Source organism: Actinomycetospora flava, from assembly GCF_037400335.1.
GTDB lineage: Bacteria > Actinomycetota > Actinomycetes > Mycobacteriales > Pseudonocardiaceae > Actinomycetospora > Actinomycetospora flava.
In genome coordinates, this window is sequence record NZ_JBBEGM010000001.1 from 1123258 (window position 1) to 1178657 (window position 55400).

Here is a 55400-nt window from a genome sequence, read left to right on the forward strand (position 1 = left end):
CAGGTCGCGCTCGCGGTAGGGCTGGTTGAAGAACGTGCAGGTGAAGCGCTGGGCGCCCACCGACACCGTGACCTCGAGGACGTGGCCCTTGCGGTGGCGCATCCGCCGCCCGCTGACGCCCTCGACCGTCCCCAGCAGCGTGACGTGCTGACCGGCGCGGAACCGCTGGTCCTCGCGGTCGGTGGAGTGGGTGAGCCTGTTGTGCGCGATGTAGCGGCGCGGGTAGTGGCGCAGGAGGTCGCCGACGGTCTCGATCTCGAGCTGTCGCGCGAGCGGCCGCGCGGTCTTGTCGCCCAGCGCCGTGCGCAGCGACGTGTCCATCCCGACCACGCCGTCGAGAATGTCATCCCGCACCGACAACGGCGGTGCGCGCCTCGCCGGGACCCCGCCGGACGGGCTCGCGGCGCGTCTCCGTTACTCTGGGGACCAGGAGCGCGCCACCGGCGACGGTGTGGGTGCGCCATTGCGGAAATCGTCAGCGTGTCGAGGAGTTCAGCCGTGAGTGCCGTGTGTGACGTGTGCGCGAAGGGCCCGGGGTTCGGGAAGTCGGTGTCGCACTCGCACGTGCGGACGAACCGCCGCTGGAACCCGAACGTGCAGGTCGTGCACACCCGGCTGGAGAACGGCAACCGCAAGCGGATGAACGTCTGCACGTCCTGCCTCAAGGCCGGCAAGGTCGCCCGCTAGGACGAGCCGGGCTCAGCCCAGCTCCGCGCGCAGCGCCCGCAGGGCGTCCCGCGTCGCGTCGGGCGCCAGCGCCTGGACGCACAGCAGCTCCATGGTGGCGAGGTAGTCGTCCACGTCGGCGCGCTTGTCGAGGTACAGCGCGCTCGTGAGCTGCTCGAGGTAGACGACGTCGGGCACCGCGGACTCCCGCGGGAACCGCAGGATGCTGAACGGGCCGCCCGCCCCGGCGTGACCGCCGAGGTGGAACGGCACCATCTGCACCACGACGCCCCGGTGCTCCGAGGCGTCGATCAGGTGGTCGAGCTGCTCGCGCATCACCGCGGGCCCGCCGGTCAGCCGGCGCAGCGCCGCCTCGTCGAGCACCGCCCACAGCGTCGGCGCGTCGTCCCGGTCGAGTATCTCCTGGCGCCGCAGCCGGAGCTCGACGCGCCGCTCGACCTCGTCGTCGGGCATCGACACGTGCCCGAGCGCGGTCACGTGGCGCACCATCGCCTCGGTCTGCAGCAGCCCCGGCACGAACTGGGGCTCGTAGGTGCGGATCTGGGTCGCGGCCTGCTCGAGCCCGACGTAGGTCTCGAACCACCCGGGCAGCAGGTCGGAGTACCGGTGCCACCACCCCGGCGTGTTGGCCCGGCGGGCGAGCCCGAGCAGCGCGTCGCGCTCGTCGGGGTCGTCGACGCCGTAGAGCGTCAGCAGGTCGCCGACGTCGCGCTCCTTGAACCCGGTCCGCCCGTTCTCCAGCCGGCTGATCTTGGCGTGGGAGCCGCGGATGCGGTCGCCCGCGGCCTCGCGGGTCACGCCCGCGCGTTCCCGCAGGCCACGCAGCTGCTGGCCGAGCATGATGCGCAGGACCGTCGGGCCGCCGCCGGGGGTGTCACGGATGTTCCGCGGCTCGTCCGCACCTGCGGGTTCCCCGGGTGGGACCACGCCGGCACCTCCACACACGCTGCGCAGCGCGCGTGCGGGCGCGCCCGGACAGGGGGCCGACCCTAACAGTCGGTCCCCGCCCGGACGGGATGCGTGGGGTCCGCGTGAGGCGGTGTCTCAGGCGCCCTCGGCGAGCAGGTCGTCGAAGTCGCCGTCCTTGGCGCCCAGCAGGAACGCCGTCATCTCCGCGCGCGTGTAGACAAGGACCGGCCCGTCGCGGTGGCGCGAGTTGCGCACGGCGACCCCGCCGTCGGGCAGCGGGGCGACCTCCACGCAGTTCCCCTTGGGGTTGCTGCGGCGGCTCTTGCGCCACGCGACGTCGCCTCGCGGCGCGTCGTGGGCGTCCGTCGGCTCGTCCATGCGACCTCCCCCTGGTCGTGCAACGGCTCTCGGCGGTGCAGATGTTCTTGCATCTGCACAGTACGTCGGTCAGGATCGGGGGCGTCGCCGACGTCGGGGAGAGCGACGAACGGAGGGTCACGTGAGCCAGCCGGGACGCCCAGGATCTCTGGGGCGTACTGCTGCGCCGCTCCGTGTCGTCTCCGAGCGCCTCACCGAGGACGAGGCCCGTTCGGACGTTGCTGCTCCCCCGGTCGGCCCAGCCCCGACCCCGCCCGCGGCGCCCACCGGCCCGATGCCGGCCGCCCCTCCCGGCGACGGGTGGGGCCCCGCCTCCACCGCGATGCCCACGGGCGCGCCCGTCGTGACGGCCGCTCCGCCGCTCGCACCGTCCGCCGCGCCGGTCGTCGCGCCGCGGCCCCCGCTGCCGGTCGTGGCCCCGCGCCCCCGGCGCCGGTTCTCCGATCTCTGGCGGCTCGTGTTCTCCCGGCGCCGCGCCGGGCGCCACCGTCCCGAGACCACGCCGCCCCACAGCTGGGGCATGATCTCGCCGGTGCGCCGCCGTCGCCGCCGCTGGGGACGGCTCTGAGCTCTTAGGGCAGGCGCCAGTCGACCGGCTCGTCCCCGAGCTCGCCCAGGTACTCGTCGACCCGGCTGAACGGGCGCGAGCCGAAGAACCCGCGGTCGGCGGACATCGGGCTGGGGTGCGCCGACTCGACGGTGGGCACGTCCTCGCCGAGCAGCGGCTTGACCGTCTGCGCGTCGCGGCCCCACAGCACGGCGACGAGCGGCTGGTCGGGGCGGGCGACGAGAGCGGCGACCGCGGCCTCGGTGACCTTCTCCCAGCCCTTGTTGCGGTGCGAGCCCGGCGCGCCGGGGCCGACGGTGAGCACCCTGTTGAGCAGCAGCACGCCGTTCGCCGCCCACGGCGAGAGGTCGCCGGTGCTGGGCGGCGGGTGGCCGAGGTCGCTCGAGTACTCACGGAAGATGTTCTGCAGGCTCTTCGGCAGCGGGCGCACGTCCGGGGCCACCGAGAACGACAGCCCGACCGCGTGCCCGGGCGTCGGGTACGGGTCCTGGCCCATCACGAGCACGCGCACGTCCTCGAACGGCTGCTGGAAGGCGCGCAGGACGTTCGCGCCGGCCGGCAGGTACCTGCGGCCCTCGGCCACCTCGGTGCGCAGGAAGTCGCCCATCGCCGCGACGGTGTCCGCGACCGGCTCCAGCGCCTCGGCCCAGCCGGCCTCGATCGACTCGCTGAGGGGACGGGCCACGGGTCGATCCTCCGCACGGACGGGTTGCCGGGACCCGGCGACGCTAGCGCGGGCGCGCGGTCGCCCCGCACCCCACCCGGCCCGGGCACCCTGCGCGGGAGATCACGGGCCGGGGAGCTCGCGGGCGAAGCAGAGGCTCGAGGGCTCGTCGCGGTAGACGCCGAAGCGCGGGATCGGGGCGTAGCCGCGGGCGCGGTAGAAGGCGAGCGCCTCGGGCTGCTCCGTGCCGGTCTCGAGGACCGTGCGCCGGCACCCCGCGGCGCGGGCCGCCCCCTCGAGCTCGTCGAGCACCGCCGTCGCCAGCCCCCGGCGCCGGTGGGCGGGGTCGACCCACATGCGCTTGATCTCGGCGTCGCCCGGGCGCAGGACGTCGACGTCGCGGGCACCGATCGTCGCCACGTCGTGGCGCCGCCAGCCCCCGCAGCACACCGGCCCCGTGCCCGGCAGGCTCCCGAGCAGGAAGATCCCGCGGGGCGGCGCGAAGTCGGCGGGGTCGACGGGCGTGCGGTCGGCGCCGCCGTAGCGCTCGACGTAGAACGCCTGGACGGCGTCGACGAACCGCACGCTCTCGGGGTCGTCGTAGGCCGCGACGCGGAAGGTCACGCCCGCTTCCGACCGCGGGGGCCCTCCGGTCGGCACGCGACCTTTCTAGTCGATCAGCTCGGCGGCGGGCAGGGTGAGGAACCCGACGTCGACGTTCCGCGATGCGGAATGATGGAGTGGGTCACCGCTCGCACCCAGGGCGTATCCGTCGAGGAGGCCCGATGCCGTCGGTGCAGTCCCTGACCAGGGCGCTCGACCTGCTCGACCACCTCGCCGACGCCGGCGGACGCGCGACGCTCTCCCAGCTCGCCGCCGCCTCCGGCCTGCCCGCCGCGAGCGTGCACCGGCTGCTCGCCACCCTCGTCGCGCAGGGCCACGTGCGGCGCGAGGCCGGGCGGCGCTACGCGCTGGGGCCGCGCCTGGTGCGCCTCGGCGACGTCGCTGGCCACGTGCTCGGCGAGGGCGTCGGGGCGCTGCTGCGCGAGCTCGTCGCCGCGACGGGCGAGACCGCCGACCTCGCCGGGCTCGACGGCGACGCCGCGGTGTACCTCGCGCAGGCGGCCTCGCCGCACCCCATGCGCATGTCCACCGAGGTCGGGCACCGGGTGCCGCTGCACGCCACCGGCGTCGGCAAGGCACTGCTGGCCGCGATGCCGCCGGACGACGTCGACGCGCTGCTCGCGCGGACCGGCATGCCCGCCCGGACCCCGGCGACGATCACCGACGCGGGACGGCTGGCCGGAGAGCTCGCCACCGCCCGCGAGCGCAGCTGGGTGCTCGACGAGGGCGAGCAGGAGGTCGGCGTCCGTGGCGTCGCCGCGCCGGTGCCCGGCGCGCCCACCCCGTGCGCGGTCTCGGTCTCCGGGCCGGCCGTGCGCTTCTCCCCCGCCGACGCCGAGCGCGCCGGGCCGGCGGTCGTCGCGGCCGCCGCCCGGCTCGGCGTCGAGCTCGCCGGACCATCCGAGGAGGACACCGACCGATGACCACCCCCCGCGTCGCCGTCTGCTGGGACGTCGACGGGACCCTGCTGCACGGCGGGACGGTCGGCCGCGACGTGCTCGCCGACGCGTTCACCGCCGTCACCGGGCACCCGGCGCCGATGGAGTCCGTCGCCATGGGCGGGCGCACCGACTGGCTCATCGGCGAGGCGCTGCGCGACGCCCTGCCCGACGAGGACGCGGCGGCGTTCCGGGGCGACGACTTCGGGCACGCCGTCATCGCCGCGGTCACCGACCAGTGGGGCCGGCGCGCCGGCGACCTCGCGGCCGTCGCGCGCACGATGCCCGGCATCCCCGAGACCGTCGCCGCGCTGGCCGCCGACCCCGACGTCGTCCAGACGCTGACCACCGGCAACGTGCGTGTCGGGGCGCGGGCGAAGCTCACCGCGGTCGGGCTCGCCGACGGCCCGATCGACCTCGGGCTCGGCGGCTACGGCGAGGGGCCGGGCGCGCGGGTGCGCGTCGTCGAGCAGGCCCGCGACGCCCTCGCCGGCCGGTACGGCACGGCGCCGATCATGGTCGTGGTCGGCGACACCCCGCTCGACGTGGAGGCCGCGCACCGGGGCGGCGCGGTGGCGGTCGGCGTGGCCACGGGCCGCTCGTCGGCGGCGGAGCTGCGGGCCTCGGGCGCCGAGCACGTCTTCGACGACCTCGCCGACCCCGGCCGTCTGGTGGCGGTGGTGCGGTCGGCGCGCGAGGATCGTCACGCAGCGGAACCGGGGAGGTAGCCATGCTCGACGCCGCCATGGTCCGGGAGTTCACGGATCTGCTCTCACCGAACGGGGTCATCACCGACGAGGTCGGCCTGCGCAGCTACGAGTGCGACGGGCTCACCGGCTTCCGGCAGATCCCCGCGCTGGTCGTGCTGCCGCGGGACGCCGAGGAGGTCGCCGGCGCCGTCCGGCTCTGCGCGAAGTACGGGATGCCGTTCGTCGCCCGGGGTGCCGGCACCGGCCTGTCGGGCGGCGCGATGCCCGTCGCCGACGGCGTGGTGATCTCGCTGCAGAAGCTCCGCCGCATCCTGGAGATCGACGTCGAGAACCGGCGCGCGGTGCTCGAGCCGGGCGTCTACAACCTCGAGATCTCCAAGGCGGCCGCGCCGTACGGGCTGTACTACGCGCCGGACCCGTCGAGCCAGCAGGTGTGCACCATCGGCGGCAACGTCGCCGAGAACTCCGGCGGCGCGCACTGCCTGAAGTACGGCTTCACCACCAACCACGTGCTGGAGATGGAGGTCGTGCTCGCGGACGGCTCGGTGGTCACGCTCGGCGGCCCGACCGGCGAGCAGGCGGGCCCGGACCTGCGCGGGCTGTTCATCGGCTCCGAGGGCACGCTCGGCGTCTGCACGAAGGTCACCGTGCGGCTGCTGCAGACCCCGGAGACGGTGCGCACGGTGCTCGCCGACTTCCCGTCGATCGAGGCCGCGGGCGACACCGTCGGCGACATCGTCGACGCGGCGATCATCCCGGCCGCGGTGGAGATGATGGACTCGCTGGCGATGGAGGCCTCCGAGGCCGCCACCGGCGCCGGGCTCACCGTCGACTCCCCCGCCGCGCTGATCATCGAGCTCGACGGGCCCGCCGACGAGGTGGAGGCGGAGTTCGAGCACCTCACGGCCATCTGCGAGCGCCACGGCGCCACGCGCCAGCACGTGCCGACCGAGGCCGAGGAGCGCCAGAAGGTGTGGAAGGGGCGCAAGGCCGCGTTCGCCGCGGTCGGGCGGATCAGCCCCGACTACATCGTCCAGGACGGCGTCGTCCCGCGGACCCGGCTGGCCGAGGTGCTCACCCGCATCGCCGAGATGGGCCGCGACGCCGGGCTGCGCGTCGCCAACGTCTTCCACGCGGGCGACGGGAACCTGCACCCGCTGGTGCTCTACTCGGAGGCCGCGGGCGAGCACGACGCCGCCGAGAAGCTGTCCACCGACATCGCCGAGCTCTGTGTGGAGCTGGGCGGGTCGCTGTCGGGCGAGCACGGGATCGGCACCGACAAGGCGTGCTCGATGCCCGCGATGTTCTCCTCCGACGACCTCGGCGTCATGCACCGCGTGCGCCTCGCGTTCGACCCGGACTCGCGGTGCAACCCCGGCAAGCTCTTCCCGACGCCGCGGCTGTGCGGCGAGCGCCCGGGCAAGTACGCGCCCCACCCCCTCGAGGAAGCCGGAGTGATCGAGCGACTGTGACCACCACCCTCGCGCCCACCACGCTCGACGAGCTGCGCGACGCCGTCCTCGACCGCCCCGGCACGCTGCGCGTCGCCGGCGCGGGCACCGCCGCCGACTGGGCGGGCACGCCCGCCCCGGCCGACGCGGTCCTCGACGTCACCGGCCTCGCCGGGATCGTCACCCACAACCCCGGCGACATGACCGTCGAGGTGCGGGCCGGCACGCCGTTCGCCGCCCTGCAGGACGAGCTCGGCGAGCACCACCAGCGCGTCGCCGTCGATCCCGCCCGCGCGTCCGAGGGCGCCACGCTCGGCGGGCTGTTCGCCACCGCCGACTCCGGACCCCGCGCGCTGCAGTACGGGTCGCTGCGTGACGTCGTCATCGGCGCGACGATCGTGCTCGCCGACGGCACCGTCGCCCGCTCCGGCGGCCACGTCATCAAGAACGTCGCGGGCTACGACCTCACCAAGCTGCTGCACGGCGCCCACGGCACGCTCGGCGTGATCGCCGGGCTGGTGCTGCGCCTGCACCCCACCCCGCAGGCCGCCGCCACCGTCGCCGTGGCGTGCGACCGGGCCGCGTCCGACGACCTCGCGCGCCGGATCGCGGACAGCCCGGCCGAGGCGGTGGCGGTGCAGTGGCACGGTGCTGATCAGGGGGGCCGCCTGCTCGCCGTCGTCGAGGGCTCGGAGAGCGGCGCCGACGCCCGCGCCCGCCGGCTGGCCGACGCCGTGGGCGGCGAGCTCCTCGCCCCCGACGACGCCACCGCCGCCTGGGAGGCGCACGCCGCGTCCGTCCGCCGCCGCCATGACGACCGGGCTGTGCTGCGCCTGGGCGTCATCCCCTCGGCGCTGACCGGGGTGCTCGACGGCATCGAGGGGATCGGCGACGTCACCACGTCGCCGCGCACCGGGGTGGCGACGGTGTCGCTCCCGGCCGACGCCGACGTCGTCGCCGCCGCGCACCGGCGGGTGGCGGAGGCCGGTGGCACGTCGACCCTGCGTCAGCGGCCGCCGGGTCCTCGCGGCGCCGAGCTGCCCGCGTTCGGCCCGGCGCCCGCGTCGGCCGCCGTGCTGCGCGCCGTCGCCGCGTCCCTCGACCCCGACCAGCGCCTGGGCCGCGGACGACTCGCGCCCTGGGTGCCCCTCCCCGAGCCGACCGGAGTGAGCGCATGACCACCCACCCCACCACCGGCCCCGGACCCGACTTCTCCTCCGAGCGCGGCGAGAAGGCCGCCCCGGAGCGGGCCGACCTGCTCTCCGGTGACTACGGATCCTTCGACGACCACCACCCGCCGGCCCAGGAGCTGCTCGACGACTGCGTGCACTGCGGCTTCTGCCTGCCCACCTGCCCGACGTACGCGCTGTGGGGCGAGGAGATGGATTCCCCGCGCGGGCGCATCTACCTCATGGAGATGGCGGAGAAGGGCGAGATCCCGCTCGAGGGCGCGTTCACCACGCACATCGACCGCTGCCTGGGGTGCATGGCGTGCGTGACGGCGTGCCCGTCGGGCGTGCAGTACGACCGCCTGCTCGAGGCGACGCGGCCGCAGATCGAGCGCAACGTGCCGCGCTCGCGCGCCGACCGGCTGTTCCGCGAGGCGATCTTCGCACTCTTCCCCTACAAGCGGCGGCTGCGCGCGGCGTCGATCGGCGGCGCGCTGTACCAGAAGCTGCGCCCGAAGAGCATGGACAAGCTGATGGCGCGCCTGCCGGACAGGCTCGCCGCCATGGAGTCCCTCCTGCCGCCGGTGCGGGTCCGCGAGGCGTTCGCCCGCATCCCGGCCCGGACGCCGGCGGTCGGCCCGCGGCGCGGGCGGGTCGGGCTGCTCACCGGGTGCGTGCAGGACGTCTTCTTCCACCCGGTCAACGAGGCGACCGTGCGCGTGCTCGCCGCCGAGGGCTGGGACGTCATCGCGCCGCGCGAGCAGACGTGCTGCGGGGCGCTGGGGCTGCACGCGGGGCGCGAGTCCGAGGCGATCGAGCGGGCGAAGAAGCTCATCGCGACCTTCGAGCGCGCCGGGGTCGACACGATCGCCACGAACGTCGCCGGCTGCGGGTCGTCGATGAAGGAGTACGGCGAGCTGCTGGCCGACGACCCCGCGTGGGCGGAGCGGGCGAAGGCGTTCGCGGCCAAGGTCCGCGACATCTCCGAGGTCGTCGACGAGACGCTCGCCGACCCGCGGGCGCGCCGGCACCCCATCGAGGCGAAGGTCGTCTACCACGACGCCTGCCACCTCGGGCACGCCCAGAAGATCCGGTCGGAGCCGCGGCGGGTGCTGCGCGCGATCCCGGGCGTCGAGCTCACCGAGCTGCCCGAGGCGGAGATCTGCTGCGGGTCGGCGGGGATCTACAACATGCTCCAGCCGCAGGCCGCGGGCGATCTGGGCCGGCGCAAGGCGGACAACATCCGCGGCACCGGTGCCGACGTGCTCGTCACCGCGAACCCGGGCTGCCTGCTGCAGATCCGCAAGTACCTCGAGGGCGAGCTCCCGATGCTCCACCCGATCCAGCTCGTCGACGCGTCCATCCGCGGCGTCCGGCCGCCGGAGATGGGCTGACCGTCGCCACGTGCGTGATCTTCTGAGCGATAGCTCAGAAGATCACGCACGTAGGGGTCAGTACTGGACGGCCACGTCGAGCACCCAGGTGACGCCGAAGCGGTCGGTGAGCATGCCGTACAGCGGCGCCCAGCCGGACGGGCCGAGCGGCTCCTTGACCTCCGCGCCCACGGCCAGCTTCTCCCACAGCGCGGTGATCTCCTCGACGGTCTCGCCGCGCACCGACACGTAGAACGACTCGGCGCCCCGGTCGAACGCGCGCGCCGCCGGCACGTCGAACGCCATGACGTGGAACCCGTTCGCGGTCGTCACCTGACCCCACACCACCTGCTTCGCCTCGGCCGGGTCGGTCACGCGGCCCGCGTCCTCGTAGGTGAACATCGCGAGCTCGCCGTCGGTGACCTCCCGGTAGAACTCGAGCGCCTCGCGGGCGTCACCGCGGAAGTTCAGGTGGACGACGGTCTGCACGGTCATGGACTGCTCCTTCTCTCGGGCTGGTGAGGACCATGCTCGTCGCAGAAGAGGCCAGGTTCTGGCCTCTTCTCGACCAGAATGGGAGGCGTGCATGAGACCTCCGCCCGCCTGCTCGCCCTGCTCTCCTTGCTGCAGGCGCGCCGCGACTGGCCCGGCGGCCTGCTCGCCGAGCGTCTCGAGGTCAGCCCGCGCACCGTGCGCCGCGACGTCGACCGGCTCCGCGAGCTCGGCTACCCCATCGCGGCCACCAAGGGCCCCGACGGCGGCTACCGCCTCGACGCGGGCAGCGACCTCCCGCCGCTGCTGTTCGACGACGAGCAGGCCGTGGCGCTCGCCGTGGGCCTGCGGATCGCGGCGGCGAGCGGGGTCGGCGTCGAGGAGGCGGCGGCCCGCGCGCTGGGCACCGTGCGCCAGGTGATGCCGGCGCGGCTGCGCCACCGCATCGACGGGCTCGAGGTCACGGCGATGGGCGGGGCCACCACGGTCGACCCGGCCGTCCTCACCGCGGTCGGCGACGCGGTGCGCGCGCGGGAGGTGCTGCGCTTCGGGTACGGCAGCGACCTCCGCCGCGCCGAGCCCCACCACCTCGTCACCCGCGGCGGCCGCTGGTACCTCGTGGCCTGGGACCTCGACCGCGCCGACTGGCGCACGTTCCGCGTCGACCGGATCGCCCCGCGCACGCCGACCGGGCCCCGGTTCGCCCCGCGCGAGGTGCCGGGCGGCGACGTGGCGCGGTTCGTCGCGAGCCGCTTCCGCGGCGGGGACGGCATCACCACCGGCTGGCCCTGCGAGGGCGAGGCGGTCATCGCCCTCCCCGCCGCCGAGCTGGCCCCCTACGTCCGCGACGAGCTGCTCGAGGAGGTCGACGCGGGCCGGTGCCGGATGGTCGCGGGGGCGTGGTCGTGGGTGGCCCTGGCGGCGCGCTTCGGCGCGCTCGGCGCCGAGGTCTCCGACGTCGCCCCCGCCGAGCTCCGCGACGCCTGCGCGACCCTCGCCGCCCGCTACCGCCGCGCGGCTCGGCCCTCGTGAGTGCTTTCCGCCCCTATAGGGTCGGAAAGCGCGCACGTACTCAGCGCCAGTGCAGGTACCCGGGGTCGCCGGCGCCGCCCCAGCGGTCGGCGTCCACGGTGACGCCGGTGCCGGCGCGCACCTCGCCGCACACGACCCAGCCCGCGGGCACCGTGCCCTCGTCCGGGAACGTCGCGACCAGCGAGTGGTCCTCGCCGCCGGTGAGCGCCCAGGACAACGCGTCGCCGCCGAGGGCGGAGGCGACGTCGCGCAGCTTGTCGGCGACGGGCACGAGCCGCGAGGAGAGGTCGATGTGCACGCGGGAGGCCGCGGCGACGTGCCCGAGGTCGGCGAGCAGGCCGTCCGAGGTGTCGATCATCGACGTCGCCCCGGCCAGCGCGGCGACGGGGCCCTCGCGCCACGGCGGGCGCGGCGTGCGGTGGGCCGCGACCATCGCCACCGGCGAGCGGAACCCCCGGCGCAGCACCGCCATCCCGGCCGCCGACCACCCGAGCACGCCCCGCACCGCCACCACGTCGCCGGGCCGCGCGCCCGAGCGCGTCACCGCCTCGCGACCCTCCAGCGAGCCCAGTGCCGTGATCGAGACCACGATGGTGTCGGACGACACGGTGTCGCCCCCGACGACGCCGATCCCGGCGTCCGCGGCGGCGTCCCACACGCCCGCGGCGAGGCCGTCGAGGACCTCGGTGGGCGTCGATCCGGGGCACGCGAGCGAGAGCAGCAGCGCCGTCGGCACGGCCCCCATCGCGGCGACGTCGGCGAGGTTCGCGGCCACGGCCTTGCGCCCCACCTGCTCGGGCGCGGACCAGTCGAGACGGAAGTGCACGCCCTCGACCAGCGTGTCCACGGTCGCGACGACCCGGCCGTCGGGGGCGGCGACGATCGCCGCGTCGTCGCCGGGACCCAGCAGCGTCGGCTCGGGCTGGAAGCGCTCGCCGGTGAGACGGTCGATGACGCCGAACTCCCCGAGATCCGCGGCCGTCTCCGCGGCAGCGGGCTCCGCCCGGGCGGAGCCACCTCCGCCCGGCGCGCCCGCGCTCCCTCGGAGGGACCCTCCGGATCGTCCGTGTCCCCCGCGCCCGTTCGCCGTCCGGCTCACCCCTCGACTCCCTGCGGTACCTTCCCTGCCACCCTGGCCGACGTCGCCGTCGGCCCCGTTCCCCCGAGGAGGCACGTCCGTGGTCCAGGCCTACATCCTGATCCAGACCGAGGTCGGTCGTGCCGCCGCGGTCGCCTCGGACGTGGCCGGTATCGACGGCGTGACCCGATCCCAGGACGTGACCGGACCCTACGACGTCATCGTCTGCGCGGAGGCCGTTGACGTCGACACGCTCGGGCGGGATGTCGTCGGCGCCGTGCAGAAGGTCCCGGGGATCACCCGGACGCTGACCTGTCCCGTCGTGTCCACCGAGTAGCCCGGATGGTCCTCTCCCGCGCACCGAAGGTGGTGCGCCGGCTCCCTCGCGTGCTCGTCGGGCTCGTCCTGACCGTGCCCGTGCTGCTGGTGGCCGGGGTGATGGTGGCGTCGGTGGTGCTGGTGCGCGAGCCGGTGCCCGACGTCGACACCGTGCGCCTGCAGGTCGCGGCGGTCCCGACGCCCGCCGCGGCGAGCGCCGACTGCTCGCGGCTCTTGTCGGGCCTGCCCGGCGAGATGGCCACCGAGCGGGGGATGCTGGCGCGCCGCGTGCTCGCCGACCCGGTGCCCCCCGCCACCGTCGCGTGGGGCGGCGAGCACGGCACCACGCCGGTCGTCATGCGCTGCGGCCTGCCCCGTCCCGCGGAGCTCTCCGGCGGCGGGTCGCGCACCGTGGTCAACGGCGTCGACTGGATCGAGGTCGACGACGGCGTCCCGGGCAGCGGCACCTGGGTGACCATCGACCGCGCCGTCTACGTCGGCGTAACCGTCCCCGACGACATCGGCACCGGGCCCATCGAGGACATCTCGCGCGGCGTCAAGATCGCGCTGGTCAGCCGCTGAGGTGCGACCGGCGCGCCAGCGCCGTCTCGACCAGCGTCGTGAGCAGCGTCGGGTAGTCGACGCCCGCGGTGGCCCACATGCGCGGGTACAGCGACGTCGCGGTGAACCCGGGCATCGTGTTCAGCTCGTTGACGACGAGCCGCCCCTCCCCGGTGAGGAAGAAGTCGACGCGCGCGAGGCCCTCGACGTCCATCGCCCGGAACACCGCGACCGCCGTGGCGCGCACCGCCTCGGCGACCTCGTCGTCGAGCTTCGCGGGCACGTCGAGCTCGCAGGCGTCGTCGAGGTACTTGGTGTCGAAGTCGTACCAGCCGGCGTCCCCGCCGACGACGCGGATCTCCGCGGGCACGCTCGCCTCGATGCGCCCGTCGGGGTGCTCGAGCACGCCGCACTCGATCTCACGCCCGACGATCGCGGCCTCGACGAGCACCTTCGGGTCCTCGGCGCGCGCGGTGGCGATCGCGGCGTCCAGGTCGGCCCAGTCGGCGACGCGGGTGATGCCCACCGACGACCCGGCGCGCGCGGGCTTGACGAACACCGGCAGGCCGAGGCGCTCGCGCTCGTCGGCGGTGAGCGCGGCGCGGTCGCGGGTGAGCACGACGACGTCGCCGACGGCCAGCCCCGCGTCGCGCAGCAGGCGCTTGGTGATGTCCTTGTCCATCGACGCCGCGCTCGCGAGCACCCCGGCGCCGACGTAGGGCACGCCGGCGCTCTCGAGCAGGCCCTGCACGGTGCCGTCCTCGCCGCCGGGGCCGTGCAGGACGGGCAGGACGACGTCGACGCGGCCGAGCGAGCTGCCGTCGTCGAGGGCGATGAGCTCGCGGCGGGTGGGGTCGGCGGGCAGCGCGACCGGGCGCCCGGAGGTGACCTCCGGCAGCTCGCGGCCCTTCAGCCGCAGCTCGGCGGGGTCGGTGGGGCCGAGCACCCAGGAGCCGTCGGGCGTGATGGCGACGGGGAGGACGTCGTAGCGGGCCGGGTCGAGCTGGGCGAGCACGCTGCCGGCGGACAGACAGGAGATCCTGTGCTCGCTGCTGCGTCCCCCGAAGAGGACGACGACACGGGGGCGCGCGGAGCCCGTCATGGCGGCGCAGCCTACGCGGCCGTCACAGGGCGGTCCGGACCGCATACAGCTCCGGGAAGAACGTCAGGTCGAGGACCCGGCGCAGGAACGACGCCCCGCTCGTCCCGCCCGTGCCGGTGCGCAGGCCGATGGTGCGCTCGACGGTCTTGAGGTGGCGGAAGCGCCAGAGCTGCAGGTTGTCCTCGATGTCGACGAGCTCCTCGCAGGTCTCGTAGACGTCCCAGTGGTGCTCGGGGTCGTCGTAGATGGCGCGGAAGACCTCGACCAGGCGCGGGTCCTCGTGGTGGGGCTCGCGAACGTCGCGGTCGAGCACCTCGGCCGGGACGGGGTGGCCGCGGCGGGCGAGCAGGCGCAGGAACTCGTCGTAGAGGCTGGGCCGGTCCAGCGCCGCGGTGAGCAGGGCCTGCGCGGCGTCGTCGTCGGCGAAGACCTCGAGCATCCCGGGGTCCTTGGCGCCGAGGGTGAACTCGACCGCGCGGTACTGGTAGCTCTGGAACCCCGACGACGAGCCGAGGAAGCCGCGGAAGCGCTGGTACTCCGTCGGCGTCAGGGTCGCGAGCACCGTCCACTGCTCGATGAGCTGCTTCTGCACGTGCTTGACCCGCGCCAGGCGCTTGAGGGCGAGCGGGAGGTCGTCGTCGGCGAGGTCGTCGCAGGCACCGGTGAGCTCGTGGAGGGCGAGCTTGAGCCAGAGCTCCGAGGTCTGGTGCTGGATGATGAACAGCAGCTCGTCGTGGGCCTCGGGGCGCGAGAGCGGGGCCTGCGCGGTGAGCAGCGCGTCGAGGTGCAGGTAGCGCCCGTAGGTCAGCGGCTCGGTCATGGCGCCAGGATCCTCCTCAGCCGCGCCAGCGCACCGTCGAGATCCGCGGCGCCCGGGCCCGCCCAGCCGATCATCACGCCGTGCGAGGCCGTGGGCGCGGCGGGCTCGAGGTGGTACTCCGCGAGCCCGGCGACGCGCACGCCCGCGTCCGCCGCCGCGGCGACGAGAGCGTCCTCGGCCGCGCGGTCGGGCAGGGGGACGACGAGGTGCGCGCCGGCGCGGTCGCCGCGCACGGTGTGCCCGGCGGCGGTGACGGCGTCGACGACCCGGGTGCGGCGGGCGGCGAGCTCGCGGCGCAGCCGGGCGAGGTGGCGCGCCAGCGCGCCGTCCGCGTGCAGGGCGGCGACCACCTGCTGCCCCGCCGGCGCGGGCCGCACGCTCGTGGCCTCCCGGCGCGCGAGCACCGCGTCGCGCCAGGCCGGCGGCGCGACCATCCAGCCCGCGCCCAGCCCCGGGCTCAGGATCTTGCTGGTGGTGCCGAGGTGCACGGTGACGTCCGGGGCCAGGCCGGCGAGCAGGGGCAGCGGGGCGACGTCGTAGCGCAGCTCGCCGTCGTAGTCGTCCTCGACGAGCAGCAGGTCCTCGGCGCGGGCGCGGGCGACGAGGTCGGCGCGACGGGCGACGGGCAGGCGCGCGCCGAGCGGGTACTGGTGGGCGGGCGTCAGGTAGACCGCGTCCACCCCGGCCGGCAGGTCCTCCACGCGCAGGCCCTCGTCGTCGACGGGCACGCCCACCACGTCCGCCCCGGCGGCCTGCAGCAGCGCGGTGGCCCGGAAGTAGCCCGGCTCCTCGACCGCGACCCGCGGCGGGCGCCCGGTGCGCGTGCCCAGGACCGCGACGATCTCGGCGAAGCCGTCGGTGGTGCCGGAGGTCGCGAGCACGTCGTCGGGCGTGGCGGCCAGCCCGCGGTGGTGCAGCAGGAGGCGCGCGACGGCGTCGCGGTAGGCGGGGACGCCGGCGGGCTCGGGCCGGGCGGACGGCTCGACGTCCCCGGCACGGCGCCAGGCCCGTCGCCACGCCGACCGGTCGAGCACCTCGACGCACGGGGACCCGGGCCGCAGGTCGACGGGCTCGGGGCCACGTGCGTGATCTTCTGAGCTATAGCTCAGAAGATCACGCACATGGGCGGTGGCCAGCACGTAGGTGCCGGCGCCGCGGCGGGGGCCGAGCCAGCCCTCGGCGACGAGCTGGTCGTACGCCGCCGCGGTGACCGTGCGGCTCACGCCGAGCTCGTCGGCGAGCGCGCGGGTCGACGGCACGCGCTCCCCCACCCGCAGCGCGCCCCGGGTGACGGCGGCGCGCAGGCCCTCGGCGAGCTGCACCGCGAGCGGGGTCGTCGCGGCGCGGTCGAGCGGGAGCGCCAGCTCCGGGGAGACACCGCGCACGAGTGGCCTCCTGAACTCGGCCGGAAGTGGCCGTTCGAGGATGCCACTCCGGCGGCCACGATGGGAGCCATGACCACCACCTCGACGACGGAGCTGTCTCCCACCGACCGCTCCCGCGTCCGCCGCCACCGCGACCGCCAGCGCAACGACCGGGCCGAGCTGCACGCCGTGCTCGACGAGGCGCTGGTCGCGCACCTCGGCCGGGTCGTCGACGGCGAGCCCGTGGTGCTGCCGACCATGCACGCCCGGATCGGCGACGTGCTCTACCTGCACGGGTCGAGCGGAGCCGCGAGCCTGCGCGGCGGCGAGCCGGTGTGCGTCACCGTCACGCTGATCGACGGCCTGGTGTACGCGCGCCGCTGGTTCACCCACTCCGCGAACTACCGCAGCGCGGTCGTGCGCGGCCACGCCCGCAAGGTCACCGACCCCGACGAGGCGATGGCCGCCCTCCGCGCGCTCGTCGCCCACGTCGCACCCGGTCAGGAGGACCACGCGGCCGCCCCGAGCCGCAAGGAGATGGCCGCGACCTCGGTGATCGCGATCGACCTCACCGAGGCCAGCGTCAAGGCCCGCACCGGACCGCCCGGCGACGGCGAGGCGGTCGCCGACGGCGACGGGCGCTGGGCGGGCGTGGTCCGGCTGGAGACGCGCGTCGCCGAGGTCACCACGTGCCCGGCGCTGCCGGCGGACACGCCGGTGCCGGCGCACGTCCCCCGCGCCGTGTCCTAGACCAGCGCTCCTAGACCAGCGCCGCCTCGCGGGGCGCGGGCACCGGCACGCGCCGGCGCAGCTGCACCGTGGTGCCCGTGGGGCCCGGCAGGACGGCGGTGGCGTGCATCAGCTCGCGCATCAGCGGCAGTCCGCGGCCGCGCCAGCCCGGGCCGCTGCTCGGGCGCCAGGACCCTTCGTCGACGACGGTGACGACGAGGTCGCGGCCGGTCAGCAGCGGGCAGGACACCGCGGCCCAGAGCGTCATGAGCCCCGGGGTGCCGCGCCCGGCGTAGGCGTGGTCGACGACGTTGGCGAGGGCCTCGTAGACCGCGAGCGCGAGGTCGTCGGCGGTGTCGACGTCGGTGATCTCACCGACCCAGCAGCGGAAGCGCCGACGCAGGGTGGCGGCGTTCTCGGTGGTGGCGAGTGCGCACAGCTCGAGCGGCGCGACCGCCGTGGCCGGCGCCGTCCTCGGGCCCATCCGCTGCAGCACGTCCATCGCGCTCAGTGTTCCCGGGGCCGGACGGAGCAAACGTGAGAGGTCCCTACTCGACCTTCAGCTCGCGGTTGATCAGTTCGTCGCCGACCTCCTTGGCCGACACCTCGCCGTCGCAGACCCGCCGCACGGCGTCGACGATCGGCGTGTCGACGGCGTGGCGCCGGGCCAGCTCGCTGATCGCGTCGCACGACTTGACGCCCTCGGCCACCTGCCCGTGGTTCGCCTCCTCGGCCTCGGCGACGGTGAGCCCGCGGCCGAGCGCCTCGCCGAAGCGCCGGTTGCGCGACAGCGGCGACGCGCAGGTGGCCACGAGGTCGCCCATGCCGGCGAGCCCGGCGAGCGTGAGCTGCTCGGCCCCCAGCGCCACCGCCAGCCGGGAGATCTCGGCGAGCCCGCGGGTGATCAGCGAGGCCATCGTGTTGTCGCCGTAGCCGAGCCCGGCGGCCGTGCCGCAGGCGAGCGCGATGACGTTCTTGCAGGCCCCGCCGAGCTCGCAGCCGATGACGTCGGTGTTGGTGTACGGCTTGAAGTAGCCGGTCGAGCAGGCGTGCTGCACGGCGATCGCGCGCTCGTGGTCGCGGCAGGCGACGACCGTCGCGGTCGGCTGCTCGGCGGCGATCTCCCCCGCGAGGTTCGGCCCGGAGACCACCGCGACGCGGTCGGCGTCGGCGTCGGTGACCTCGCAGATCACCTCGCTCATGCGCAGCAGCGTGCCGCGCTCCACGCCCTTCGCGAGGCTGACGAGCGTGACGCCGTCGGGCAGGTGCGGACGCCAGTGCTCGAGGTTCTCGCGCAGCTTCTGGGCGGGCAGCGCCAGCACGACGGCCTGGGCCCCGTCGAGGGCCTCGTCGGCGTCGGCGGTCGCCACGAGCTCGGTGGGCAGCGACACGTCGGGCAGGTACTCGGGGTTGCGGTGCTCGCGGGTGACGGTCTCGGCGACCTCGGCCCGGCGCGCCCATAGCGTCACGGGCGTCCCGGCGTCGGCGAGGACCTTGGCGAACGTCGTGCCCCACGAGCCCGCGCCGAGCACCGCGACCCGCTCGAGGGGGCGCACGCCGTCGGGGAGGATCGCGCTCACTGGTCGGTGCCCCGCGCCCCGCGGGTGACCTCGGGCACGGGCTCGCCGCGGACCTCGCCGAGCAGGTCGCGCACCGCGGTCATCATCCGCTCCGTGGTCTCGCGCAGCAGGGGCCGCGGTCCGCGGTCGGCGAGGCGCGCGCGCAGGTCGTCCATCGGGATCGGCGGGCCGGCCTTCACCGTGATCGTCGTGCGCCACGAGGGCCGGAAGCGGCGGCGGTAGTGGTCGTAGACCGACTTCGTCCCCCAGTGCACGACCGGGATCACGGGGACGTCGACGTCGAGCGCCAGGCGTGCCGCCCCCGAGCGCGCCGCCATCGGCCAGCCGTCCTCGTCGCGGGTGATCGTGCCCTCGGGGTAGATCACGACGACGCCGTCGTCCGCGAACGACGCGCGCGCCGCGTCCAGGCTCGCGCCCGCCTCGGCGGACCCCCGGCTCACCGGGATCTGCCGGCTCCCCTGCAGCACCCGCCCGAAGATCGGGACCTTCCAGAGCGACGCCTTCGCCAGGAACCGCGGCACCCGCCGCGCCCGGTGCACGAAGACCGCGGTGTAGACGGGGTCCAGGTAGGAGACGTGGTTGCACACGAGCAGCGCCGGCCCCCGCGCGGGGATGTGCTCGAGCCCTTCCATCCGCCGCTTCGCCAGCAGCAGGGTCAGGGGGTAGAAGACGACGGCCGCGAGCGCCACCGCCGGCCCGCCTTTCTCGCGCGCCGGTGCCACCGGGTCGCCACCTCCGCCTCGGGTCGGGCCCGTCACTGCGGACCCGTCGGTTCGGGGACGGAGCGTTCCGTCCCGTCGCGCGCAGTCTCTCCCGCGTCCGGCGACCGGTCCAGCGAACCCCGCCACCGTCACCCCGCTCGGCCGAACGGGGGCAGTATGGGGTGGTGGACGTCGCGGTCGACCTGGTGGTGCCGGTCAAGGAGCTGCGCCGCGCGAAGTCGCGGCTCGCGCCCGCCGTCGCCGGCCTGCCCGGTGACGACGCCGACCGCGAGCAGGCCCATCGCGCGCTGGCGCTGGCGCTCGCCCGCGACACGCTGGCCGCCGCGCGGGCGGCGCGACGGGTCGGGCGCCTGGTGGTGGTCACCACGGAGTCCGCCGAGCGCCTGGGCGACGCCGGCGAGCCCCGCGAGGTCGTGCACGACGACGGCGGCGGGCTCAACGCCGCGATCCATCTCGGTGCGGCGCACCTGCGGCGCACCGGCTCCCGGGCCGTCGCCGCCCTGCAGGCCGACCTGCCGGCGCTGCGCCCCGAGGAGCTCGACGAGGCGCTCGCCGGGGCCGTGGCGCTGTTCGCGACGGGGGCGGGCGCGGCCGTCGTCGCCGACCACGCCGGTACCGGCACGACGCTCCTGGTCGCCGCCCCCGCCCGCGCGCTGCGTCCCCGGTTCGGCCCGGGCTCGGCGCGCGCCCACGTCCGCGACGGCGCGGTCGCCCTCGACGGCGACTGGCCCGGCCTGCGCGGCGACGTCGACACCGTCGAGGACCTGACCCGCGCCCGCGCGCTGGGTACGGGCCCGGCCACCGCGGACTGGACGGCCCGGTCCCCGGTCGGCGTGCCCACCGGCCCCGTCTGAGCCGCGCCGCCGTCGGGACGGCGGTCCTCGGCCGTCCGGGCCCGTCCGGGGTGGCACCGGTCGCGGACGCTCGCACCGTCCGGCCACCTCGGGCACGATCGGACGCCGTGAGCCGTTCCGTGTCGTCCTCCGCGTCCCCCGTGTCCGCCGAGACGTCGGCGGCGGCCCCCGAGACGGCCCCCGAGGCGGGTCCCGACACGGCTCCCGACGACCTCGCCGGTCCCCGCCCCCCGGCCCCGCCCGACGAGAACGGCCGGGCGGTCCGCCGCACCCCGACCGCGCCGGCGGCGCCGACCGCGGGCCCCGCCACCGCCGCGGACCTCCCGACCGACCGCTACGACAGCCGTGAGCTCTCGTGGCTGGAGTTCAACGCGCGGGTGCTCGCGCTGGCCGAGGACGTGAGCCAGCCGCTCCTCGAGCGCGCCAAGTTCCTGTCGATCTTCGCGTCGAACCTCGACGAGTTCTACATGGTCCGCGTGGCCGGCCTGAAGCGCCGCGACGAGGCCGGTCTCGCGGTGCGCGGCGCCGACGGCCTGACGCCCCGCGAGCAGCTCGTCCGCATCGCCGCCCGCACCCAGGAGCTCTCCCACAAGCACGCCCGGGTGTTCCTCGACGAGGTCCGCCCCGGGCTCGACGAGGCCGGCGTCCACATCATCGACTGGTCGCAGGTCACCGCGTCCGCGCGGCCGCGGCTCTCGGACTGGTTCGCGCGCCAGGTGTTCCCCGTGCTCACGCCGCTCGCCGTCGACCCGGCGCACCCGTTCCCCTACATCTCGAACCAGTCCCTCAACCTCGCGGTCACCGTGCACGACCCGCAGGCCGGCACGGAGCACTTCGCCCGCGTGAAGGTGCCCAGCAACGTGCCGCGCCTCGTGCGGGTGCACCCCGACCCGGACGACGACGGCGCGGCGGGCGACGACCGGCAGGCGTGGTTCCTGCCGATCGAGGACCTCATCGCCGAGAACCTCGACCAGCTCTTCGAGGGCATGAACGTGGTCGAGCACCACGTGTTCCGGGTGACGCGCAACGCCGACCTCGAGGTCGAGGAGGACCGCGACGAGGACCTCCTGCAGGCCCTCGAGCGCGAGCTCGCGCGGCGGCGCTTCGGCCCGCCGGTGCGCCTCGAGATCACCGAGTCGATGAGCGAGCACATGCTCGAGCTGCTGCTGCGCGAGCTCGACGTCGACCCGCACGACGTCGTCCAGGTCCCCGGCCTGCTGGACCTGTCGGCGCTCATGGAGCTCATGAGCCTCAACCGGCCCGAGCTCAAGGACCCGGTGTTCGTGCCGGCCACCCACCCGGCGTTCAGCGAGGGCGAGACGCCGAAGAGCGTGTTCGCGACGCTGCGCGAGGGCGACGTGCTCGTCCACCACCCGTACGACTCGTTCTCCACGAGCGTGCACCGCTTCATCGAGCAGGCCGCGGCGGACCCGAAGGTGCTCGCGATCAAGCAGACGCTCTACCGGACGTCGGGCGACTCCCCGATCGTCGAGTCGCTGATCGACGCCGCCGAGGCCGGCAAGCAGGTCGTGGCCGTGGTGGAGCTCAAGGCGCGCTTCGACGAGCGCGCCAACATCGGCTGGGCCCGCGCGCTGGAGCGCGCGGGCGTGCACGTCGTCTACGGGCTCGTCGGGCTCAAGACGCACTGCAAGGCCGTCCTCGTCGTGCGCCAGGAGGGCACGGCGATCAAGCGGTACTGCCACCTGGGCACGGGCAACTACAACCCGAAGACCGCCCGGCTCTACGAGGACATCGGCCTGTTCACCGCCGACGAGACGATCGCCGCGGACCTCACCGACCTGTTCAACGTGCTCACCGGCTACGCGCGCCGCACCTCGTACCGCAAGCTGCTCGTCGCCCCGTACGGGCTGCGGCGCGGCATCCTCGCGCGGATCGACGGCGAGCGGGAGCGGGCCGAGCGCGGCGAGACCGCGGGCATCCGGATCAAGGTCAACGGGCTGGTCGACGAGCAGATCATCGACGCGCTGTACCGCGCCTCGGGGGCCGGTGTCCCGATCGACCTCGTGGTGCGCGGGCTGTGCTCGCTGCGGGCGGGCGTGCCCGGGCTGTCGGAGAACATCCGCGTGCGCTCGATCCTCGGGCGCTTCCTGGAGCACTCCCGGATCTTCCACTTCGTCGGGGCCCAGGAGCGCTGGATCGGCAGTGCGGACATGATGCACCGGAACCTGGACCGCCGTGTGGAGGCTCTCGTGCCGGTGACCGACCCGCGTCTGACCGCGCGGCTCGACGACATCATGGACTCGGCGGTGGCGCCGTCGACCCGCTCCTGGATCCTCGAACCCGACGGATCCTGGGACCCGTGGCCGGTGGCCGCCGGCGAGGACCACGAGGGCATGGCCGTCGACGACCACCAGGTGCAGCTGCTGCGGCAGGCGGGGAAGTGACGGTCCACGCGGCGGGCGCCGTGCTCTGGCGGCCGGCGGGGGTGGACGGCACCGACGAGAAGGTCGAGGTCGCCGTCGTGCACCGTCCGCACCACGGCGACTGGAGCCTGCCCAAGGGCAAGGTCGACCCGGGCGAGACGCGGGTCGACACCGCGGTGCGCGAGATCGCCGAGGAGACCGGCTTCGCGACCGTGCTGGGCCGGCACCTGCGGACGGTGCGCTACCCGGTGAACGACGAGGAGAAGGTCGTCGACTTCTGGTCCGCGCGGGCGGGCGAGGGCGAGTTCGTCCCGGGCGACGAGACCGACGAGCTGCGCTGGCTGGCTCCCGACGACGCCGGCCCGCTGCTGACCTACGCCTCCGACCGCGACGTGCTCGGCATCTTCGCCGCGCGCCCGGCGGGGCTGCGCACGGTGCTGGTGGTCCGCCACGCGATGGCGGGCAAGCGCTCGGAGTGGACCCGGCCGGACGCCGAGCGCCCGCTCGACGAGGACGGCCGCCTGCAGGCCCAGCAGCTCGCCGGGCTGCTCGCGGGGTTCGGGGTCGGGGCGCTGCACGCGGTCCCGATCGCGCGCTGCCGCCAGACCCTGGAGCCCGCCGCGGCCCTCACCGGCCTGCCCGTGCACGACGCCCCGGAGCTCGCCGACGAGGCGGTGGAGACCGACACCGCCGCGGCGCTCGCGACGCTGGCCCGGCTCGCCGAGGCCGCGGCCGACGGCGGGGTGGTGTCGGCGGTGTGCGCGCAGGGCGTCGGCATCCCCGAGCTCGTGGCGACCCTCGCCGCGGCCGCGCCCGAGCCGCCGGAGTCGGCCCGTGATCTCGCCGACCCGCCGTGCCGCAAGGGCAGCGTGTGGGTCCTCTCGTTCGGCCCCGACGGGGCCCTGGTGGCCGCGGACTACCACCGCGACGCCGCATTCTGACGCCTGACGCCGCAGCGAATCGCCCGAACGGCCCTTGACTCGGACAGAAGGGGACGTTTCGGGGCGCTCGCAGGGGGTGGGCACGGCTGGGCTAGCGTCGGTCCGCCCCCAGCCCCCTCCCCTCTCCCCGGCCGCCTGTCGCCCACCCGCCAGGAGCTCCCCCCGGTGCGTCCGTCGAACACCCGACGCGTCCGCCAGGTCGTCCTCGTCGTCGTCGCCGCGGCCGTCCTGCTGGGCGTCAACGTCCCCCCGGCGTGGTCGTACATCAGCGAGTGGCGCCACGAGGAACTGATCAACAGCCCGGACTACATGAAGCAGTTCGGGCACTGGGACACGATCGACGTGCCCGAGGAGAGCCGGGTCAACGCGATCCACGCCGCGCTGCTGTCCTCGGGCAAGGTCCTGCTGATCGCCGGGTCGGGCAACAAGGAGGACATGTTCGCGACGCGGGCGCTCAAGAGCCTGCTCTACGACCCGGCCACCGGGCAGACGCGGATGATCCCGGTCCCCGACGACATGTTCTGCGGCGGCCAGACGACCCTGCCCGACGGGCGCCTGCTCGTCGCGGGCGGCACCCAGCGCTACGAGCGCCTCGACGGCGCGGTCACCAACGCCGCCGGCACGATGACGGTCAAGAACGAGGACCCGAACGTCCCGATGACGCTGCCCGAGGGAACGATCTTCGTCTCCCCCACCGGCGTGCGCTACCGGGCGGACGCGGAGACGCGGCTGCCGCCGGCTGCGAAGGCCGGGCAGGGCAGGCGCACGCAGGTGACGGCGTCGGAGGAGCAGGTCTTCGTCGAGGCCGTCGACCCCGGCCCCGCCGCGGTCACCCCCGCGCCCGCGCAGTACCAGGTGGAGGGCCTCCCGGTCGCCGTCGCGCGCAACGTGTACGGGCAGGGCAAGGAGATGACCCTGCGCAAGCAGGACTACCAGGGCACGAACCAGGCGTACACGTTCGACCCGGTCGAGGAGACGTGGTCGCGCGTCCCCGACATGGAGTTCCACCGCTGGTACGCCACGCTCACGCCGATGTCGAACGGCCGCGTGCTGACCACCGCGGGGCTCGACGGCGTCGGCGAGGTCCTCAACGGCCAGACCGAGATCTTCGACCCGGTGTCGAACACCTGGACCTCGCACAAGGACCTCACGCGCTACTTCCCGACCTACCCCGCGATCTTCGAGACCGACGTGCCCGGGCGGATGGTCTACACCGGCGCGAACGCGGGCTACGGCCCCGCGGAGCGGGGTCGCGACCCGGGCTTCTGGGACACCGACACCGGGACGTTCACGACGATCCCCGGCATGCGCGACCCCGACCTGCTCGAGACCGCGGGCTCGGCGTTCGTCGGGCCGGTGAACGACCAGCGCATGGCCGTCGTCGGGGGCGGCGGCGTCGGCGAGAGCCCACGGTCGACCGGGCGCATCGACTACCTCGACCTGCGCGACCCGGCCCCGCACTTCACGCCGGGCCCGTCGATGCCCGAGGGCGTGCGCTACCCGAACCTCGTCAACCTGCCCGACGACTCGACGCTGATCTCGAACGGCTCGCGCGACTACCGCGGCAAGGGCGGCACCAACAACCACATCGCCCAGCTGCTGCACCCCGACACCGGCCGGCTCACCCCCGCCGCCGACCCGGCCGTCGGCCGCGACTACCACACCGAGGCGATCCTGCTGCCCGACGGCCGCGTGCTCACGGCCGGCTCGGACCCGCTCTTCGACGACGAGCAGAACCTCGTCCCGGGCACCTTCGAGCAGCGGATCGAGATCTACAGCCCGCCGTACCTCTACCAGGGCGGCGCGCGCCCCTCGATCGGCAACGCACCGCCGACCCTGGCGCTCGACCAGACGGCGACGATCCCGACGCCCGACGCGGGCCACGTCCGCGGCGCGCGCCTGATCAAGGCGTCGACCGCCACGCACGTCACCACGACCGACATGCGCTCGGTCGCGCTCGACGTCAGCCCGGCGCCCGGCGGGGTCTCGGTGCACGTGCCGCCGAACCCGGCGCTGACCCCGCCGGGCCCGTACATGCTCTTCCTCGTCGACGACCGCGGCGTGCCCTCGGTGGCGAAGATGGTGAACGTCGGCCCGGGCAGGCGGGCGCTCCAGGACTGATGGCCTCCGGCCGTGTGAGGCGGCAGCCCTCAGTCGGGCAGCCAGATGATCAGCTCGACCTGGAGCGCGCGGTCACGATCGAGCACGAGGTAGACGATCATGCCGGCGAGGTCGGGCCCGAAGGCGGCCACGCGGACCTCGGCGTCCGGGTTGTCGTCGCGGACGGACGGCGAGCCCCACGGGTCCCCGGCGACGCGGTCCAGGGCGCGGACGAGATCGACACGGACAGCCGGCGGAAGAGCGTCGATCTGCTGCGCGACGTCCGGCGGGTGCGGCCGGACGTCGTAGCGCATCTCCTAGATGCCCGCCTTCTCGCGGGTGACGGCCAGGGGCTCGTCGGCGGGGCTCGCCTCGCCGGTGACCTGCTCGGCCACGCGACGCGCGAGGGCCGTGAAGCGGCCGCGGTCGCTCTGCACGATCGCGATCCGCCGCCAGTGCTCGAGCATGTCGAACAGGACCGTGAGATCACGGTGCCGCCTGAGCTCGTCGAGGGCAGCATCGAACGCGCTGTCGAATCTCACGCGGTCCTCCGGCAGCAGCGCCTCCCGGATCGCCTCCGGTGACGCACCCCGAGCCAGGGGGTGACGGTCGACCGGCTCCTGCTCGACCGAGTACATCGCCGCCATGCCCCTGCACGCTAGCGGAGAGGCCCGACGGCGACCGGCGGTTCGGGAGACCTAGGCCTTGTCGGCGCGCTTCTCCGCCTGGAACGTGTCCTCGTCGGCGCCGCGGCGCCAGTAGCCCGAGATCGAGAGCAGCTCGCGGGGCACGCCGCGGTCCTCGAGCAGGTGGCTGCGCAGCGCCTTCACGTCGCCGGTCTCGCCGTGCACGAAGGCGTGGACGGTGCCCGCCGGCCAGTCGGCGGCCCGGACGGTCTCGACGAGGTCCTCGCCGGCGTCGCGGTGCAGCCAGCGCAGGGACAGCGCGCCCGCGGTGGCCAGCGGCAGCTCGTCGTCCGGGCCGTCGACCTGGACCCACGCGTGCACCGGCGTCCCCGCCGGCACGTGCTCGAGCGCCGCCGCGATCGCGGGCAGCGCCGCCTCGTCGCCGACGAGCACGTGCGCGTCGGCCTCGGGCGACGGCGCGTAGGCCCCGCCCGGTCCCATCAGCGTGATCTCGTCGCCGGGCGCCGCGGCGAGCGCCCACGGTCCGGCGACCCCGGTGTCGCCGTGCACGACGAAGTCGATGACCATCTCGCCGGCCCGGTGGTCGAGCGAGCGGACGGTGTAGGTCCGCACGATCGGCCAGTCCTCGCGGGGCATCGCCTCGCGGATCGCCGCCACGTCGAACGGCGTCGGGTACTCCACGCCGGGGCGCGGGAAAGCGAGCTTGACGTACTTGTCGGTGAACCCGTTGTCGACGATGCCGTCGAGGCCCGGCCCGCCGAGCACGACGCGCACCAGGTGCGGGGTGAGCCGCTCGGTGCGCAGGACCCGCAACCGATGGCCCGGCCCGCCCTTCCGGGATCGCGGGGCACGGGCCTGGGTGTCGGGAGCAGCCATGATCCCGACACTACTCCTGCTACTTAGGACAACCTAAGTTCAGAGCGTGACGGGCTTGTGCGCCGGCCGAGTCGCCTCGTAGGCGTCGATGTCGTCGGCGTGGCGCAGGGTCAGCCCGATGTCGTCGAGCCCCTCCATGAGCCGCCAGCGTGTGTAGTCGTCGACGGTGAAGCCCACGGTGAGGTCGTCGGCGGTGACCGTCTTCGCCGCGAGGTCGACGGTCAGCTCGAGGCCCGGACGCTCGTCGATCTTCTTCCACAGCAGCTCGACGTCGGACTGCTCGACGGTGGCCGCGAGCAGGCCGGCCTTCGAGGAGTTGCCCTTGAAGATCTCGCCGAAGCGCGAGGAGATCACCACGCGGAACCCGTAGTCCATCAGCGCCCACACGGCGTGCTCGCGCGACGAGCCGGTGCCGAAGTCGGAGCCGGCGACCAGCACGCTGCCGTGCGAGAACGGCTCGACGTTGAGGACGAAGGCCGGGTCGGCGCGCCAGGAGGCGAACAGGCCGTCCTCGAAGCCGGTGCGCGTGACGCGCTTGAGGTAGACCGCCGGGATGATCTGGTCGGTGTCGACGTTCGACACGCGCAGCGGCGTGCCGATGCCGGTGTGGGTCGAGAACTTGTCCATGGCGGATCTCCTCAGGCGAACTGCGGTGCGAGGTCCTCGGGCGAGGACAGCGTGCCGCGCACGGCGGTGGCGGCGGCGACGAGCGGCGACACGAGGTGCGTGCGCCCGCCCTTGCCCTGGCGTCCCTCGAAGTTGCGGTTGGACGTCGACGCGCACCGCTGGCCCGGGGAGAGCTGGTCGGGGTTCATGCCCAGGCACATCGAGCAGCCCGCCGAGCGCCACTCGGCGCCGGCCTCGGTGAACACCGCGTCGAGCCCCTCGGCCTCGGCCTGCGCCTTGACGTGCATCGAGCCGGGAACGACGAGCATCTGCACGTCGTCGGCGACGTGGTGGCCGCGCAGCACGTCGGCGGCCGCGCGCAGGTCCTCGATGCGCGCGTTGGTGCACGACCCGAGGAACACGACGTCCACCGCGATGTCGCGCAGCTTCGTGCCGGGCTCGAGGGCCATGTACTGCAGGGCCTTGCGCGTGGCGGCCGCGTCGTCGTCGTTCATCGTCGCGGGGTCCGGCACGGTCTCGCCCAGCGGCAGGCCCTGCCCGGGGTTGGTGCCCCAGGTGACGAACGGGGTCAGCGCGTCGGCGTCGATGTGCACGACCGTGTCGAACTCGGCGTCGTCGTCGGTGCGCAGCTCGCGCCACGCCGCGACGGCCTCGTCCCACTGCGCGCCCTGGGGCGCGTGCGGGCGGCCCATCAGGTACTCGAACGTCGTCTCGTCGGGCGCGACCATGCCCGCGCGGCCGCCGGCCTCGATCGACATGTTGCACATCGTCATGCGCGCTTCCATCGACATCTCCCGCACGGCCTCGCCGCGGTACTCGAGCACGTAGCCCGCCCCGCCGCCGGTGCCGATCTGGGCGATGACCGCGAGGATGACGTCCTTGCTGGTCACGCCCGGGCGCAGCGCGCCGGAGATCTCGATGGCCATCGTCTTGAACGGCCGCAGCGGCAGCGTCTGGGTGGCGAGCACGTGCTCGACCTCCGAGGTGCCGATGCCGAACGCGAGCGCGCCGAACGCGCCGTGGGTGGAGGTGTGCGAGTCGCCGCAGACCACGGTGGTGCCCGGCTGGGTCAGCCCCTGCTCGGGGCCGATCATGTGCACGATCCCCTGGTTCTCGGTGCCCATGGGGAACAGGCGGACGCCGAACTCCTCGCAGTTGCGGCGCAGCGTCGACACCTGGGTCGCCGAGGTCTCGTCGGCGATGGGCAGGTGGAGGTCGCGGGTGGGGACGTTGTGGTCCTCGGTGGCGACGGTGAGGTCGGTGCGGCGCACGGGGCGGCCGGCCAGGCGCAGCCCGTCGAAGGCCTGCGGGCTCGTCACCTCGTGCACGAGGTGGAGGTCGATGTAGAGGAGGTCGGGCTCCTGGCCCTCTCCGTGGCGGACCACGTGCTGGTCCCAGACCTTCTCCGCGAGCGTGCGTCCCACGTCGTTCCCTCTTTCCCACATCCTGGGACTACGATGTCGTCCTGTGGGACAGGGTAGCGGTATCGGCGTGCTCGACAAGGCGGTGGTGGTCCTGCGGGCGGCCGCGGCCACGCCGTGTGCGCTCGGGGAGCTCTGCGAGCGCACGGGCCTGCCGCGCGCGACGGCGCACCGGCTCGCGGTCGGCCTCGAGGCGCACCGGCTCCTCGCGCGCGACGCCGACGGCCGGTGGCGCCCGGGTCCCGCGCTCGGCGAGCTGGCCCACGGCCACGGCGACCCGCTGCTCGCGGCCGCCGAGGAGGTGCTCCCCGAGCTCCGCGACCTCACCGGCGAGAGCGTCCAGCTCTACCGCCGCGACGGGTCGGATCCGTCGGTCCGCGTGTGCGTCGCCGCGGCCGAGCCGGCCAGCGGCCTGCGCGACACCGTGCCCGTGGGCGTGCGGGTGTCGATGACGGCCGGGTCGGGCGCCAAGGTGCTCGCGGCCTGGTCGCGCGACCCGTCGACCTTCACCGAGCCGGTCCTCGAGGAGGTCCGCCGGCGGGGTTGGGCCCAGAGCGTCGCCGAGCGCGAGGCCGGCGTGGCCAGCGTGTCCGCGCCCGTGCGCGATGCCACCGGCGTCGTCGTGGCCGCCGTGTCGGTGTCGGGCCCGGTGGACCGGATCGGCAGGCGCCCGGGCGCGCGCTGGGCGGACGCCCTGCTCACCGCCGCGCGCCGGCTGGAGGGCCGGCTCGCGGAGGTGGGGTAGCGGCCGCTAGTCCGGCTGCTTGCGTCCGCCGAAGACGGCGGGCCAGGGGTGCGCCGACCCCGGCCGCCGCCAGTGCCACACCAACATCGGCACCGCCGAGGTGACGATCAGCAGGAGGCCGTGGCCGACCGGCCCGATGGCGGCCAGGCCGACGCCCAGCAGGACGCCGACGACGAGCGCCGTCACCGACCACCAGTAGCTGCGGCGGTCGTCCTTCGGCTTCGCGAGACGGGCCAGCGCGGGATCGCTGCCCTCGATCTCGCGCTCGATGTCGGCCAGGATGCGTTGCTCACGTTCGTCGAGCACCAGGAGTCTCCCTCGGCGTCGTGCTGCCGACGACGGGAGCACCGAGGTGAGGTCGCGGGCCGCAGTCGCCGAATCACGCACCGAATTCCCCCCGTCGAGCAGGCAAAACGCCGACGACACCCACGTCACGACGAAGCGACGGCACGCGGCGGCGACCGGGTCGGACCGCGCCGCCTACACCCCGGGGCCGCGCTCCCCCGCTCGTCCCGGTCCGCCGACCGCCAGCCGAGCACGCGGCGCAGGCGGCGACCGGACGGGCGACCCGCTCCGGGACTGCGCGCCCATGACGTAGAGTCCTGCTCATCCGTTCGAGTGAGACCAGCGCCACGATCCCGGCGTGGTCGCGGCGAGAGGTGGCGGGCGTGAACATCGGACAGGAGCGGCGGATCCTGCAGGTCGAGCCCATCGTCGACCCCGTTCCCGAGCGGGACTTCCCCGACCGCCCGGCCCCGGTGCGCCCGCTCCTGCCCCGCCCGACGCCGCGCGCCGGGGCGGCGCCGCACCCCCCGCGTCCTGCTGCTGCGCGGTGACGCCGTCGCGGTGAGCGAGGCTCCGGAGGCCGCTCCCGGCCCCGCTCCCGACACCGCTCCCGACACCGCGACGCCCGTCGTCGGGTGGCGGCTGTGGCTGCTCGCCGGCGACCCGGCCGAGCCGGAGCTGTGCTCGCCCGCGGTCCCGGGCGTCTGGAGGCACCGGACGGCGATGACGGCGGCGTGCACGCGGGGGTGCGCGCGCTCACCGGCCCGGGACTGCGGCTGCGGCCTGTACGCGACCGCGACCCCCGAGCGGCTCCTGGCCGGGTTCGCCGAGGACGGCACGGTCCTGGGCTGCGTCGCGCTGTGGGGCCGCGTCGTCGAGGCGGACCACGGGTGGCGCGGCGAGGACGGGTATCCCCTGGTCCTCCTCGTGTCCCGGCCCGATCCCGCCGAGGACTACCTCTCCCCGTCCCTGGCCCACGCCCGGCGGGTCCGCCGGCTGGTGCGGGCGGGCGGGCCCGCGGCCTATGACGACACGGCCCTGCGCACGCTCGGCGACCGGTACGGCACCCCGGTCCGTCCGGTGACGGGCGCGCTCGCGTCGCTCCGGCACGACGGGTCGGTCACGCGGACCGCCGCGGCGCTGCGGGACGAGGCGGCCGGCGGCCTGGCGGCCCGCCGTCTCGGCGACGTCGCCGCGCGCCGCCGACTCGTCCGCGCCGTCGAGGACGTGGCCGCCGTGCTGGAGCGGCGCGGTCAGGCCTCGCCCGGGTAGCGCGCGAGCGACTCCCCGCGGTCCCGCCCCGCCGTCGCCGTCGGAGCCGGCGGGGACGCGCTGCCGGTCAGCGCCTTCAGCGGTCCCGTCCACCCGAACTGCTCGCTGTGGATGCGGGCCGGCGGGACGCCCAGCTCGTCGAGGGCGACGAGGGCGCCCGAGAGCAGCGACGGCGGCCCGCACACGTAGTACTCGAGGCGTCCGCGGGCGCGCGGGAGGATCTCGGAGATCAGGCCGGCGTCGATCCGCCGGCCGGCGGTCCGCAGGACCTCGAGGTCGAGGCGGCGCGCCAGCACCTCGAGCTCGGGCCCGAACAGCGGCTGGTCGGCGCGCTCGGCGAGCACGAGGCGGTGCAGCCGGCGGTCGCCGCGCTCGGCGAGCGTGCGCAGCATGCTCATCATCGGCGTGATCCCCACCCCGCCGGCGATCAGCACGAGGCCGTCGACCCGGTCCGGCGTCTCCGGGGTGAAGCTGCCGTGGGGGCCGTCCAGCCAGACCTTGCTCCCCGGCCCCATCCGGGCCAGCGCGCGGGTGAAGTCGCCGTTCGCGCGCACGGTGAGCTCGAGGCGGTCGGTCAGCTCGGCGCTCGAGGCGATCGTGAACGGGTGCTCCTGCACACCGACGACGCGGCGGTGCAGGCGCAGCCACACGAACTGCCCGGGCGCGAAACGGCGCAGGCCGCGCCGGCGGAACACCGGCGTGAGCGCGAGCGTCGCGACCTCCGGCCCCTCGTGGCGCACCCCGTACACCACGTACGCGCCGCGCTGGGAGAACAGCGGCTGCCAGACCCACCGCCGGCCGAGGACGGCGAGCAGCAGCAGCGCGAGCGCGGCGACGACGACCCGCATCACCGGGTCCTCGATGAGGTCGCCCATCCAGACGACGTGCAGCCCGGCGAGCAGCAGCGCCAGGGCGGCCGCGGCGACGTGCAGGCGCGCCCACCACTCGTAGCGGGTCCCGCGTCGACGGCCCCACGCCGCGGCACCGGAGAGCAGGACCATCCCGGCGAACGACGCGTACCCGAACTGGTAGCCCAGCGAGGCGGCGAACGGGTCGATCAGCTTCGGGCTCCGGACGACCGCGAGCACCGTGTGCGCGGCCACCAGCACCAGGGCGGCGACGCCGAGCCACCGGTGGGTGCCCATGACGCGGTCGATCCCGAACGCGGTGGTCAGGGCCTTGATGCGGGACGCGCCGACGGTCGTCAGCACCATCGCGACGGTGGCCACCAACCCGGTGACGACGATGCCCAGGCCCAGGAGGTGGCCGGGGTCGATGCCCTCCCGGCTCAGGTACACCGCCGGTGGGCCCAGCAGCAGGAGGACGAAGGCCGACGACCACGTTGCCCGTTTCGCGCGCTTCGACACGGCCCGAGACGCTAGGGGCGGTCCGCCGGCGGATCGTCCGCTCCTGAGAGTGACAGATCAACTCGGGAGACGGGCGGGCGTCTCCGCACGGCGAGCGCCGCTCGGACGCGTCATCGTTACGTCGATCGGACCATTCGAGCGAGCCGGATGCCGCGCCGACTCTCAGGGCCCGCCGTCGGGTAGACCGGGGGCGTGACTTCCCTGCTGACCGGACTCCTCCGTGGCACCGCCGCCGGCGCCGCCGGCACGACCGCGCTGAACGTCGCGACCCAGGCCGACATGGCGTGGCGCGCCCGCCCGGCGAGCGACACCCCCGTCGAGACCGTGTCCGCGCTCGCCGAGCGGGCCGACGTCGCGATCCCCGGCCGCCGCCGGGAGCGCCGCCACCGCCTCGAGGGCCTCGGCGGGCTCGCGGGCGCCGCGACGGGCGTGGCGGTCGGCGGCGTCGCCGGTGCCCTGCGCAGCGCCGGGGTGCGGCTCCCGGCCGTGCTCGGTGTCCCGGTGCTCGGCGCCGCGGCGATGCTCACGTCGGACCTGCCGACCGCGCGCCTGGGCCTCACCGACCTCCGGAGCTGGAGCTCGCGGGACTGGGCGGCCGACGTCGTCCCGCACCTCGCCTACGGCGCCGCCACCCACGCCACGCTCGCCTCGACCTTCCGCGCCGAGGACCGTGAGCGCGCCGAGCACCCGGAGCGCTTCCCCGCCCCGGCGACCGCGGGCGCCCTCGCCCGCGCCGCCGCCCTGGGCGCGGCGACCGGCTCGCGCAGCACCTTCGGTCTCGCCGCCGTCGCCTGGCGCGCCCGTCCCGGTGACGCGGGTCCGAGCGGTGCGCTCGCGGGCCGCGCCGGTCGGGCCGCCACCACGCTTGCGGCCCTCGGCGAGGCCGCCGGCGACAAGCACCCCGCCGTCCCGCCCCGCACGGCGCCGCCCGGGCTGGTCCCGCGCCTCACGCTCGCGGCGACCGGGGCGGACGTGCTCGCCCGGCGCGACGGGTACGAGGGCGGGCCGGGCGTGCTCGTGGCGACCGCCGCCGCGGCCGGCGCCGCCGTCGGCGGGGTGGCCCTGCGCGCCCGGGCCCACGAGCGCTTCGGCACCGACCTCCCCGGCGCGCTCGCCGAGGACGTGATCGCGAAGCTGCTCGCGCTGTGGGGCGCCGGGCGCGGCTCCGCGGGGTGATCAGGGGCGTCGTCATCCCCGTCGGCCGCCGCCGGAGGTGCGTGACGACGCCCGTGATCTCCGGGCGCCGGCTCAGCCGGGAGACGCCGCCACGGTCACGCGGTGGTGCGCGCCGGCCGAGAGGAAGCCGGCCAGCGCGCGTCCCTCCTCGGCGACCGCGGACCGGTCGGCGCGGGTGAAGCGGCGCCGCGGCGTGACGGTGACCGCGCCGTCGGCGGTCGAGGTCCAGGTGCCGGCGACGCGGCCGTCGACGAGCACCGCGCGCTCCCCCGCGACGGAGAGCCCGCGGTCGGCGTCGTCGACGATCCGGCTGCGGTCGTCGTAGCCCAGGATCGCGTTGTCGAACGCGGGCAGGAAGCGCACCGGCGCCGGGGTGTCGGGGTCGGGCCGCGGCGCGTCGGGGAGGTCGAGCAGCTCGCGGCCCCGCTCGTCGCGGAAGCCCACCAGGCGCTCGCGCACCGCCGCGACCGTTCCCGGCAGCCCGGCGAGTCCCGACCACGCCCGCAGGTCCGCCGACGCCGCCGGCCCGTAGGCGGCGAGGTAGCGCAGCACCAGCGACTCGCCCACCGGGTCGGCGCCGTCCGGCGCGGGCGGGTCGACCGGGCGGCCCAGCCACGACGCCACGAGCAGGCACCGCGCCGGACCCGCCTCGCCCCACAGCCCGCGCGGCGGCACCTGCACCACGGGCACCAGCGTGCCCAGGGCCTCGCCGAGCACCCGCGGCGCGACGTCCGGCCAGCGGTCGGCGAGCGCGCGACCGACCTCGGGCAGCGTGCGCGCCTCGTCGGTGATCAACCTGCTGCCGGCCGCGGCGAGCTCGTCGAGGTCCACCGCGGCGAGGTCCTGGCGGTAGACGCCGAGCAGGCGCTGGCGCAGCATCGCGTCGTGGCGCGACCGCCACGCGAGCGCGTCGTCGGCCGTGACGAGGTGGACGGTGCGGCGCATGAGGTGCGTCCGCACGACCCGGCGCGCCGCGAGGTGCCCGGACAGCTCGGCGGGGTCGAACCCGGCGAGGCGCGACCACAGCCCGACGTAGGGCTCCTGCGGCTCCTGGGCCTGCAGGCCGCCGAGGTGCGCGACGGCGTCCAGGGCCGGCAGCGGCGCCCGCTCGAGGAGGTGCTGGCGGGCGAGCGACGCACGGTTGAGCGCGCGCCGGTCGAGAACGGTCACGTCGGAGACCTTGGCACGAGTCCCCGTCAGCGCCCTCGTGCCCGCAGCCGCCGGTCCAGCCGCGGGTAGACGCGGCGGGCGTTGTGCTCGTAGACCCGCTCCCTGTCCTCGGGCTTCAGCGCCGACGCCTCGACGTAGCGGCGGGTGTCGTCGAAGGGGTGTCCGGTGCGCGGGTCGATTCCGCGCACGGCGCCGACCATCTCGGAGCCGAAGAGGATGTTCTCCGGCGCGATGACGTCGACGAGCAGGTCGATGCCGGGCTGGTGGTAGACGCAGGTGTCGAAGAAGACGTTGCCCATCACCGCGTCCTCCACCGGCGGGCGGCCGAGCATGTCGGCGAGCCCGCGGAAGCGGCCCCAGTGGTACGGCACCGCGCCGCCGCCGTGCGGGATCACCAGCTGCAGATCGGGGAGGTCGCGGAAGAGGTCGGCCTGCAGGAGCTGCATGAACGCGGTGGTGTCGGCGTTGAGGTAGTGCGACCCGGTGGCGTGGAAGTTCGGGTTGGTCACCGCCGACACGTGGACCATCGCCGGGACCTCGAGCTCGACCATCGCCTCGTAGAACGGGTACCAGTGCCGGTCGGTCAGCGGCGGCGCCGTCCAGTGCCCGCCGGACGGGTCGGGGTTGAGGTTGACGCCGACGAAGCCGAGCTCGTCCACGCAGCGGCGCAGCTCGGCGACGGAGTGCGCGATCGGCACCCCGGGCGACTGGGGCAGCTGGCCGACACCCGCGAAGTGCTCCGGGAAGAGGTCGACGACACGGGCGACCAGGTCGTTGCTCGCGCGCGCCCAGGCGGTGCTGACGGCCTCGTCGCCGACGTGGTGCCCCATCGCCGAGGCCCGCGGGGAGAAGATCGTCAGGTCGATGCCGCGCTCGGCCATGAGCCGCAGCTGGCTCCCCTCGACCGACTCGCGGATCGCGTCGTCGGGGATCCCGGGATAGGGCGGCGGGGTGTCGCCGGCGTCGGCCGCGGCCGTCTGGGCCTCGCGCCAGGAGGTGTGCGCGGCCGGCGCGGTCGTGTAGTGGCCGTGGCAGTCGATGATCATCGAGGGCCTCCGTCCCGCAGGGCGGCGAGCAGGTCGTGGGCGGCGGTGGCGGTGCGGGGCTCGACGCCCAGCTCGCGCAGCTGCTCGGCCGCGGCGGCCATCTCGTCGGCGCGGCGGCGGGCGTGGCGGTGGGTGCCGTCGACGAGCCGGTCGAGGGTCGCGGCGTCGAACCCGGCGAGCTCGGCGGCGATGTCGCCGGCGAGCCAGTCGGCGCACCCCGCGGCCTCCGCGCCGGCGAGCGCCTCGACGACCGCCGCGGCGAGGCCCTTGTAGAAGACGCTGCGCAGGAGCTTGCGGGAGATCGCGGCGCCCGCGGGCCCGGGCTGCACGGTGACCGACGCCCCGAGCGCGCCCAGCGCCTCGGCGTACCGCGCCGCCCCGTCGCCGGACACCAGCATCGGGGTGCGCAGGCCCTTGCCGGGCACCGGCGCCATGAGGGCGACGTCGACCACGGGCACGTCGGTCGCCGCGACCAGCGCCGCCTTCGTGCCCGGCGACGCGGTGTTGAGGTCCGCCCACAGCGTGCCCGGCCGCAGCCCGGGGCGGGCGTGCTCCAGGGCGGGGAGGGCGTCGTGCGAGCTGTTGGCGCTGAGCACGAGCTCGGCGTCGCGGACGGCGTCGGCCTCGTCGGCACGGGCCGCCACCCCGTGGACGTGCGGGACCGCCGGGTCGTAACCGCGCACGTCGGCACCGGCGGCGACGAGGTCGCGGGCGATCTCGGACCCGGCCTCGCCGAGGCCGAGCAGCGCGATCCTCACGACGCCGCCCGCGGGAACGCCAGGCCGTCGGCGAGCTTGCGCGCTGTGCGCACGACACCCGAACGGATCACCCGCGGCGGTGCGACGGTGGTGTCGACGGCGACGTCGACGAGGAAGTGGCCGGTGGGGTGCTCGACGTCGATGCGGGTCGCGCCGTCCGGCCACTCCTGCGCGATCTCGTGGCCGACCGCCCCGGGCAGCAGCATCCCGGTGACCACGCTGACGGCCGCGAGCACCCCGACCGCCGTGTGCGGGCGGACCGGGATGAACGAGCGCGTCATGACGTGGCCGCCGTCGGCGGGCGCCGCGAGCAGGACCGTCTTGGGCACCGAGGAGTCGGCGACGTCGCCGAGGCCCATCAGGGCGCCTGCCTTGGTCCGCAGGGCGTCCACCCGCTGCGCGAGCGCCGTGTCCGCGGCCAGCTCGTCGTGGCTCTCGTGGCCCGTGAGGCCCAGCGTGGACGCGAGTGCCAGCACGACCGGCATCCCGTTGTCGACGCAGGTGACCTCGGTGCCGTCGACAGTGTCGCGGACCCGACCGGTCGGCAGCAGGGCGCCGGTGGCCGAGCCCTCGGTGTCGGCGAACGCGAGCGTGATCGGCGCGGCCGTGCCCGGCACGCCGGCGATGGCGACGTCGCCGCGGTAGGTCACGCGCCCGTCCGGGGTGGGCACGGTGGCCGTCGCGACGCTGTCGGAGTTGACCATGCGGATGCGCACGTCGGTGGCGCCGTCCGTGGCGGGGACCAGGCCGCGCTCGAGCGCGAACGGGCCGACGCCGGCGAGGATGTTGCCGCAGTTCTGCCGGTCGGACACCGTCGCCTCCTCCACCCCGAGCTGCAGGAACAGGTAGTCGACGTCGGCGTCGGCGCGCTCGGACGGGCTGACCACCGCGACCTTGCTGGTCAGCGACGTCGCCCCGCCGAGCCCGTCGATCTGGCGGGCGTCGGGGGTGCCCATCAGCCGCAGCAGCAGGTCGTCGCGGGCGGACGGGTCGGCGGGCAGGTCCTTCGCCTCGAGGTAGAGCCCGCGCGAGGTGCCGCCGCGCAGGATCATGACGGGGACGCCGTCCTCGGTCATCCGGCCTCCCCGTGCCGCTCGTACTCGATCCCGAGCTCCTTCAGCCGCTCGCGCAGCCCGTAGCGGTCGAGGCCCAGCTCGCCGCGCCGGAATGCCGCGCGGCTCGCCTCTTCCTTCTCGACCCGGGCCTGCGACGCGGTGAGCGCCCGCGCCACGTCGCCGCGCGGGACGACCATGACGCCGTCGTCGTCGCCGAGCACGACGTCGCCGGGATGCACGACCTGGTTGCCGAGGGTGACCGGGACGTTGACCGCGCCCGCCGTGGCCTTCACCGAGCCCTGCGCCGAGACCGCCCGCGACCAGGCCGGGAAGCCGATCTCGCGCAGGTCGGCGACGTCGCGCAGGCCGCAGGCGAGCACCACCCCGCGCACGCCGCGCTGCGCCAGCGACGTCGCGAGCAGCTCGCCGAACAGCCCGTCGGTCGAGGGGGAGGCCGTGGCGACGACGAGCACGTCGCCGGGCCGGCACTGCTCGACGGCGACGTGGATCATCAGGTTGTCGCCGGGCCAGCACAGCGCCGTGACCGCCGTGCCACCGGTCCGCGCCCCCGCCCACGCCGGCCGGAACTCGGGGCCGAGGTAGCCGGTGCGCCCGAGCGCCTCGTGGACCGTCGCGACCCCGTACCCGCCCAGCGCCGCCGCGTCGTCGACGTCGGCGCGCGGCGGGTCGGTCACCACCACCGTCCTCATACCTGCCTCCTCGCTCGGTCCCTTCCGAGCATCGGAGGTGTCGCCAAGATTGTCAACAATCTGCGCGACGGTCAGGTGGCGGCGGGGCTCCCGACCTGCGGCAGGGTCTCGATCACGCTCGCGAGGTGCGCCCGCATGGCGGCCTCGGCCCGGCTCGCGTCGCGCGCGCAGATCGCCTCGACGATCTCCAGGTGCTGCGGCAGCGACACCGACGCGCGCCCGGGCAGCAGGGCCAGCCGGTACTGGTGGCGCACGTTCTGCCCGCGCAGACGGTCGAGCACCGCGTCCGCGACGCCCTGGTCGGCGACGGCCCGCACGGTCGTGTGCAGCCGGCGGTTGAGCTCGGAGTAGGCGAGGACGTCGCCGCCGTCCACGGCGGCGCGCATGTCGTCGCCGATCCCGCGCAGGGTCGCGAGGTCCTGGTCGCTCGCCCGCTCGGCCGCCTTCGCCGCGCACAGGCCCTCGACGACCATGCGCACCTCGGAGATCTCGATCGCCTCGTCCAGCGACACGGCCCGCACCCGTGCCCCGCGGTTCTGGATCCGCTCGACGAGCCCCTCGCCCGCGAGCTGCACCAGGGCACTGCGGACCGTGGCCCGGCTGGCGTGGAACTGCGACGACAGGTCGACCTCGATGAGCCGCTGACCGGGCACGAAGTCGCCCTCGAAGATCGCGCGACGGACGTTGTCGACCACGTCGCCGGACTCCACCGCGGGACTCACGACGCCGACCTTAGCACCGAGAACGCGGACGAAATTGTTGACAATCCTTGCGCCGATCCTGGCGACCGTGGAAGCTCACACCCCGACGACCGGCACCGACGACGGGAGGACGGCCGTGGCATCCGCACCCACCGCCGGGTGGCTCACCTGGGACCCGGCGCCCTCGTCGCCGACGGTGGCGCTGCCGCCGGGCACCGTCGACGCCCACTGCCACGTCTTCGGGCCCGCCGACGTGTTCCCCTTCGCCCCGGAGCGCAAGTACACGCCCACCGACGCCGGCCGCGACCAGCTCTTCGCGCTGCGCGACCACCTCGGGATCGCGCGTCAGGTGATCGTCCAGGCGACGTGCCACGGCACCGACAACCGCGCGCTCGTCGACGCCCTCGAGGCCGCCGAGGGGCGGGCGCGCGGCGTGGCCGCCGTGCGCGGCGACGTCACCGACGCCGAGCTCGCCGCCCTCCACCGGGCCGGCGTGCGCGGGGTGCGCTTCAACTTCGTGAGACGCCTGGTCGACGCGGCCCCGACCGAGGAGCTCACCGCGGTCGCGGAGCGGATCGCGCCGCTGGGCTGGCACGTCGTCGTCTACTTCGAGGCGGCCGACCTGCCCGATCTCGAGGACTTCCTCGGGCGCCTGCCGGTGCCGGTCGTCGTCGACCACATGGGCCGCCCGGACGTCACCGCCGATCCCGACGGTCCCGGCTTCGCCCGCTTCCTGCGCTTCGTCGAGCGCCACGACGTCTGGGTCAAGGTCAGCTGCCCGGAGCGCCTGAGCGTCACCGGCCCGCCCGCCGTCCGCGGCGAGCGGCACGCCTACGCCGACGTGGTGCCGTTCGCCCGCCGGGTGGTCGCCGAGGCCGGCGACCGCGTGCTCTGGGGCACCGACTGGCCGCACCCCAACCTCACCGACCACATGCCCGACGACGGGCTGCTCGTCGACCACGTCCGGCACCTCGCGCCCACGCCCGGGGCCCGGCAGCGCCTGCTGGTCGACAACCCGACGCGCCTGTACTGGCCCGAGGAAACGGAGGCGGCGGGATGACCGCAGCCACGACCCCGAACGCCCAGCAACGCCTCGACCGCCTCCCGATCGGCCGGTTCCACGTCGTCACGCTGGTCGCGGTGTCGTTCGCGTACTTCTTCGAGTTCGCCGACATCAACACCTTCGCCGTCACCGCGCCGCGGCTGCTCAAGCTCTGGGGCGTCACGGTCGACCAGGTCGCCTACGTGACCTCGACGTCCTTCGTCGGCATGTTCCTCGGGTCGATCGGCGCCGGCGCGCTCGCGGACCGCGTGGGCCGCAAGCCCGCGCTCACCGCCACCGTGGTCTTCTTCGGCGTCTTCTCGCTGGTGTCGGTGTTCTCGTGGGACGTGGTGTCGCTCGGCGTCTTCCGCTTCCTCACCTCCGCCGGGCTCTCGGCGATGACGGTCGTCGCGGTCATCTACGTCAGCGAGCTCTTCCCGGCCGCGCGCCGGGGGAAGTACCAGGCGTACGCGATCGCGATCGGCATCTGCGGCACGCCCGCGACCAGCCTCATCGCCAGCTTCGTCGTGCCGCTCTCGGACTGGTCGTGGCGGCTGGTCTACCTGTGGGGCGCGCTCGGCCTGTTCTTCCTCTTCTTCCTGGGGCGGCTGAAGGAGTCGCCGCGCTGGCTCGAGAACCGCGGCGAGCACGAGCGTGCCGACGCGGTGCTGAGCGAGATCGAGGAGTCGGTGGCCGCCGAGAAGGGTCCGCTGCCGGAGCCGGCGGCGCGCACCCCGGAGCCCGCGACGGCGGACGGCGACCCGTGGTGGCGCGTGCTGCTGCGGCGCCGGGTGCTGCTGCCGACGCTGCTGCTCTGCGTCCTGTGGGTCACGCAGACCATCGGCTTCTTCGGCTACTCGAGCTGGGCGCCCACCCTGCTCGCCAAGCAGGGCTTCAGCGTCGAGAACTCGATCTTCTACGTCGCCCTCACCACCATCGGCGCGCCGCTCGGCTGCCTGCTCGCCGCCGCCGTCACCGACCGGTTCGAGCGCAAGTGGTGCCTGGCCGTCTTCGGCGCGGTGATCGGCCTCTGCGGCCTGCTCTACGGGCTGACCTTCGACCCGGTGCTCATCGTCGTCTTCGGGTTCCTCGTGAACCTCGTCGAGCGCGGCTACACGGCGCTGGCCTACGCCTACTCCCCCGAGCTGTTCGACACGCGGACACGCTCGCTCGGCACCGGAATCTCCTACGGCGTCGGGCGGCTGTCGAACGCCGCCGGGCCGCTGATCATCGCCGCGCTCTACACCGGCAACGGCTACCAGGCGGTCTTCGTCTTCATCGCCGCCACCTGGGTCGTCGGCGCGATCGCCGTGGCCCTGTTCGGCCCGCGCACCAAGCAGCGCGCGCCGGTCGCCGCGGCGCCGAACCCGGTGGGGGCCTGACGGCGACCCGGAGGAGGTCCGCGCCGCCCGGGAGAGATCACGGGTGTCCTCATGCACCTCGCAGCGTTCCGCAGGTGCACCTCGACGCCCCTGATCACCCGCGGCGGCCCCACCACCCGCGCAGGTGCAGGACCGCGAGCAGGCCCACGGACACCGCCACGATGAGCACCGCGAACGCCGGGTGCATGTCCTTGGTCAGGCTCGGCGCGCGGTCGGGACCGATCGCCCAGAGCGCGAGCGGGGTGGCGTAGGCGACGGCGAGCGCGGCCGCCCACCAGCGCAGGGCGCGCAGGCGCACGTCGCGCAGGACGCCGACCACGACGACGGTGACGGGCACGATCGCGAGCATCGCGAACCCGCCGACGATCATCACGGGCACGACCCAGGCGGCGACGAGCACCGGGCGCGGGGTGCGGGTGGCGCCGGTCGGGGCGGGAGCGGCGGTCGGGGTGACGGTCATGGCGGCCTCCGAGAAGAAACGAGAGCAGTGCTCACATCGTGCACCACGTCGCCACGCAAGACAAGAGCACTGCTCTCGCAGGCCGCCTCAGCCCGTGACCGCGGACCTCGCACGCAGAGGAGCTCAGCGAACGCCACGTTCACTGCGACCCCCGGGGTGGGCAGCGGCACAGCGGCACAAGGACTGCTGTTCACCCGCCCGCCACCTGGCGCGGCGACGATGCGCCGATGACCGACGACGCCCAGGCCCCCGACCAGCTCGACATCGACGGGGCGTCCGTCCAGGACCACGGTGACGACGACCCGTTGCTCGTCGGCGCGGACGGGCTGCCCGTCGACACATGGCGCGAGGGCTACCCGTACGCCGAGCGGATGCCGCGCGAGGAGTACGAGGAGGACAAGCGCCTCCTGCAGATCGAGCTGCTGAAGCTGCAGAACTGGGTGCGGGACTCGGGCAGCAAGATCGTCGTGCTGTTCGAGGGCCGCGACGCCGCGGGCAAGGGCGGCACGATCAAGCGCTTCATGGAGCACCTCAACCCGCGGGACGCCCGGGTCGTGGCGCTGGAGAAGCCCAGCGAGCGCGAGCGGACGCAGTGGTACTTCCAACGCTACGTCGAGCACCTGCCCGCGGCCGGCGAGATCGTCCTGTTCGACCGCAGCTGGTACAACCGCGCCGGCGTCGAGCGGGTCATGGGCTACACCGAGGCCCGCGAGTACATGGAGTTCATGCGTGCCGCGCCCGACCTCGAGCGGATGCTCGTGCGCAGCGGCATCCACCTGGTCAAGTTCTGGTTCTCGGTGTCGCGCAACGAGCAGCGCACCCGCTTCCTCATCCGCCAGGTCGACCCCGTGCGGCGCTGGAAGCTCAGCCCGACCGACATCGCCTCGCTCGGCCGGTGGGACGAGTACACCGCCGCCAAGGAGGCGATGTTCTTCTACACCGACACCGCCGACGCGCCGTGGACCGTCGTGAAGAGCAACGACAAGAAGCGCGCCCGGCTCGAGGCGATGCGCTCGGTGCTCTCGCGGTTCGACTACCCCGAGAAGGACCGCGAGGTCGTCGGCACGCCCGACCCGAACGTCGTCGGGCCCGCCGCCTCGCTGTTCGAGCACGGGGAGGACAGCACCGCGCCCGCGGCGCCGCCGCTGGCGATGCCGAAGGGCACCCGGGGCTGAGGCCTACTCCGCCCGGGCGAGCTCCCGCGCCTCGACGCGCACGGTCTCCTCGACGTAGACCGACCCGCCCTCGACGGAGACGCTGTGGGTCCGCACCGGCTTCTTCGCCGGCGGGCCGCTCGGCTGCCCGGTGCGCAGGTCGAAGCACGCCGCGTGCAGCGGGCACTCGACCGCGCACCCCTCGAGCCACCCGTCGGACAGCGACGCGTCCTGGTGCGTGCAGGTGTCGTCGATCGCATAGAGCTCGCCGTCCGCGTTGAAGACCGCGATGGCCACCGAGCCCTGCACCCGGACCGACTCCCCGACAGGGATGTCGGACAGCTCGCCCACGTAGATCATTTCGGCTCCTGTTGCGCTGTGCGCATCGAGTCCTGTCATCCGCAACACAGAGCCTGAGGCTTGGGAATCGCGACGTCAAGGGCAGTGGCCGACGTCTGACAGGTTTAACGTTGCGGCAATACCCGCTGACTGATACGCATCTCATATGTCAGCGACGCCGGGCTGACACCGTGGTCGGGGTGTCACACTCCGCGGCGGGTCGGGCCCGTCCACCGTCGTCGGCCCGAGGAGTGGTGACATGGGCGAGCACGCGCAGCCGCGGCGGCGCGGCGGCGTGCCCCGGGCGATCGAGGGCGAGCACACCGTGCGCCGGGCCACCGCCGCGGCGGCGGTCGGCAACGTCGCCGAGTGGTACGACTTCGGGCTCTACTCCTACCTGGCCGGCGCGGTGCTGTCCCGGGTGTTCTTCCCCGACGCGGGTCCGTGGGCCGCCGTGTACACCCTCGGTGCCTTCGCCGCGGCCTTCCTCGTGCGCCCCCTCGGCGGGCTCTTCTTCGGCCCCCTGGGCGACCGCATCGGGCGCACCCGGGTGCTCTCGGTGACCGTCGTGCTCATGGCGGTGGCCACGCTGCTGCTCGGCCTCGTGCCCAGTCACGGGGCGATCGGCGCGGCCGCCCCGGTCCTCGTGCTCGTCATGCGCATGCTGCAGGGCTTCTCGGCCGGCGGCGAGTACACCGGCGCGCTGACCATGATCGCCGAATACGCACCGGACCGGCGCCGCGGCTTCTTCGGCAGCTGGCTCGAGTTCGGGACGATCACCGGCTACACGCTCGGCGCGGGCATCAGCGCCGCGCTGATCGCCCTGCTGCCCGACGAGGACCTGCTGACCTGGGGCTGGCGGCTACCGTTCCTGCTCGCCCTGCCGCTCGGCGTCGTCGGCATCTACCTGCGACTGCGGCTCGAGGACACGCCGGCGTTCCGACAGCTCATGGAGCGCTCCCCCGCCCTCGCGACGATGCCGCTGCGCCGCGCGCTGCAGATCCTGTGGGTCCGCTACCGGCGCGCGCTCGTGGTCGCGGGTGGTCTCGTCGTCGCCTGGAACATCACCAACTACGTGCTCACCAACTACATCCCGATCTACCTCACGAGCACGCTGGGCGAGCACGGCGAGACGGGCACCGAGAAGGCGACCTCGACGGCGCTGCAGGTGGTCGTGATGGTCGCGATGCTGTCGGTCATCACGTCGCTGGGACGGCTCTCCGACCGCGTCGGGCGCCGTCCCGTGCTGCTGGCGGGCAGCCTCGCCCTCGTCGTCGGCGGCCTGCCCGCGGTGTGGCTGCTGCGCCAGGGCCTGCTCGGCCAGCTCGGCGGGCTCGCCCTCATCGGGGCGTGCCTGGTCTGCTTCGCGGCGGTCGCGCCGTCCACGCTGCCCGCACTGTTCCCGACGCTGGTGCGCTACGGGGGCCTCGCGCTGACCTTCAACGTGGCGGTGTCGCTGTTCGCGGGCACGGCGCCGACCGTCATCGCCGCGGCGACGACCGCGACGGGGAACCTCGACTGGCCCGGCTACTACCTCGTCGCCGCGGGCGTCATCGGCGTGGTCAGCGTCGTCTTCCTGACCGAGTCCGCCGGGCGCCCCCTGCCCGGCGCCGCGCCCCTGGCGTCCAGCGCCGAGCTGCCGCCCCCGGCCCTCTCGGAGGACGGGGTCCCCCTCGAGCCGCCGCGGGACTGAGGACTGACGCCGTGTGCGTGTCCTGGGTCGCCCGGGCGACCCAGGACACGCACATGGCCCGGAGGGCCCTCAGGCGGCCTGCGGCCGGCCCAGCTCGCTGCGGCGCACGCGCCCGAACTGGCGCGGGTTCGCCATCGCGAAGACGCCGGTCGTGACGCCCCGGTCGTCGACGTAGCGCGCGACGAAGCGCCCGTCCGCGGGGTCGCCGTCGACGACGTCCACGTGGTCGTGCGCGGAGGGGTGGCCGGCGAGCTGGAGCATGCGCCCGTACTGCTCGGACCACACGTAACCGCTGGGGCGGAAGGTGGCCTGTGCGCGGCCGGCGAGCAGGTTGGCGGCCGCGACCGCGGCCTGTTCCCCGGCGCTGGTCCAGTGCTCTTGACGACGACCGTCGTGGCGCGCCACGTCCCCGACCGCGACCACGTTCGGGAGGTCGGTGACCATGCCGGCGTCGGTGCACACGCCGTTCTCGACCCGCAGGCCGGAGCCGTCGAGCCACCCGGTGTTCGGCGTGATGCCGATGCCGACGACCACGACGTCCGCCTTGACGGTGGTGCCGTCGCCGAGCTCGACGCCGACGACGCGGCGGGCGTCCGGGCCGGCGGGCACCGTCGCGAGGCCGGCCACGGCGGCGCCCGGGCGCAGGTCGGTGCCGTGCTCGGCGTGCAGGTCGACGCAGCTGCGGGCGATCCGCGGCCCGAGGACCGGCGCGAGCGGCAGCGGCAGGCCGTCGAGGACGGTCACCTCGAGGCCCATCGCGCGGCACGTCGACGCGACCTCGGCGCCGATGAAGCCGCCGCCGACGATCGCGACGCGCGGCGAGCCGTCGCGCAGCGCGCGCCGCAGCGCCAGGGCGTCGTCGAGCGTCCGGAGCGTGTGCACGCCCTCGACGCCCTCGGTGCCGGGCAGCCGGCGCGCGCTCCCGCCGGTGGCGAGCACGACGCCGTCGGTGGCCACGTCGGTGCCGTCGGCGAGCACGACCCGGCCGCCGGCGGGGTCGAGGCGGGCCGCGGTGGCCCCGAGCCGCAGGTCGAGGGCGAGCTCCGCCTCCTCCTCGGCGTCGAGCAGGCCGATCCCGTCGACGTCGACGCCGCCGTCGAGGAACGCCTTCGACAGCGGGGGTCGGTCGTAGGGCCGGTGGACGTCGTCGCCGACCAGGACCAGGCGGCCGTCGTACCCGGCCGCGCGCAGGGCCTCGGCCGAGCGGATGCCGGCGACCGATCCGCCGACGATCGTGATGGTGTGCATGGCGGGCTCCTCGAGGGCCTCGACAGGGGAGAGGGACCGGCGGCGGACACCCCACGATCTGGAGTGCTGCGTTGCGCAATGGGAGACGCGATGCGTCGTACGCAACTTCGAACCGTGGGAGACCCGAACCCGCTTGTCAAGAGGGGTTCGAGGTGGAGCTGTGACACACCCGCGCGCGAACTCGCCCGCGCGCTCTCTTGACAGGCGACCTGGCGGTCATCGACCGTGGTGTTGCGCATGACGGATCGTGTTCCTCATAGCGCAACTCATCGGCGAGTCGGCGTCAGGCCGTCGGTTCGCTCCCGCATCGGGTCGCGACCGTTCCGCCGGTCGGACGACGCCCTTCCCCCCGCTGGCGCACCTCGAGGAGCACGGATTCCATGACCACCGGAGAGATCGCACCGGAGATCGCGGCGCCGGCCCTGCCGGCGAGCCTGCGCGGCACCCTGCCGGGCCGGTACTACACCGACCCCACGATCTTCGCGGCCGAGCAGGCCCTCATCTTCGAGACCGGCTGGTTCTGCGCGGTCCTGGCCGCCGACCTGACCAGGGCCGGCGACTTCGAGACGGTGCAGATCGGGCGCGAGAGCGTGATCGTCGCCCGCGGCCGCGACGGCGGCGTCAACGCCCACCTCAACGTCTGCCGCCACCGCGGCGCCCGGATCTGCACCGAGGAGAAGGGCAGCGTCCGGCGCTCCTTCCAGTGCCCGTACCACGCGTGGACCTACGGCCTCGACGGCAAGCTGATCTCCGCGCCGAACATCGGCGAGATGCCCGACATCGACCGCGTCGAGTACGGCCTGCACCGCGTGCACGTCCGCGAATGGCTCGGGTACGTGTGGCTGTGCCTGGCCGAGGAGCCGCCGTCGTTCGAGGACACGGTGATCGCCGACGTCACGGCCCGGCTCGGGGCGCCCGACGCGATCGTCGGCTACCAGGTCGCCGACCTGAAACTGGGCCGGCGCATCGAGTACGACGTGAAGGCGAACTGGAAGCAGATCGTCGAGAACTTCATGGAGTGCTACCACTGCGGGACGATCCACCCCGAGCTCACCGAGGTGCTGCCGGAGTTCGCGAACGGCCTCGCCGCGCAGTACTTCGTCGGGCACGGCGCCGAGTTCGGCGAGGACGTCGCCGGGTTCACCGTCGACGGATCCGCGGGCCTCGAGCGCATCCCCGGCGTCGGCGAGGACCAGGACCGGCGCTACTACGCCATCACCGTGCGCCCGCAGGTGTTCATCAACCTCGTGCCCGACCACGTGGTGTTCCACCGCATGTTCCCGCTCACCGCGGAGCGCACCCTCGTGCGCTGCGACTGGCTCTACCTGCCCGAGGTCGTCGACTCCGGCGCCGACATCGACCGGTCCGTCGAGCTCTTCCACCGCGTCAACCAGCAGGACTTCGACGCCTGCGAGCGCTGCCAGGTCTCCATGGACTCGCGCTCCTACGCCCGCGGCGGCGTCCTCGTCCCGAGCGAGCACCACATCGGCGAGTTCCACGACTGGGTCGCGCAGCGCGTCGGCTGAGCATTTCCGAGAATCACGTCCAGAAAGCCAGGAGAGCGACCGTGTCCATCACCCCCGAGAACCGCGACCCGTCCGACGGAATCGCTCCCACGCGTTACCGCGACGCCTTCCTCGTGGCCGACGAACTGTCGGTGCACGGCAGCGACTGCGTGTGCCCGACCTGCGCCGCCCGCCTTCCCGGGCTGCTCGCCGAGCTCGCGGCGGCCATCCGGAAGGACACCGCGGACTGAGCGTTCGAACCATTCTCCGCACACCGGGAGAACGTGCTCCCGACGTCTGACGACGGGGGCACGGGAGCCCCCTTACTGTCAGGTAGCGTGAGCCCATGTCGGGAGCCAGGGACGGCACGAAGGATTCCGCGGAGAAGAGTTCCGCGGTCCAGTCCGTCGACCGCGCGATCTCGATCCTCGAAATCGTCGCGGCCCGCGGCGAGCTCGGGATCACCGAGATCGCCGAGGAGCTCGACGTGCACAAGTCCACCGCGTCCCGGCTCGTGGCGGCGCTCCAGCAGCGCCACCTGCTCGAACAGCTCGGCGAGCGCGGCAAGTACGCCCTGAGCTTCGGCGTCGTCCGGCTCGCGGCCGCCACGACGGCCCGCCTCGACGTCGCGCGCCTCGGGCAACCCGTCTGCCAGCAGCTGGCCGAGAGCCTCGGCGAGACCGTGAACATCGCCGTCACCGACGGGGAGGCCGGCATCACGGTCGCCCAGGAGTACGGCACGGCGGCGATCACCTCGCAGAACTGGGTGGGCCGCCGCAGCCCCCTGCACGCCACCGGGGCGGGCAAGGTCCTGCTCGCGTGGATGCCCGAGTGCGACCGGCGCCCGGTGCTGCGGCGCCGCCTCACCCGCTACACCGACGACACCATCGTCGAGACCGCCGCGCTGCGCACCGAGCTCGCGCGCGTGCTCGACGAGGGCCACGCCCGGTCGTTCGAAGAGCTCGAGGTCGGCATGCACGCCGTCGCCGTCCCGGTGTTCTCCGCCGACGGCACCGTGGGCTCGGCCCTGTCCGCCACCGGGCCCGCCTACCGGCTCCCCCGCCGGCGCGCCCGTGCCATCGTCGGCGACCTGCGCGACGGCGCGGCGGAGCTCTCGGCGAAGCTCGGCTACCGCGGCGAGTGATCCCCCGCGCGGTGGGCGTCGACGGGCGAGGCGAGCGGCACCTCGCGCAGGATCAACAGCCCTCCGGAACTGCCCAGCGTGCCCCTCGCCCACGCCCGGTCCCGCCCACGTTCCGGCGGAGGGCTCCCCTCGCCCATCTATCCGAGCGAAGGGGCCCTTCGGTCAGAACCGGCGCGCCCTAGCGGAACACCACCGTGCGGTGCCCGTCGACGAGGACGCGGCGCTCGCAGTGCCAGCGCACCGCCCGCGAGAGGGCCAGCGCCTCGGCGTCGCGGCCTACGGTCTGCAGGGCGCGCGGGTCGTAGGAGTGGTCGATGCGCACGACCTCCTGCTCGATGATCGGTCCCTCGTCGAGGTCCGCGGTGACGTAGTGCGCGGTGGCGCCGACGAACTTCACGCCGCGGTCGTAGGCCTGGTGGTAGGGCTTGGCGCCCGCGAAGCCGGGCAGGAACGAGTGGTGGATGTTGATCGCCCGGCCGCGCAGGGTCGCGCACGTGCGGTCCGAGAGCACCTGCATGTAGCGGGCGAGCACCACGAGCTCCGCGTCCAGCTCGCCGACCAGGCGCAGCATCTCCGCCTCGGCCTCGGGCTTCGTCGCCGGCGTCACCGGTACGTGGAAGAACGGCAGCCCCGCCAACTCGGCCATGGGGCGCAGGGTCTCGTGGTTGGACACGATGCCGACGAGCTCCGCGCCGAGGCTGCCCGAGCGCCAGCGGAAGACCAGGTCGTTGAGGCAGTGCCCCGACGTCGACACCATGACGAGCACGCGGGGCTCGTGCAGGCGGTGGAACGCGTGGTCCATGGCGAACGCCTCGGCGACGGGCGCGAAGTCCGCGGAGACCGCGTCGAGGTCGGTGCCCGCCGGCGCGGTGACGCGCGTGCGCAGGAACAGGCGCCCGCTCACGGGGTCGTCGAACTGCTGGTGCTCGACGATGTCGGCGCCGTACGCGGCGAGGTGGCTGCTGACGGCGCGGACGATGCCGCTGCGGTTCGGGCAGCTCAGGGTCAGGACGAACGACTCGGTCACCAGGGATCCCGTCAGCACTCGACGATGTTGAGAGCGAGCCCGCCGCGGGCCGTCTCCTTGTACTTGACCTTCATGTCCGCACCCGTCTCACGCATCGTCTTGATCGCCTTGTCGAGCGAGACGTGGTGGATGCCGTCCCCGCGCACCGCCATCCGGGCGGCGGTGATCGCCTTGACCGACGCGACGGCGTTGCGCTCGATGCAGGGGATCTGCACGAGCCCGCCGACGGGGTCGCAGGTCAGGCCGAGGTTGTGCTCGATGCCGATCTCGGCGGCGTTCTCGACCTGCTCGGGCGAGCCCCCGAGCAGCTCCGCGAAGCCGGCGGCGGCCATCGAGCACGCCGAGCCGACCTCGCCCTGGCACCCGACCTCGGCGCCCGAGATCGAGGCGTTGCGCTTGAACAGCAGGCCGACGGCACCGGCGGTCAGCAGGAAGCGCACGACGGCGTCGTCGTCGAACGCCGGCAGCGACCGGGCCGCGTGGTGCAGGACGGCCGGCACGATCCCGGCCGCGCCGTTGGTGGGGGCGGTGACGACCCGCCCGCCCGCGGCGTTCTCCTCGTTGACGGCGAGCGCGTCGAGCGTGACGCGGTCCATGTCGGTGCAGCCGGCGCCCTCGGCGTCGAGACGTCGCCGCAGGTCCGGGGCGCGACGGCGGACCCGCAGACCGCCGGGCAGCACGCCCTCGGTGGCGCAGCCCCGCGCGACGCACTCGCGCATCACCGACCAGAGGTGCAGCAGCCCGGCGCGCGTCTCCGCCTCGGGGCGCCAGGCCCGTTCGTTGGCGAGCACGACGTCGCTGATGCGCAGGCCGTGGGTGCGCGCGATCGCGACGAGCTGGTCGCCGGACTCGAAGGGGTGGCGCTCCGGCGTCGCGTCCTCGCGGAGCACGGGCTCGCCGGTCTCGTCCTCGTCGAGCACGAACCCGCCGCCCACCGAGTAGTACTCGCGGCGCTCGACCACGTCGCCGTCGGCGTCGCGGGCGGTGAACACCATGCCGTTGCTGTGGAAGGGCAGGCGCCTGGTCCGGTGGAGCACGACGTCGTCGTCGACGGAGAAGTCGATCGTCTGCTTGCGGGACAGGGCGATCCGGCCCTCGGCGCGCGCCGCCGCGACGAGCGGCCCCGCCTCCACCGGGTCGACCAGGTGGGGCTGCTCGCCGCACAGGCCGAGGACGACCGCCGGGACGCTGCCGTGGCCGTGGCCCGTCGCCCCCAGCGAGCCGAACAGCTCACAGCGGACGGACGCGACGTCGTGCAGGCGGTCGGTGTCGTGGAGGCGCGAGACGAAGAGGAACGCGGCGCGCATCGGGCCCACCGTGTGCGAGCTGGACGGCCCGATCCCGACCTTGAACAGGTCGAACACCGAGATGGCCATGGGACACCCCCAGGAGGCCGTGTCGGGCGTTTGATGTTGGACTAGTATATCAATATCCGCCGCACAGGAGAAGTATTGATCCGTCTGATGTAAGGTCCGCCCCGTGACGGTTCTCCCGGACGAGCAGGAGTCGAGCCCCCCGCTGTCGCTGTCCGAGCGCGCCTACCAGGCGATCCAGGACAAGCTGATCATGCTGGAGATCCCGCCGATGGCGCCGATCGACGAGGTCGCGCTGGTGGAGTCGCTGGGGGTGGGACGGACGCCGGTCCGCGAGGCGCTCAAGCGGCTCGAGGTCGACCGGCTGGTCGTCTCCTACGCCCGCCGCGGCACGTTCGCGACGGCCGTGGACATCACCGACCTCGCCTACATCTCCGACATCCGCGTGCAGCTCGAGCCCCTCGCCGCGCGCCGCGCCGCCGAGGGAGCCTCGGCCGCGGTGCGCGAGGACCTCGCCGAGCTCGCCGACGCCACCGAGCGGCTCGACGTGCCCGAGCTGTCGCGCGACGAGCTGATGCGCTGGGACATGCGGGTGCACCGCGCGATCTACCACGCGGCCGGCAACCCGCACCTCGAGGACACCCTGGTGCGCTACGACAACCTGGCGACCCGGATCTTCTGCCTGTTCCTCGACCGCATGCACGACTTCGTGTCGCACGTCGAGGAGCACGCCGGCCTGCTGCGCACCATCGCCGACGGCGAGGCCGACGTCGCCGCCCGCAAGGCCCGCCAGCACGTGCTCGGCTTCGAGAAGGCCATCCGCGCGGTCATCTGACGCTCAGAAGATCACGCACGTATCCCGGTCAGCGCAGCAGCTGCTCGCGGACGACGGCGGTGACCTTCGCGGCGCGCAGGACGACGTCGTCGACCGGATCGACCGCGAGGAGGAGCTCCTCGCGCACGGCGGGGTCGGCGATGCCCGCGAGGTGGACCTCGACCTCGACGCGCGCCGTCCCCACCGCCGCGCGCAGTGCCTCGGCGGCCGCGGCGACGTCGGCCGCCCCCACGCCCCGGTCGCCCGGGCGCAGGGTCTCCGCGAGGCCAAGGGCGCGCTCGGCGACCTCGAGGACGCGCACCGCGGCCCGGGCGCCGGCCACCGGGTCGGCGCCCGAGCCCTCGGCGGCGAGGCGCAACGCGGCGCCTCGCAGGTCGTCGGCGATCTCCGCGGTGCGCCCGCCGTTCGGGCCCACGGCCCGGGCGACGAACGCGGACCCCAGCGCGGTGTGCAGAGCGGCGGCGCTGCCGGGACCGGATCCCGACGACGCCACCGACTCCAGGACCTGGTCGACCGTTTCGCTGCGCACAACGCCTCCTACGGGGTCGTCCGCCATCTCCTCTCCGCGCGCCGATGTCTTCAGCGCCGGATCCGCGTCATCTCGGGATCGACGAGCGGCTCGCTCGCGACCGTCGCGCGCACGGGGTGCCCGAAGTACTGCACCTCCACCGGGGTCCCCGGCTCGAGCCCCGCGGGCAGCCAGGCGTAGGCGATGGGCCGGCCGATGGTGTGTCCGTACGCCGCCGACGTCACGTAGCCCGAGGGCACCCCGTCGACGAGCACCGGCTCGTGGCCGAGCACCACGCTGCGCCCGTCGTCGACCGTCAGGCAGGTCAGCGAGCGCGACACCTCCTGCGCCCCCGGCGCGGTGACGGCGTCTCGTCCGACGAAGTCGCCCTTGGTCGTCGGCCGCACCGCGAACCCCAGACCCGCCTCGTACGGCGAGTGCTCGGTGGTCATGTCGGCGCCCCAGCTGCGGTAGCCCTTCTCCAGCCGCAGGCTGTTGAACGCGGCGCGCCCCGCGGCGACGACGCCCAGGGGCTGCCCGGCGCGCCACAGCACGTCCCAGAGCCGCTGCCCGTACTCGGCGGTCGTGTAGATCTCCCAGCCGAGCTCGCCGACGTACGACAGGCGCATCGCGGTCACCGGGATGACGCCGACCTCGGTCTGCACGCAGCGGAAGAACTTCAGGCCCTCGTGGGACAGGTCCGCCGAGGTCAGGGGCTGCACGAGGTCGCGGGCGAGCGGCCCCCAGACCCCGACGCAGCAGGTGCCGCCGGAGATGTCGCGCACCGTGACGTCGTCGACGAGAGCGGCCTCGCGGCGCAGCATCTCCAGGTCGAGCGGCCCGTTGGCGCCGACCTGGAAGAGCTCCGGGCCCAGGCGGGCGACGGTGAGGTCGCTGCGGATGCCGCCGGCCTCGTCGAGCGCCAGCGTGTAGGTCACCGAGCCGACGGACTTGTCCATCTTCCCGGTCACCAGGCGGTCGAGCATCGCCACGGCCCCCGCGCCGGAGACCTCGATCCGGGTCAGCGAGGTCATGTCGTACATCGCGACCGCGGTGCGGGTCTTCCACGCCTCCACCGCCGCGATCGGCGAGTGGAACCGCGCCGACCACGAGTCACGGGTCGGCGGCAGCCACTCGGTCGGCAGCTCCGCGACCAGCGGCGCGTTGGCCTCGTACCACTGCGGGCGCTCCCACCCGCGGGCCTCGAGGAACACCGCGCCGAGGTCGGTCTGCCGCGCGTGGAACGGGCTCGTGCGCACCTCGCGGGGCGACAGGCGCGGCTGCAGCGGGTGCACGACGTCGTAGATCTCGACGAAGTTCTGCTGCGAGGTCTCGGCGACGTAGTCGTCGGCGAGCTGGAACTCCTCGAAGCGGTGCACCGAGCAGCCGTGCAGCTCGATCTCGCTGCGGCCGTCGATCAGCAGCTGCGCGACGCTGCGCGCGACGCCGGCGGAGTGGGTGACCCACACGGCCTCGGCGATCCAGAAGCCCGCGACGTCCGGCGACTCCCCGATCAGCGGCCCGCCGTCGGGCGTGAACGAGAAGATGCCGTTGAAGCCGGTGTCGACCTTGGTGTCGTTCAGCGACGGCAGCAGCAGGCGGCTCTGCTCCCACTGCGGGGCGAAGTCCTCCTCGGTGAACGGCAGCATCGAGGGCTGGCGGGCCTCGCTGACGTCGTCGACCTCGGGCAGCTCGCCCAGCGACACCGGCATGGGGCGGTGGGCGTAGGAGCCGATGCCGATGCGGTCGTTGTGCTCGCGGTAGTACAGGTCCTGGTCCTGGTGGCGCAGGATCGGCAGCCGGGCCTCGACCGCCTCGTCGTTGCGGCCGACGAGGTCGGGCACCTGGCCGGTGAAGACGTACTGGTGCGCCAGCGGCAGCAGCGGCACCCGCATCCCCACCATGTCGCCGATCGCCTGCCCCCAGAACCCGGCGCACGACACGACGATGTCGGCGGGCACCAGGCCCTGGTCGGTCTCGACGCCGGTGACGCGCCCGCCGTGGCACGCCACGCCGGTGACGCGGGTCGAGGCGCGGAACACCGCGCCCCGCGACTCCGCCCGCCGGATCAGCGCCGCGACGGCGCGGGCGGCCTTCGCGAGCCCGTCGGTGGGGGTGTGCAGGCCGCCGAGGATGCGCGTGGGGTCCATCAGCGGGTGCAGCCGCGCGCACTCGTCGACGTCGACGACCTGTGCCGGGATGCCCCGCGCGGTCGCCCAGCCCTGCTTGCGGTGCAGGTCGGCGAGCCGCTCCGGGGTCGTGGCGACCTCGAGGCCGCCGACCTGGTTGAAGCACCAGGCGCCGTCGACCTCCAGGCCCAGGAACTTCTCCACCGTGTAGGAGGCG

60 protein-coding genes (2 of these 60 only partly in view) are annotated in these 55400 nt (G+C 74.6%); 27 read left to right on the forward strand and 33 right to left on the reverse strand.

Annotation, left to right across the window (positions count from 1 at the left end; all coding sequences use genetic code 11):
* Positions 1–321, reverse strand: the start of a protein-coding gene (locus tag WCD58_RS05540) for an ATP-dependent DNA helicase RecG (RefSeq protein ID WP_337700829.1). 1938 nt of this gene lie to the left of the window's left edge; only the first 321 of its 2259 coding nucleotides appear in the window; it begins with the start codon at positions 319–321; the stop codon falls past the left edge of the window.
* Between the two features lie 177 nt (positions 322–498).
* Here WCD58_RS05540 and rpmB point away from each other — a divergent pair, with 177 nt between their 5' ends.
* Complete coding sequence (rpmB, locus tag WCD58_RS05545; protein WP_337700306.1) at positions 499–687, forward strand: 50S ribosomal protein L28; 189 nt, start codon at positions 499–501, stop codon at positions 685–687.
* Between the two features lie 12 nt (positions 688–699).
* Here rpmB and WCD58_RS05550 read toward each other — a convergent pair whose 3' ends face one another.
* Entirely contained in the window at positions 700–1614 is a 915-nt protein-coding gene (locus tag WCD58_RS05550) for a Sco1979 family transcriptional regulator (protein ID WP_337700308.1), read from the reverse strand.
* Positions 1615–1731: 117 nt separating this feature from the next.
* Positions 1732–1974 carry a DUF397 domain-containing protein gene (locus WCD58_RS05555; RefSeq protein ID WP_337700310.1) on the reverse strand — a complete coding sequence of 81 codons (243 nt, stop codon included), beginning with the start codon at positions 1972–1974 and terminating at the stop codon, positions 1732–1734.
* A gap of 121 nt (positions 1975–2095) precedes the next feature.
* Here WCD58_RS05555 and WCD58_RS05560 point away from each other — a divergent pair, with 121 nt between their 5' ends.
* On the forward strand, positions 2096–2542 hold the full coding sequence (locus WCD58_RS05560; RefSeq protein WP_337700312.1) for a hypothetical protein: 447 nt from the start codon (positions 2096–2098) through the stop codon (positions 2540–2542).
* A gap of 4 nt (positions 2543–2546) precedes the next feature.
* Here the strand turns inward: WCD58_RS05560 and WCD58_RS05565 are convergent, their stop codons facing one another.
* Both WCD58_RS05565 and WCD58_RS05570 read right to left on the reverse strand, forming a co-directional pair.
* Complete coding sequence (locus tag WCD58_RS05565; protein WP_337700314.1) at positions 2547–3227, reverse strand: uracil-DNA glycosylase; 681 nt, start codon at positions 3225–3227, stop codon at positions 2547–2549.
* A 102-nt stretch (positions 3228–3329) separates the two neighbouring features.
* A complete protein-coding gene (locus WCD58_RS05570; RefSeq protein WP_337700316.1) occupies positions 3330–3830 on the reverse strand; it encodes a GNAT family N-acetyltransferase in 501 nt (166 codons plus the stop codon).
* A 161-nt stretch (positions 3831–3991) separates the two neighbouring features.
* Between WCD58_RS05570 and WCD58_RS05575 the strand changes: the two genes are divergently transcribed.
* Genes WCD58_RS05575 through WCD58_RS05595 form a run of 5 tightly spaced genes read left to right on the forward strand, consistent with a single transcriptional unit; the run spans position 3992 to position 9492 of the window.
* Positions 3992–4753, forward strand: a complete 762-nt coding sequence (locus WCD58_RS05575; RefSeq protein WP_337700318.1) for an IclR family transcriptional regulator — start codon at positions 3992–3994, stop codon at positions 4751–4753.
* Entirely contained in the window at positions 4750–5496 is a 747-nt protein-coding gene (locus WCD58_RS05580) for an HAD family hydrolase (RefSeq protein WP_337700320.1), read from the forward strand. The genes WCD58_RS05575 and WCD58_RS05580 overlap by 4 nt, the downstream gene beginning before the upstream one ends.
* A 2-nt stretch (positions 5497–5498) precedes the next feature.
* Positions 5499–6950 (forward strand): FAD-binding oxidoreductase, encoded by a 1452-nt coding sequence (locus tag WCD58_RS05585; RefSeq protein ID WP_337700322.1) that lies wholly within the window; start codon positions 5499–5501, stop codon positions 6948–6950.
* Positions 6947–8107, forward strand: a complete 1161-nt coding sequence (locus WCD58_RS05590; protein WP_337700324.1) for an FAD-binding oxidoreductase — start codon at positions 6947–6949, stop codon at positions 8105–8107. The genes WCD58_RS05585 and WCD58_RS05590 overlap by 4 nt, the downstream gene beginning before the upstream one ends.
* Positions 8104–9492: a (Fe-S)-binding protein gene (locus tag WCD58_RS05595; RefSeq protein WP_337700325.1), complete on the forward strand. Its 1389-nt coding sequence runs from the start codon at positions 8104–8106 to the stop codon at positions 9490–9492. Before WCD58_RS05590 ends, WCD58_RS05595 begins: the two co-directional genes overlap by 4 nt.
* 57 nt (positions 9493–9549) lie before the next feature.
* On the opposite strand, the gene WCD58_RS05600 is transcribed toward WCD58_RS05595, so the two are convergent.
* On the reverse strand, positions 9550–9966 hold the full coding sequence (locus tag WCD58_RS05600) for a VOC family protein (protein ID WP_337700327.1): 417 nt from the start codon (positions 9964–9966) through the stop codon (positions 9550–9552).
* Positions 9967–10044: 78 nt separating this feature from the next.
* On the opposite strand from WCD58_RS05600, the gene WCD58_RS05605 reads away from it, so the two are divergent.
* A complete protein-coding gene (locus WCD58_RS05605; RefSeq protein WP_373696182.1) occupies positions 10045–10995 on the forward strand; it encodes a helix-turn-helix transcriptional regulator in 951 nt (316 codons plus the stop codon).
* A 40-nt stretch (positions 10996–11035) separates the two neighbouring features.
* On the opposite strand, the gene WCD58_RS05610 is transcribed toward WCD58_RS05605, so the two are convergent.
* Entirely contained in the window at positions 11036–12094 is a 1059-nt protein-coding gene (locus WCD58_RS05610; protein ID WP_337700333.1) for a thiamine-phosphate kinase, read from the reverse strand.
* A 79-nt stretch (positions 12095–12173) separates the two neighbouring features.
* Between WCD58_RS05610 and WCD58_RS05615 the strand changes: the two genes are divergently transcribed.
* Positions 12174–12410, forward strand: a complete 237-nt coding sequence (locus WCD58_RS05615; RefSeq protein WP_337700335.1) for an Lrp/AsnC ligand binding domain-containing protein — start codon at positions 12174–12176, stop codon at positions 12408–12410.
* 5 nt (positions 12411–12415) lie between these two features.
* Entirely contained in the window at positions 12416–12973 is a 558-nt protein-coding gene (locus tag WCD58_RS05620) for a DUF3515 domain-containing protein (RefSeq protein WP_337700337.1), read from the forward strand.
* Here the strand turns inward: WCD58_RS05620 and WCD58_RS05625 are convergent.
* Genes WCD58_RS05625 through pdxR form a run of 3 tightly spaced genes read right to left on the reverse strand, consistent with a single transcriptional unit; the run spans position 12963 to position 16259 of the window.
* Positions 12963–14054, reverse strand: a complete 1092-nt coding sequence (locus WCD58_RS05625; protein ID WP_337700339.1) for a D-alanine--D-alanine ligase family protein — start codon at positions 14052–14054, stop codon at positions 12963–12965. The two genes, WCD58_RS05620 and WCD58_RS05625, sit on opposite strands and share 11 nt — an antisense overlap.
* Before the next feature lie 22 nt (positions 14055–14076).
* On the reverse strand, positions 14077–14874 hold the full coding sequence (locus tag WCD58_RS05630; RefSeq protein ID WP_337700341.1) for a tryptophan 2,3-dioxygenase: 798 nt from the start codon (positions 14872–14874) through the stop codon (positions 14077–14079).
* Complete coding sequence (gene pdxR / locus WCD58_RS05635) at positions 14871–16259, reverse strand: MocR-like pyridoxine biosynthesis transcription factor PdxR (RefSeq protein WP_337700343.1); 1389 nt, start codon at positions 16257–16259, stop codon at positions 14871–14873. Before pdxR ends, WCD58_RS05630 begins: the two co-directional genes overlap by 4 nt.
* 69 nt (positions 16260–16328) lie before the next feature.
* Between pdxR and WCD58_RS05640 the strand changes: the two genes are divergently transcribed.
* Entirely contained in the window at positions 16329–16988 is a 660-nt protein-coding gene (locus WCD58_RS05640) for a pyridoxamine 5'-phosphate oxidase family protein (RefSeq protein WP_337700345.1), read from the forward strand.
* A 10-nt stretch (positions 16989–16998) separates the two neighbouring features.
* Here the strand turns inward: WCD58_RS05640 and WCD58_RS05645 are convergent, their stop codons facing one another.
* From WCD58_RS05645 to WCD58_RS05655, 3 genes are read right to left on the reverse strand one after another with little or no spacing between them, the layout of a single operon-like run.
* Positions 16999–17469 (reverse strand): ATP-binding protein, encoded by a 471-nt coding sequence (locus WCD58_RS05645; RefSeq protein ID WP_337700347.1) that lies wholly within the window; start codon positions 17467–17469, stop codon positions 16999–17001.
* 46 nt (positions 17470–17515) lie between these two features.
* On the reverse strand, positions 17516–18547 hold the full coding sequence (locus tag WCD58_RS05650) for an NAD(P)H-dependent glycerol-3-phosphate dehydrogenase (protein ID WP_337700349.1): 1032 nt from the start codon (positions 18545–18547) through the stop codon (positions 17516–17518).
* Positions 18544–19269, reverse strand: a complete 726-nt coding sequence (locus tag WCD58_RS05655; RefSeq protein ID WP_337700352.1) for a lysophospholipid acyltransferase family protein — start codon at positions 19267–19269, stop codon at positions 18544–18546. The genes WCD58_RS05650 and WCD58_RS05655 overlap by 4 nt, the downstream gene beginning before the upstream one ends.
* Before the next feature lie 164 nt (positions 19270–19433).
* On the opposite strand from WCD58_RS05655, the gene cofC reads away from it, so the two are divergent.
* From cofC to glxA, 4 genes are all read left to right on the forward strand, one after another.
* A complete protein-coding gene (gene cofC, locus WCD58_RS05660; RefSeq protein WP_337700354.1) occupies positions 19434–20123 on the forward strand; it encodes a 2-phospho-L-lactate guanylyltransferase in 690 nt (229 codons plus the stop codon).
* 107 nt (positions 20124–20230) lie between these two features.
* Positions 20231–22528 (forward strand): RNA degradosome polyphosphate kinase, encoded by a 2298-nt coding sequence (locus tag WCD58_RS05665; protein ID WP_337700356.1) that lies wholly within the window; start codon positions 20231–20233, stop codon positions 22526–22528.
* Positions 22525–23448: an NUDIX domain-containing protein gene (locus WCD58_RS05670; protein ID WP_337700358.1), complete on the forward strand. Its 924-nt coding sequence runs from the start codon at positions 22525–22527 to the stop codon at positions 23446–23448. The genes WCD58_RS05665 and WCD58_RS05670 overlap by 4 nt, the downstream gene beginning before the upstream one ends.
* Positions 23449–23613: 165 nt before the next feature.
* Positions 23614–25569 (forward strand): radical copper oxidase GlxA, encoded by a 1956-nt coding sequence (glxA, locus tag WCD58_RS05675; protein WP_337700360.1) that lies wholly within the window; start codon positions 23614–23616, stop codon positions 25567–25569.
* Between the two features lie 29 nt (positions 25570–25598).
* On the opposite strand, the gene WCD58_RS05680 is transcribed toward glxA, so the two are convergent.
* The 5 genes from WCD58_RS05680 to leuC are packed head-to-tail and all read right to left on the reverse strand — an operon-like array spanning position 25599 to position 29122.
* Positions 25599–25862 carry a hypothetical protein gene (locus WCD58_RS05680; RefSeq protein ID WP_337700362.1) on the reverse strand — a complete coding sequence of 88 codons (264 nt, stop codon included), beginning with the start codon at positions 25860–25862 and terminating at the stop codon, positions 25599–25601.
* Between the two features lie 3 nt (positions 25863–25865).
* Positions 25866–26195 carry a DUF6247 family protein gene (locus tag WCD58_RS05685; RefSeq protein ID WP_337700363.1) on the reverse strand — a complete coding sequence of 110 codons (330 nt, stop codon included), beginning with the start codon at positions 26193–26195 and terminating at the stop codon, positions 25866–25868.
* Between the two features lie 51 nt (positions 26196–26246).
* On the reverse strand, positions 26247–27071 hold the full coding sequence (locus tag WCD58_RS05690; RefSeq protein ID WP_337700365.1) for a siderophore-interacting protein: 825 nt from the start codon (positions 27069–27071) through the stop codon (positions 26247–26249).
* A gap of 39 nt (positions 27072–27110) precedes the next feature.
* Entirely contained in the window at positions 27111–27698 is a 588-nt protein-coding gene (gene leuD / locus WCD58_RS05695; protein WP_337700368.1) for a 3-isopropylmalate dehydratase small subunit, read from the reverse strand.
* Positions 27699–27709: 11 nt separating this feature from the next.
* Positions 27710–29122 (reverse strand): 3-isopropylmalate dehydratase large subunit, encoded by a 1413-nt coding sequence (gene leuC, locus WCD58_RS05700; RefSeq protein ID WP_337700370.1) that lies wholly within the window; start codon positions 29120–29122, stop codon positions 27710–27712.
* Between the two features lie 43 nt (positions 29123–29165).
* Between leuC and WCD58_RS05705 the strand changes: the two genes are divergently transcribed.
* The gene (locus tag WCD58_RS05705) at positions 29166–29864 is read left to right on the forward strand and encodes an IclR family transcriptional regulator (protein WP_337700372.1); all 699 of its coding nucleotides are present in this window, start codon (positions 29166–29168) and stop codon (positions 29862–29864) included.
* A 6-nt stretch (positions 29865–29870) separates the two neighbouring features.
* Here the strand turns inward: WCD58_RS05705 and WCD58_RS05710 are convergent, their stop codons facing one another.
* Positions 29871–30170 carry a DUF3040 domain-containing protein gene (locus tag WCD58_RS05710; RefSeq protein WP_337700374.1) on the reverse strand — a complete coding sequence of 100 codons (300 nt, stop codon included), beginning with the start codon at positions 30168–30170 and terminating at the stop codon, positions 29871–29873.
* Between the two features lie 362 nt (positions 30171–30532).
* Between WCD58_RS05710 and WCD58_RS05715 the strand changes: the two genes are divergently transcribed.
* Together WCD58_RS05715 and WCD58_RS05720 are read left to right on the forward strand one after the other, a co-directional pair.
* Entirely contained in the window at positions 30533–30700 is a 168-nt protein-coding gene (locus WCD58_RS05715) for a hypothetical protein (protein ID WP_337700377.1), read from the forward strand.
* 10 nt (positions 30701–30710) lie between these two features.
* The gene (locus WCD58_RS05720) at positions 30711–31421 is read left to right on the forward strand and encodes a hypothetical protein (protein WP_337700378.1); all 711 of its coding nucleotides are present in this window, start codon (positions 30711–30713) and stop codon (positions 31419–31421) included.
* Here WCD58_RS05720 and WCD58_RS05725 read toward each other — a convergent pair.
* Complete coding sequence (locus WCD58_RS05725) at positions 31403–32788, reverse strand: ferredoxin reductase family protein (RefSeq protein ID WP_337700380.1); 1386 nt, start codon at positions 32786–32788, stop codon at positions 31403–31405. The genes WCD58_RS05720 and WCD58_RS05725 overlap by 19 nt on opposite strands.
* Before the next feature lie 192 nt (positions 32789–32980).
* Between WCD58_RS05725 and WCD58_RS05730 the strand changes: the two genes are divergently transcribed.
* Positions 32981–33964: a hypothetical protein gene (locus WCD58_RS05730; protein WP_337700382.1), complete on the forward strand. Its 984-nt coding sequence runs from the start codon at positions 32981–32983 to the stop codon at positions 33962–33964.
* A 72-nt stretch (positions 33965–34036) separates the two neighbouring features.
* Here WCD58_RS05730 and WCD58_RS05735 read toward each other — a convergent pair whose 3' ends face one another.
* The 6 genes from WCD58_RS05735 to WCD58_RS05760 form a co-directional block, all read right to left on the reverse strand.
* Positions 34037–35134, reverse strand: a complete 1098-nt coding sequence (locus WCD58_RS05735; protein ID WP_337700384.1) for a winged helix DNA-binding domain-containing protein — start codon at positions 35132–35134, stop codon at positions 34037–34039.
* Positions 35135–35160: 26 nt separating this feature from the next.
* Positions 35161–36180 (reverse strand): amidohydrolase family protein, encoded by a 1020-nt coding sequence (locus tag WCD58_RS05740; RefSeq protein WP_337700386.1) that lies wholly within the window; start codon positions 36178–36180, stop codon positions 35161–35163.
* Complete coding sequence (locus WCD58_RS05745; protein ID WP_337700388.1) at positions 36177–36938, reverse strand: NAD(P)-dependent oxidoreductase; 762 nt, start codon at positions 36936–36938, stop codon at positions 36177–36179. Before WCD58_RS05745 ends, WCD58_RS05740 begins: the two co-directional genes overlap by 4 nt.
* Complete coding sequence (locus WCD58_RS05750; protein ID WP_337700391.1) at positions 36935–38014, reverse strand: 4-oxalomesaconate tautomerase; 1080 nt, start codon at positions 38012–38014, stop codon at positions 36935–36937. The genes WCD58_RS05745 and WCD58_RS05750 overlap by 4 nt, the downstream gene beginning before the upstream one ends.
* A complete protein-coding gene (locus WCD58_RS05755) occupies positions 38011–38703 on the reverse strand; it encodes a 4-carboxy-4-hydroxy-2-oxoadipate aldolase/oxaloacetate decarboxylase (RefSeq protein ID WP_337700393.1) in 693 nt (230 codons plus the stop codon). The genes WCD58_RS05750 and WCD58_RS05755 overlap by 4 nt, the downstream gene beginning before the upstream one ends.
* 71 nt (positions 38704–38774) lie before the next feature.
* Positions 38775–39425: a GntR family transcriptional regulator gene (locus tag WCD58_RS05760; RefSeq protein WP_337700395.1), complete on the reverse strand. Its 651-nt coding sequence runs from the start codon at positions 39423–39425 to the stop codon at positions 38775–38777.
* A 115-nt stretch (positions 39426–39540) separates the two neighbouring features.
* On the opposite strand from WCD58_RS05760, the gene WCD58_RS05765 reads away from it, so the two are divergent.
* Positions 39541–40464 (forward strand): amidohydrolase family protein, encoded by a 924-nt coding sequence (locus WCD58_RS05765; protein WP_337700397.1) that lies wholly within the window; start codon positions 39541–39543, stop codon positions 40462–40464.
* Positions 40461–41828, forward strand: coding sequence for an MFS transporter (locus WCD58_RS05770; RefSeq protein WP_337700400.1), 1368 nt, complete (start codon positions 40461–40463; stop codon positions 41826–41828). Before WCD58_RS05765 ends, WCD58_RS05770 begins: the two co-directional genes overlap by 4 nt.
* 94 nt (positions 41829–41922) lie before the next feature.
* Here WCD58_RS05770 and WCD58_RS05775 read toward each other — a convergent pair whose 3' ends face one another.
* Positions 41923–42288, reverse strand: coding sequence for a hypothetical protein (locus WCD58_RS05775; RefSeq protein ID WP_337700402.1), 366 nt, complete (start codon positions 42286–42288; stop codon positions 41923–41925).
* A 227-nt stretch (positions 42289–42515) separates the two neighbouring features.
* Here WCD58_RS05775 and ppk2 point away from each other — a divergent pair, with 227 nt between their 5' ends.
* Positions 42516–43463: a polyphosphate kinase 2 gene (gene ppk2 / locus WCD58_RS05780; protein ID WP_337700404.1), complete on the forward strand. Its 948-nt coding sequence runs from the start codon at positions 42516–42518 to the stop codon at positions 43461–43463.
* A gap of 3 nt (positions 43464–43466) precedes the next feature.
* On the opposite strand, the gene WCD58_RS05785 is transcribed toward ppk2, so the two are convergent.
* Positions 43467–43802 carry a bifunctional 3-phenylpropionate/cinnamic acid dioxygenase ferredoxin subunit gene (locus tag WCD58_RS05785; protein WP_337700406.1) on the reverse strand — a complete coding sequence of 112 codons (336 nt, stop codon included), beginning with the start codon at positions 43800–43802 and terminating at the stop codon, positions 43467–43469.
* 238 nt (positions 43803–44040) lie between these two features.
* On the opposite strand from WCD58_RS05785, the gene WCD58_RS05790 reads away from it, so the two are divergent.
* A complete protein-coding gene (locus tag WCD58_RS05790; RefSeq protein ID WP_337700408.1) occupies positions 44041–45474 on the forward strand; it encodes an MFS transporter in 1434 nt (477 codons plus the stop codon).
* Positions 45475–45543: 69 nt separating this feature from the next.
* On the opposite strand, the gene WCD58_RS05795 is transcribed toward WCD58_RS05790, so the two are convergent.
* Positions 45544–46722, reverse strand: coding sequence for an NAD(P)/FAD-dependent oxidoreductase (locus WCD58_RS05795; RefSeq protein ID WP_337700409.1), 1179 nt, complete (start codon positions 46720–46722; stop codon positions 45544–45546).
* Between the two features lie 380 nt (positions 46723–47102).
* On the opposite strand from WCD58_RS05795, the gene WCD58_RS05800 reads away from it, so the two are divergent.
* The 3 genes from WCD58_RS05800 to WCD58_RS05810 all read left to right on the forward strand — a co-directional run bounded on the left by WCD58_RS05800 (position 47103) and on the right by WCD58_RS05810 (position 49371).
* Positions 47103–48248, forward strand: a complete 1146-nt coding sequence (locus WCD58_RS05800; RefSeq protein ID WP_337700411.1) for an aromatic ring-hydroxylating oxygenase subunit alpha — start codon at positions 47103–47105, stop codon at positions 48246–48248.
* A gap of 41 nt (positions 48249–48289) precedes the next feature.
* Positions 48290–48478, forward strand: a complete 189-nt coding sequence (locus WCD58_RS05805) for a hypothetical protein (RefSeq protein ID WP_337700413.1) — start codon at positions 48290–48292, stop codon at positions 48476–48478.
* 95 nt (positions 48479–48573) lie between these two features.
* Positions 48574–49371, forward strand: coding sequence for an IclR family transcriptional regulator (locus WCD58_RS05810; protein WP_337700415.1), 798 nt, complete (start codon positions 48574–48576; stop codon positions 49369–49371).
* Positions 49372–49549: 178 nt separating this feature from the next.
* Here WCD58_RS05810 and purU read toward each other — a convergent pair whose 3' ends face one another.
* Positions 49550–50398, reverse strand: a complete 849-nt coding sequence (purU, locus tag WCD58_RS05815) for a formyltetrahydrofolate deformylase (RefSeq protein ID WP_337700417.1) — start codon at positions 50396–50398, stop codon at positions 49550–49552.
* An 11-nt stretch (positions 50399–50409) separates the two neighbouring features.
* A complete protein-coding gene (locus WCD58_RS05820; RefSeq protein ID WP_337700419.1) occupies positions 50410–51774 on the reverse strand; it encodes an L-serine ammonia-lyase in 1365 nt (454 codons plus the stop codon).
* 103 nt (positions 51775–51877) lie between these two features.
* On the opposite strand from WCD58_RS05820, the gene WCD58_RS05825 reads away from it, so the two are divergent.
* A complete protein-coding gene (locus WCD58_RS05825) occupies positions 51878–52546 on the forward strand; it encodes a GntR family transcriptional regulator (protein WP_337700421.1) in 669 nt (222 codons plus the stop codon).
* Positions 52547–52574: 28 nt separating this feature from the next.
* On the opposite strand, the gene WCD58_RS05830 is transcribed toward WCD58_RS05825, so the two are convergent.
* A complete protein-coding gene (locus WCD58_RS05830; protein ID WP_337700423.1) occupies positions 52575–53075 on the reverse strand; it encodes a hypothetical protein in 501 nt (166 codons plus the stop codon).
* Between the two features lie 50 nt (positions 53076–53125).
* Positions 53126–55400, reverse strand: the 3' portion of a protein-coding gene (locus WCD58_RS05835) for a GcvT family protein (protein WP_337700425.1). The gene runs 194 nt beyond the window's last position; 2275 of the gene's 2469 nt are visible here — the last part of the coding sequence; its start codon lies beyond the right edge, outside the window; its stop codon occupies positions 53126–53128.

Coding starts and splice junctions, on each gene's coding strand:
- WCD58_RS05790 (WP_337700408.1), top strand. CDS start 44,041: ATGGGCGAGCACGCGCAGCCGCGGCGGCGCGGCGGCGTGCCCCGGGCG.
- ppk2 (WP_337700404.1), top strand. CDS start 42,516: ATGACCGACGACGCCCAGGCCCCCGACCAGCTCGACATCGACGGGGCG.
- WCD58_RS05785 (WP_337700406.1), bottom strand. CDS start 43,802: ATGATCTACGTGGGCGAGCTGTCCGACATCCCTGTCGGGGAGTCGGTC.
- WCD58_RS05605 (WP_373696182.1), top strand. CDS start 10,045: ATGGGAGGCGTGCATGAGACCTCCGCCCGCCTGCTCGCCCTGCTCTCC.
- WCD58_RS05775 (WP_337700402.1), bottom strand. CDS start 42,288: ATGACCGTCACCCCGACCGCCGCTCCCGCCCCGACCGGCGCCACCCGC.
- WCD58_RS05680 (WP_337700362.1), bottom strand. CDS start 25,862: ATGCGCTACGACGTCCGGCCGCACCCGCCGGACGTCGCGCAGCAGATC.
- WCD58_RS05555 (WP_337700310.1), bottom strand. CDS start 1,974: ATGGACGAGCCGACGGACGCCCACGACGCGCCGCGAGGCGACGTCGCG.
- WCD58_RS05820 (WP_337700419.1), bottom strand. CDS start 51,774: ATGGCCATCTCGGTGTTCGACCTGTTCAAGGTCGGGATCGGGCCGTCC.
- WCD58_RS05575 (WP_337700318.1), top strand. CDS start 3,992: ATGCCGTCGGTGCAGTCCCTGACCAGGGCGCTCGACCTGCTCGACCAC.
- WCD58_RS05585 (WP_337700322.1), top strand. CDS start 5,499: ATGCTCGACGCCGCCATGGTCCGGGAGTTCACGGATCTGCTCTCACCG.
- WCD58_RS05645 (WP_337700347.1), bottom strand. CDS start 17,469: ATGGACGTGCTGCAGCGGATGGGCCCGAGGACGGCGCCGGCCACGGCG.
- WCD58_RS05620 (WP_337700337.1), top strand. CDS start 12,416: ATGGTCCTCTCCCGCGCACCGAAGGTGGTGCGCCGGCTCCCTCGCGTG.
- WCD58_RS05750 (WP_337700391.1), bottom strand. CDS start 38,014: ATGACCGAGGACGGCGTCCCCGTCATGATCCTGCGCGGCGGCACCTCG.
- WCD58_RS05690 (WP_337700365.1), bottom strand. CDS start 27,071: ATGGCTGCTCCCGACACCCAGGCCCGTGCCCCGCGATCCCGGAAGGGC.
- WCD58_RS05625 (WP_337700339.1), bottom strand. CDS start 14,054: ATGACGGGCTCCGCGCGCCCCCGTGTCGTCGTCCTCTTCGGGGGACGC.
- WCD58_RS05595 (WP_337700325.1), top strand. CDS start 8,104: ATGACCACCCACCCCACCACCGGCCCCGGACCCGACTTCTCCTCCGAG.
- WCD58_RS05580 (WP_337700320.1), top strand. CDS start 4,750: ATGACCACCCCCCGCGTCGCCGTCTGCTGGGACGTCGACGGGACCCTG.
- WCD58_RS05740 (WP_337700386.1), bottom strand. CDS start 36,180: ATGATCATCGACTGCCACGGCCACTACACGACCGCGCCGGCCGCGCAC.
- leuD (WP_337700368.1), bottom strand. CDS start 27,698: ATGGACAAGTTCTCGACCCACACCGGCATCGGCACGCCGCTGCGCGTG.
- WCD58_RS05810 (WP_337700415.1), top strand. CDS start 48,574: ATGTCGGGAGCCAGGGACGGCACGAAGGATTCCGCGGAGAAGAGTTCC.
- WCD58_RS05800 (WP_337700411.1), top strand. CDS start 47,103: ATGACCACCGGAGAGATCGCACCGGAGATCGCGGCGCCGGCCCTGCCG.
- WCD58_RS05630 (WP_337700341.1), bottom strand. CDS start 14,874: ATGACCGAGCCGCTGACCTACGGGCGCTACCTGCACCTCGACGCGCTG.
- WCD58_RS05795 (WP_337700409.1), bottom strand. CDS start 46,722: ATGCACACCATCACGATCGTCGGCGGATCGGTCGCCGGCATCCGCTCG.
- WCD58_RS05755 (WP_337700393.1), bottom strand. CDS start 38,703: ATGAGGACGGTGGTGGTGACCGACCCGCCGCGCGCCGACGTCGACGAC.
- WCD58_RS05640 (WP_337700345.1), top strand. CDS start 16,329: ATGACCACCACCTCGACGACGGAGCTGTCTCCCACCGACCGCTCCCGC.
- WCD58_RS05685 (WP_337700363.1), bottom strand. CDS start 26,195: ATGGCGGCGATGTACTCGGTCGAGCAGGAGCCGGTCGACCGTCACCCC.
- WCD58_RS05600 (WP_337700327.1), bottom strand. CDS start 9,966: ATGACCGTGCAGACCGTCGTCCACCTGAACTTCCGCGGTGACGCCCGC.
- WCD58_RS05770 (WP_337700400.1), top strand. CDS start 40,461: ATGACCGCAGCCACGACCCCGAACGCCCAGCAACGCCTCGACCGCCTC.